Origin of the sequence: Streptomyces sp. NPDC101152, from assembly GCF_044768275.1 — a bacterium.
Lineage (GTDB): Bacteria > Actinomycetota > Actinomycetes > Streptomycetales > Streptomycetaceae > Streptomyces.
This window is the reverse complement of record NZ_JBIWPO010000007.1, coordinates 109267-164554: the sequence shown is the minus strand read 5'-3', so window position 1 is coordinate 164554 and position 55288 is coordinate 109267. Positions and strand designations below refer to the sequence as shown.

The following is a 55288-nucleotide window of genomic DNA, read 5'->3' as shown; positions in this document are numbered from 1 at the left end:
CCAGCTGCGAACCTGACGGTCGAGGGGGATGCCGCGGTGTTCCAGGGGATCGAAGCCCGTAAGGGGCCTCCCGGGGGTGAGTACCGTAACGGGTCGGCGCCGGTACCCCGCCCCCACTTTCTCACCACACCTGTGAAGCCGTGTGACGGCTTCCGGCCGGCACCTCGCTCACTCGGCGTTCTGTTGTGTCCAGGTCCAGGCGTACTGCAGCCAGTCCGACATGGTCACCGCGCCGAGGCCCGCGCAGACCAGGCGGGTGGCGCGGGGCACGGCGGTGTACGCGCAGACCAGGGCGCCGGCCGCCCAGACCGAGACACAGAACGGGCAGGACACCAGGTCGCCGACGGCCCGGCGCACGCCCTTGCCGCGCGGTGCGTCCATGACCTCCGCGGCCTCGCCGTCCCCCTGGCGTTCGGTGAACGGCGCCCGCACGAAGCTGGTGATCTTGTCGTTGGCCAGCAGCCTGGAGGTCTTGTAGGTGGCCGCTCCCAGCAGGGCGACGTCCCACGGGGGCACCTGCCGGGGCGGCCGTACGCCGCGTGCCCGGACGGCCGCGGTGAAGCCCGCGAGGCCTGTCACGAAGGTACCGGCGAGCACGGCGTATCCCGCGAGGGGAGTGTCGCCCTGGTCGTCGTAGCGTGCAGTGTCCGCAACTGTCATGGCACCCTCTCCGGCCTTTCCGACGGCCCGCACCGGGTTTCCCGATACGGCCGTCGGAATCGTCGGGGAGAGGGGTTCAGCCGATCTCGACGAGCAGGTCGCCGCCTTCCACCTGCTGGATCCGGTTGATCGCCAGCCGGTTCACGCGGCCCGCCTTGGTCGTGGTGATCGCGGCTTCCATCTTCATCGCCTCGATGGTGGCCACGGTCGCGCCGGCGTCCACCTCGTCGCCCTCCGTGACCGCGAGGGTGACCACGCCCGCGAAGGGCGCTGCGACATGGCCGGGATTGCCGCGGTCGGCCTTCTCGGTGGCCGGGATGTCGGAGGCGGCGGCCGTGTCGCGTACCTGGATCGGCCTCAGCTGCCCGTTCAGGGTGGACATCACCGTGCGCATACCCCGCTCGTCGGCCTCGCCGACCGCCTCCAGTTCGATCAGGAGGCGCACGCCGGGCTCCAGGTCGACGGCGTACTCCTTGCCCGGGCGCAATCCGTAGAAGAAGTCCTTGCTGTCGAGGACGCTGGTGTCGCCGTAGGCCGCGCGGTGCGCCTCGTACTCGCGGGTCGGGCCGGGGAACAGGAGGCGGTTGAGGGTCGCGCGCGGCTCCTTCGCCAGGCCCTCGCGGTCCTCCGGCGTCAACTGCTGCACGGGCTTGGCGGGGCCTCGGCCCTCGAGCGCCTTGCTGCGGAACGGCTCGGGCCAGCCGCCGGGCGGGGTGCCCAGCTCGCCGCGCAGGAAGCCGATGACCGAGTCGGGGATGTCGTAGCGGTTCGGGGCCGCCTCGAAGTCGGCCGGTGTCACCCCGGCGCCGACGAGGTGCAGGGCGAGGTCGCCGACGACCTTGGAGGACGGGGTGACCTTGACCAGCCGGCCGAGGATGCGGTCGGCGGCCGCGTACAGGTCCTCGATCTCCTCGAAGCGGTCACCGAGGCCGAGCGCGACGGCCTGGGTGCGCAGGTTGGAGAGCTGGCCGCCGGGGATCTCGTGGTGGTAGACCCGCCCGGTGGGCGAGGCGAGGCCCGCCTCGAAGGGGGCGTAGACCTTGCGGACGCTCTCCCAGTACGGCTCCAGGTCGCCGACCGCCTGGAGGTCGAGGCCGGTGGGCCGCTCGGAGTGGTCGGTGGCGGCGACGATCGCCGACAGCGACGGCTGGGAGGTCGTACCGGCCATGGAGGCGACCGCACCGTCCACGGCGTCCGCGCCCGCCTGGATCGCGGCGAGGTAGGTGCCTAGCTGGCCGCCCGCCGTGTCGTGGGTGTGCAGGTGCACCGGCAGGTCGAACTCGCGCCGCAGCGCCGAGACCAGCTTGGCGGCGGCCGGGGCGCGCAGCAGGCCGGCCATGTCCTTGACCGCCAGGACGTGGGCGCCGGCCTCGACGATCTGCTCGGCGAGGCGCAGGTAGTAGTCCAGCGTGTACAGGCGCTCGTTCGGGTCGGACAGGTCCGAGGTGTAGCAGAGGGCGACCTCGGCGATCGCGGTGCCGGTCTCGCGGACGGCGTCGATGGCGGGACGCATCTGGCCGACGTCGTTGAGGGCGTCGAAGATGCGGAAGATGTCGATGCCGGTGGCGGCGGCCTCGTGCACGAAGGCGTCGGTGACCTCCGTCGGGTACGGGGTGTAGCCGACGGTGTTGCGGCCGCGCAGCAGCATCTGCAGACAGATGTTGGGGACGGCCTCGCGCAGGGCGGCCAGCCGCTCCCAGGGGTCCTCGGCGAGGAAGCGCAGGGCGACGTCGTAGGTGGCGCCGCCCCAGCACTCAAGGGAGAGCAGTTCGGGCAGGGTGCGGGCGACGACGGGCGCGACGGCGAGCAGGTCCTTGGTGCGCACCCGGGTGGCGAGCAGCGACTGGTGGGCGTCGCGGAAGGTGGTGTCGGTGATGCCGATGGTCGGCGACTCGCGCAGTCGGCGGGCGAAGCCCTCGGGACCGAGCTCGACGAGCTTCTGGCGGGAGCCGGCGGGCGGCTCGCCGTCGGGCAGCGGGGGCAGCTTGGTGGTCGGCTCGATCAGGTCGGGGCGCTCGCCGTGCGGCTTGTTGACCGTGACGTCGGCGAGGTAGGTGAGCAGCTTGGTGCCCCGGTCGGCCGAGGAGCGGGCCGTCAGCAGATGCGGGCGCTCCTCGATGAACGAGGTCGTCACCCGTCCCGCCTGGAAGTCCGGGTCGTCCAACACCGCTTGCAGGAACGGGATGTTGGTGGCCACACCGCGGATGCGGAACTCGGCGACGGCCCGCCGGGCCCGCCCGATCGCGGCGTTGAAGTCCCGTCCCCGGCAGGTGAGTTTGACCAGCATGGAGTCGAAGTGCGCGCTGATCTCCGTACCGGCGTGGGTGGTTCCGCCGTCGAGCCGGATGCCGGAGCCGCCGGGCGAGCGGTAGGCGCTGATGCGGCCGGTGTCCGGGCGGAAGCCGTTGGCGGGGTCCTCGGTGGTGATACGGCACTGCAGGGCCGCGCCGTGCAGTTTCACCGTCTCCTGGGAGAGCCCGAGGTCGGCGAGGGTCTGGCCGGAGGCGATGCGCAGTTGGGCCTGGACCAGGTCGACGTCGGTGACCTCCTCGGTGACCGTGTGCTCGACCTGGATGCGCGGGTTCATCTCGATGAAGACGTGGTTGCCGTCCCGGTCGAGGAGGAATTCGACGGTGCCCGCGTTGCGGTAGCCGATCTCGCGGGCGAAGCGGACGGCGTCGGCGCAGATGCGGTCGCGCAGTTCCGGGGCGAGGTTGGGCGCGGGGGCCAGCTCGATGACCTTCTGGTGGCGGCGCTGGAGGGAGCAGTCGCGTTCGAAGAGGTGGATGACGTTGCCCTCGCCGTCGGCGAGGATCTGCACCTCGATGTGGCGGGGGTCGACGACGGCCTTCTCCAGGAAGACGGTCGGGTCACCGAAGGCCGAGGCCGCCTCGCGGGAGGCGGCCTCGATGGACTCGCGCAGCTGGGCCGGGCCCTCGACGCGCCGCATGCCGCGACCGCCGCCGCCGGCGACTGCCTTCACGAACACCGGGAAGCCGATCTCCTCGGCTGCGCGGACCAGTTCGTCGACGTCGTTGGAGGGCGCGGAGGAGCCGAGCACCGGTACGCCGGCGGCGCGGGCGGCGGCCACGGCGCGCGCCTTGTTGCCGGTCAGCTCCAGGGTCCGGGCGCTGGGCCCGACGAAGGTGATGCCCGCGTCCTCGCAGGCCTTGGCCAGCTCTGGGTTCTCCGACAGGAAGCCGTAGCCCGGGTAGACGGCGTCCGCGCCCGCCCTGCGGGCCGCGCGCACGATCTCCTCGACGGACAGGTACGCCCGCACCGGATGCCCCGGCTGGCCGATCTCGTACGCCTCGTCGGCTTTGAGCCGGTGCAGCGAGTTGCGGTCCTCGTGCGGGAAGACGGCGACCGTCCTCGCGCCCAGCTCATAGCCGGCGCGGAACGCCCTGATCGCGATCTCACCACGGTTGGCGACCAGCACCTTGCGGAACATCGCCGCTCCCTTCAGCCTGCCGATGACGTCCCCCATGGTGTCGGTGACATGCCTGTCTGGCCATGTGAGCCGGGCCACTCAAGGGGTGATTTTCGGGGGCGTTCTGTTGATCTCCACCTCGCACGGGCCACGGCACCGAAATCGGCCGGAACGCCGAGCCCCGGGGTGCATCGCCGTGCTACGACCGCAGGGGCCACGCCGGAGGCCTGGAAGAGGGCGTGCAACCCTCTCGCAACCTCGGGTGCGCTGTCCTGGCCCCATGGACGAGGAGACCCCGCGCGTCGAACTCACCCCCGCGGCCGCCGACCTGCTGCGCCGGCTGCGGGCCACGCACGGCCCGCTGATGTTCCACCAGTCCGGCGGCTGCTGCGACGGCAGCGCGCCCATGTGCTACCCCGACGGCGAGTTCCGCACCGGCGCCTCCGACGTGCTGCTGGCCGAGCTGCGGGTGGAGGGCGTGCCGGAGCCGGTGACCTTCTGGATGTCACGGAATCAGTACGCGGCCTGGAGCCACACCCGGCTGATCGTTGACGTCGTGGCGGGCCGGGGCAGCGGTTTCTCACTGGAGGCACCCGAGGGGGTGCGTTTTCTCACCCGTTCTCGTGTAGTCGACGCCTAGCCATCCCGCGCGCCGCCGTCTTCTGCTGCACTTCCCCCTGGTACCGGGACAGTTGACGAGACCTCAGGGAGAATGGTGACGCTACGTCAGAAGCGTTTCGCAGCAGGCAGATCCAGCAGAACCGTCCTCGCGTTCCTCACGGCCCTCAGTGCGTCGGCCGGTGCGGCCCTGGTGGGGGCGGCACCGGCCGACGGCGTACCCGCCGTCACCACGATCGCGCGGGGCGTCACCTACCGGCAGTTCGACATCCGGGGGACCAAGGGGCTCACTCACGCCCATCTGGTGACCGTCGACCTGCGCGACACGCACGTCCGGCTCGACCTGCTGTATCCGGGTGCGGTGGCCGCCCGGGCGGCCGTCTCCCGGCTGGCCGACGCGCAGGGTGCGGTCGCCGGAGTCAACGGCGACTTCTTCGACATCAGCGAGGCCCAGCACCCGGGCGTCGAGGCCACCGGCTCGACCGACGGACCGGCGATCGTGAGCGGCCACGTACTGAAGGCTGCGGTGCCGGACGGCCAGCGGTTCGGCCCGGCGCTGCCCCCGGGTACCGGCACCGAGGACGTGCTCGGTGTCGGCGCCGACCGCAGGGCGCGGCTGGACCGGCTGGCCCTGGCGGGCGCGGTGAGCACACCGGCGGGGCGCATGCCGCTCGACGGGCTCAACCAGTTCGCGCTCCCGGTGAACTCGGTCGGCGCGTTCACCGCGGACTGGGGCGGCGTCTCCCGGGTGCGCGCCACCTGCGGCACGGACACCGACCGGGCGGCCGCATGCAGCACGGACACCTATGAGGTGACGGTCCGGCACGACCGGGTGGTGTCGACGTCCGGTGTCCCGGGCGCGGGCACCATCGCCGCGGGCACCACGGTCCTCGTCGGCCGGGAGGCGGGCGCGGACCGGTTGCGGAGGCTCGTGAAGGGCGAGCGGGTGAAGGTGAGCCACCGCCTGGTCGCGGCGGCGTCCGGTACCCCGTACCGCTTCGCCCTGGGCGGCTACCCGGTGCTCAGGGGCGGACAGCCGCCGGCCGGGCTCGACGACACCGCGGCGGCCGTGCGGACGGCCGTCGGCATCGCGGACGGAGGGCGACGGGTGCTGCTGTTCGCGCTGGACGGCACGCCCCGGTACCGCAAGGGCCTGACGATCGCCGAAGTCGCCGCCGAGATGCGGGCGTTGGGCTCCGTGGACGCCTTCAGCCTGGACGGCGGCGGCTCGAGTACGCTGGTCGCCCGCGCACCGGGCGCGAGCGGCGTGAGCGTCCGCAACCACCCGTCCGGCGGCGCGGAGCGCCCGGTCCCCGACGGCATCGGGGTCTTCGTCAGGCCATGACCACCGGCGGCCTCACGGGCGCAGACCGCTGACGATGTCGGCGGTCGCCGTGAGGCCGCTGTGGATGGTGGGCGCCATGCTGGTGCCGGCCAGGAAGAAGCCGAGCAGCACGCAGACCAGGGCATGCGAGAACTTCAGTCCGCCGCTGCGCACGAAGATCGCCGCCAGGATCAGGAACAGCAGCACCCCAGAGATGGAAATCGCCATCGTCAACCTCCTCCGCCACGCCGCACGTGCGGTTCACGGCTTTCGGCCGCAAGTGTGACGTAGCGGAGGGTTCGTCCGGGCGGCTGACCTGTCCTCCGAACGTGTGGTTCTCAGACCGGCCGGTGACCGTCAGGGGGCCCGCAGGTCGACGAGGTCGGCCACGGCGTCGCGGTGGGCGCCCGCCGTGCCGTAGGCGATCGAGTCGGCCTTGGCCCGCTTCAGGTACAGGTGGACGGGGTGTTCCCAGGTCATGCCGATACCGGCGTGCAACTGCAGCGCCTCCTCGGCGGCGTGGACGGCGACGGGCACCGCGTAGGCCTGGGCGACGGCCACCGCGAGGTCGGCGTCCTCACCGGTCGCCAGCGCGTCGGCCGCGTTCCGGGCCGCGGCACGGAGGCCCGCGACCTCCAGCCACAGCTGCGCGAGCCGGTGCTTGAGCGCCTGGAAGCCGCCGACGGGCCGGTTGAACTGCTTGCGCTCCTTCAAGTAGCGCACGGTCTCGGTCAACGTCCATTCGGCGAGCCCGAGTTGCTCGGAGGCAAGGAGCCCGGCACCGGCCCGCAGCGCACGCCGTACGGCGGGTCCGGCCTCGCCCAGGTGCCGGCCCCGGGCGCCGTCGAGTGTGACGGTGGCCAGGGGCCTGGTGAGGTCGAGGGAGACCTGCGGGGTGACGGTCGCGTCGGAGGCCTCCACCGCGTACAGCTCGCCGTCCTCGGCCGGCACCAGCAGCACGTCCGCCACCGCGGCGTCCGCGATGCCGGTCAGCTCCCCGTGCAGGGTGCCGTTCTCCAGCCGTACGGCGGGGAACGCGGTGCCGGGGGCGCGGTGCAGCCCGACCGCGAGCACCCCGATGGCGCGCCCGCAGGCCAGCCGGCCGAGCAGTTCCTCGTCCCCGCACTCAAGGAGGGCCTCGGTGGCGACGACGGCGCTGGTGAGGTACGGCACGGGAGCGACCGCGCGGCCCAACTCCTCCAGGACCACGGCGACTTCGCGGTGGGTGGCGCCCTGCCCGCCCTGCGCCTCGGGCACCAGCAGACCGGCGAGCCCCATGCCGTCCGTGAGGGCCTTCCAGGCGGCGAGGTCGTGCGGGGCGTCGGACTCGCTGCGGGCGATGACGCCGGGCGCGTCGCAGTGGTCGGCGAGCAGGTCCCGTACCGCGGACCGCAGCGCCTCTTCCTCCTCCGAGTACAGCAGGTCGGGCTGTGCGCTCATCGGGACAGGTCCTTCCAGGCGACGTCCTTGTCGGTGCGCGGCTCGGCGGGGAGGCCCAGGACGCGCTCGGCGACGATGTTCAGCAGGACCTCGCTGGTCCCGCCCTCGATGCTGTTGCCCTTGGAGCGCAGGTAGCGGTAGCCGGCGTCGCGGCCGGTGAAGTCCACCAGCTCCGGGCGGCGCATGGTCCAGTCGTCGTACAACAGGCCTTCCTCACCGCGCAGTTCCACCTCCAGGCCACTGATCTCCTGATTGAGGCGGGCGAAGGCGAGCTTCATCCCGGCGCCCTCGGGCCCGGGCTGTCCCGCGACGAGCTGCTGGCGCAGGCGCTCGGCGGTCAGGCGGGAGACCTCGGACTCGACCCAGAGCTTCAGCAGCCGCTGGTGCAGGTCGTGGGTGCGCAGCTCGGGCCGCTCGCGCCAGGTCCTCGCGACCGGGCCGATCATGCCGCCCTCGCGGGGCAGCCGCATGCCGCCGATGGCGACGCGCTCGTTGTTCAGCGTGGTCTGCGCGACCCGCCAGCCGTCGCCGACCTCGCCGAGGCGGCGCGCGTCCGGGATGCGGACGTCGGTCAGGAAGACCTCGTTGAACTCGGCCTCGCCGGTGATCTGCCGCAGCGGGCGGACCTCGACGCCGGGGTCGGTCATGTCGCAGAGGAAGTACGTGATGCCCGCGTGCTTGGGCACGTCCGGGTCGGTACGGGCGATGAGGATGGCCCAGCGGGCGAGGTGGGCGCTGGAGGTCCACACCTTCTGCCCGTTGACGACCCAGCTGTCGCCCTCCCGCACGGCCCGGGTGCCGAGCGCGGCCAGGTCGGAGCCGGCACCCGGCTCACTGAACAGCTGGCACCAGATCTCCTCCCCCGTCCACAGGGGCCGCAGGTAGCGCCGCTTCTGCTCCTCGGTCCCGTACTTCAGGATGGTCGGCGCCGCCATGCCCAGCCCGATGCCGATACGCCGGGGATCGTTGTCGGGGGCCCCGGCCGCCTCCAACTCGGCGTCCACGACGGCCTGGAGGGACCGGGGCGCGCCCAGTCCGCCGAGGCCCTCGGGGTAGTGCACCCAGGCCAGCCCCGCGTCGAAGCGGGCCCGCAGAAAGTCGAGGCGGTCGGTGGTGGCCGGCGGGTGCGCGGCCAGCAACTCCCGGGTACGGCTGCGCAGTTCGGCTGCGTCGGTCATGCGGCGGCTCCCTTCCGCGCTGACGGGACGATGACGACCCGGCCGGTGGTCACGCCGTCGGCGACGCGCTGCACGGCGGCCGCGGCCTCGTCCAGCGGCACTCGCTCGCTGACCAGCGGCTTGATGGCTCCCCGGGCGGCGAGTTCGGTGAGCTGCTCGTGGCAGTGGGCGATCAGCTTCGGGTTCTTGGTGCCGTACAGGCCCCAGTGCAGACCGAGGATCGAGTAGTTCTTCACCAGCGCGTGGTTGAGCCCCGGCGCGGGGATGGTGCCGCTGGCGAAGCCCACGACGACGATCCGTCCCTCGAAGGCGACGACCTTGGTCGACTGCGTGTAGGCCTCACCGCCGACGGGGTCGTAGATCACGTCCGCGCCCCGGCCCCCGGTGGCCTCTTTCACCGCGCCGACGACGTCCTCGGCGCGCCGGTCGATGACGACGTCACAACCCAGCTCCCGGGCCACGACCGTCTTCTCGGCGCCGCCGACGACACCGATGACCCGCGCCCCGGCGGCCTTCCCCAACTGCACGGCCGCGCTGCCGACCCCTCCTGCGGCAGCGTGGACCAGCAGTGTCTCCCCGGCCTCCAGGTGGGCCCGGCGGTGCAGGCCGAACCAGCCGGTCTGGTAGCCGATGTGCAGCGCGGCGGCTTCGGCGTCGTCCAGCGAGTCCGGCGCGGGCAGCGTCGCCGCGGCGTCGGCGACCGCGTACTCGGCGAAGCCGCCGAACGGCAGCGCGGGGTTCGCGATCACGCGGCGCCCGTCCTCGGTCTCGCCGCAGATCTCCACGCCGGGCGTGAAGGGCAGCGGCGGACGGACCTGGTACTGGCCCCGGGCCATGAGCACGTCCGGGAAGTTGATGTTGGCGGCCCGCACCTTCAGCAGCACCTGGCCCTCGCCGGGCGTGGGCGGCGCCACCTCCGCGAGGCGCATCACCTCACTCGGCTCGCCGTTCTCGTGCACTTGCCATGCCTGCATGCGGTGCCTCCACGGGACTGCGTCGACTGCGTCGTCCGACCGGTCCCTCGCATACTAAGCGGTCGCTTGCCCACCTGGGAACCGCCCTGTGATGACCGTGCGCACGGCGCCAGTTCCTCACGACCGCTTGGGGCGGGCCCGCACATGCATGCGCTCGCCCTGCGGCCCGAACAGGCTCAGGCACTCCACCGGCCCGTCCCCCGTCGACCCGAACCAGTGCGGCACCCTCGTGTCGAACTCGGCCACCTCCCCCGGTCCGAGCACCAGGTCGTGCTCGCCCAGCACCAGACGCAGCTGCCCGGACAGCACGTACAGCCACTCGTAGCCCTCGTGCGTCCGCGGGTCCGGCTCGCGCCTCCCCGGCGCCGTGAGGATCTTGTACGCCTGGAGCCCGCCGGGCTGCCGGCTCAGCGGCCAGAACGTGTGCCCGGCCCGCTCCAGCGGCTTGGCCCGCACGCGCGGATCGCCGACCGGCGGGGCGCCGACCAGCTCGTCCAACGGCACCTGGTGCGCCCGCGCGATCGGCAGCAGCAACTCCAGGCTGGGCCTGCGCAGCCCGGACTCCAGCCGGGACAGCGTGCTCACCGAGATGCCGGTGGCCGCCGAGAGCGCGGCGAGCGTGGCGCCGCGCTCCTTTCGGATCCGCCGCAACCGGGGGCCGACCTCCGCCAGGACCTCGTCCGTGTCACCGCTCAGCGCGTCTTCCATGAGGTCATTGCAGTTTCGGCAAACAGGTTTGTCAATGCGGCAGTGCTCGAGCGATCGTCGGCCCAGGAGGTGGTCACCCATGACCGAGAAGTACGAAGTGATCGTCGTCGGCGGCGGTGCCGCGGGGCTCTCCGCGGCACTCGTCCTGGGCCGCGCCCGGCGCCGCACCCTGGTCGTCGACGCGGGCGAACCCCGCAACGCGCCCGCCGCCCACATGCAGGGTTACCTCACCCGCGACGGCATGCCGCCCGCCGAGTTCCTGGCGATCGGCCGCGAGGAGATCGCCCGGTACGGCGTCGAGCTGGTCCGCGACCGGGCGCTGGACGCAGCGCGGGGCGACGGTTTCGAGGTGACCCTGGCGAGCGGCCGTACCGTCTCCGCCCGGGCCCTCGTCGTCGCGACCGGACTCAAGGACGAACTGCCCGCCGTGCCCGGGGTCGCCGACCGCTTCGGGCGGGATGTGCTGCACTGCCCCTACTGTCACGGCTGGGAGGTTCGCGACCAGGCCTTCGGTGTGCTCGCCACGACGGCGATGAGCGCGCACCAGGCGCTGATGGTGTCCCAGTGGTCGAAGGACGTGACGTTTTTCCTGCACACGGTCGCCGAGGAGGAACTGTCGGACGACGATCTGCGCCGACTCGCCGCGGCCGGGGTCAAGGTCGTGCCCGGCGAGGTGGCCGGTCTGCTCGTCGAGGACGACCGGCTGACCGGGGTGCGGCTCTCGGACGGGACGGTCCGTGAACGCTCGGTCCTGTTCGTCGCGCCGCGTGCCGTCCCGCGCACCGAACTGCTGGAGCGGCTGGGCGCCGAGCTGGGCGAGACGCCCTTCGGCGCCTACCCCGTGATCGACGAGCGGGGCAAGACGAGCGTGCCGGGCCTGTGGGCGGCGGGGAACGTCTCCGGTTTCGCCGAGCAGGTGGTGAACGCGGCGAGCCGCGGCTACCGGGTGGGCGCGACCATCAACGGGGAACTGCTGATGGCGGACCTCGACGCGGCGCCCTGAAGCGTCGCGTCCCGCGGGGGCGCGACCAGCGGCGACGCAGCCGCTGCCGACATACGGTCCCGTCGTCCGGGTGTAACCCGGCGGAGCCCGTTGCACCATGGCAGCATGCTGCTTGCCCGGCTGGCCCATGTGTCCCAGGAGGTCGCCGCCACCTCCGCGCGGTCCCGGAAGATCGCTCTCCTCGCCGAACTGTTCCGGGACGCCGAGGCGGACGACGTACCTATCGTCATCCCGTATCTGGCGGGACGGCTGCCCCAGGGGCGGCTCGGCGTCGGCTGGAAGGTGCTCGGCCGCCCGGTCGCGCCCGCCGCCGACCCCACCCTCACCGTCCGCGAGGTCGACGCCCGCCTCACCGAGCTCGGCAAGGTCTCCGGCGCCGGCTCGCAGGCCGAACGGACGCGGCTGACCGGCGAGTTGATGGGTGCGGCCACCTCGGAGGAGCAGCGCTTCCTGTTCGGTCTGCTCACCGGTGAGGTGCGGCAGGGCGCCCTGGACGCCGTCGCCGTGGAGGGACTGGCGGAGGCGACCGGGGCGCCGCCGGCGGACGTGCGGCGGGCGGTGATGCTCGCGGGTTCGCTCCAGACGGTCGCCCGGACCCTGCTCTCGGACGGGCCGGCGGCCCTGGAGCAGTTCCGGCTCACCGTCGGCCGCCCGGTCCTGCCGATGCTGGCGCACACCGCCACCTCGGTGGCCGAGGCGGTCAGGAAGCTCGGTGCCTGCGCTGTGGAGGAGAAGCTGGACGGCATCCGCGTCCAGGTCCACCGCACCGGCGACAGCGTACGGATCTACACCCGCACCCTCGACGACATCACCGACCGCCTGCCCGAGGTGACCGGCGCCGCGCTGCGGCTGCGGGGACACCGTTTCGTGCTGGACGGCGAGGTCATCTCGTTCGACGCCGACGGGCGGCCCCGCTCCTTCCAGGAGACCGCCGGGCGCGTCGGCTCCCGCGTGGACGTGGCCACGGCCGCCAAGTCGGTCCCGGTCTCCCCCGTCTTCTTCGACGCCCTGTCCGTCGACGACCGCGACCTGCTCGACCTGCCCTTCGCCGAGCGGCACGCCGAGCTGGCCCGGCTGGTCCCCGAGCCGATGCGGGTGCGGCGCACGCTGGTGTCCGGGCCCGAGGAGGCGGGCGCGGGCGAGGACTTCCTCGCCGAGACCCTCAAGCGCGGCCACGAGGGCGTGGTCGTCAAGGCCCTCGACGCCCCCTACAGCGCGGGCCGGCGCGGCGCGTCCTGGCTGAAGGTCAAGCCCGTGCACACCCTGGACCTCGTCGTCCTCGCCGCCGAGTGGGGCCACGGCCGCCGCACCGGCAAGCTCTCCAACCTGCACCTGGGGGCCCGCACGGCGGACGGCTGCTTCGCCATGCTCGGCAAGACCTTCAAGGGCATGACCGACGCGATGCTCACCTGGCAGACCGAGCGGCTGCGGGAACTGGCCGTCAAGGAGAACGGGCATGTGGTGACCGTACGCCCCGAGCTCGTCGTCGAGATCGCCTACGACGGACTGCAGCGGTCCACCCGCTACCCGGCCGGCGTCACCCTGCGCTTCGCCCGCGTGGTCCGCTACCGCGAGGACAAGCGCCCCGAGGAGGCCGACACCATGGAGACGCTGCTCGCCGCCCACCCGGAGGTGCACCCGTGACGACGGGCAAGCACAGCGCGGGCCTGCTGTTGTACCGGCACACCGATCACGGCCTGGAGGTATTGCTGGGCCATATGGGCGGGCCCTTCTTCGCCAAGCGCGACGTCGGGGCGTGGAGCGTCCCCAAGGGCGAGTACGAGGCCGACGAGCCCGCCTGGGACGCGGCCCGCCGGGAGTTCCGCGAGGAACTGGGCCTGGAGCCGCCGGGCGGGGAGGGCGTACCGCTGGGCGAGGTACGCCAGTCGAACGGCAAGATCGTCACGGTGTGGGCGGTCGAGGCCGATCTCGACCCGGCGGCGATGAACCCCGGGACCTTCGTGATGGAGTGGCCGCCCAGGTCCGGACGGACCAAGGAGTTCCCGGAACTGGACCGTGCGCAGTGGCTCGGTCTCGACCGGGCCCGCGAGGTGATCGTCAAGGCGCAGTCCGCGTTTCTCGACCGGCTGGCGGAGCACTCGCCCTGAGGACGCACCCGCGTTGCGGCCGCCCGCACGGCGCGGGAAGGTCGTAACACAAGCCGCCCCAGGGAGGTCAGCCATGCCCATCGCGACGGTGAACCCGGCGAACGGCGAGACGCTCAAGACGTACGAGGCCATGGGCGAGGAGGAGATCGAGCGCCGGCTCCAGCTCGCGGAGGCGACGTTCCGCACGTACCGGACGACGACGTTCGCCGAGCGGGCCCGCCTCCTGAACCGGGCCGCCGAACTGCTCGACGGGATGCAGCAGGACGTCGGCCGGGTGATGACCACCGAGATGGGCAAGCCGATCAAGCAGGCCCGCGCCGAGGTCGCCAAGTGCGCGAAGGCGATGCGCTGGTACGCCGAGCACGCCGAGGAACTCCTGGCCGACGAGGAGCCCTCCGACGCCGACGTCAAGGACTCCGGGGCGTCACGCGCACGGGTGCGCTACCGGCCGCTCGGGCCCGTGCTCGCGGTGATGCCGTGGAACTTCCCCCTGTGGCAGGTGATCCGCTTCGCCGCGCCCGCGCTGATGGCGGGCAACGTGGGCCTGCTCAAGCACGCCTCGAACGTCCCGCAGACCGCGCTGTTCCTGGAGGACCTCTTCCACCAGGCCGGATACCCGGAGGGTTGCTTCCAGACCCTGCTCATCGGCTCCGCCGCGGTCGACGACATCCTGCGCGACGACCGCGTCAAGGCGGCGACGCTCACGGGCAGTGAACCCGCCGGGCGAGCGGTGGCCTCCTCGTCGGGGGAGATGATCAAGAAGACGGTGCTGGAGCTGGGCGGCAGCGACCCGTACATCGTGATGCCCTCGGCGGACATCGACCGGGCCGCGCAGGTCGCGGTGACCGCCCGGGTGCAGAACAACGGGCAGTCGTGCATCGCCGCCAAGCGGTTCATCGTGCACACGGACGTGTACGACCGGTTCGCCGAGCGGTTCGTCGAGGGCATGAAGGCGCTCAAGGTCGGCGACCCGATGCAGGAGGACACCGAGGTCGGGCCGCTGTCGAGCGAGCGGGGGCGGGACGATCTGGAGGAGCTGGTCGAGGACGCGAAGCACAGCGGGGCCGAGGTGCTGTGCGGCGGCCATCGGCTGCGCCGGCCGGAGCTGCCGGGGTGGTACTACCCGCCCACCGTGCTAGCCGGGATCACCCGCGAGATGCGGATCCACCGGGAGGAGGCCTTCGGGCCGGTCGCCACGCTCTACCGCGCCGCCGACCTGGACGAGGCCGTGCTGGTCGCCAACGACTCGCCGTTCGGCCTGAGTTCCAACGTGTGGACCCGGGACGAGGCGGAGGTCGACCGGTTCGTACGCGATCTGGAGGCCGGCGGGGTGTTCTTCAACGGCATGACCGCCTCCCATCCGGCGTTCCCGTTCGGCGGGGTCAAGCGGTCCGGGTACGGGCGTGAGCTGTCCGGGCACGGAATCCGCGAGTTCTGCAACATCACGACGGTTTGGCACGGAGCGTGACGCTTGCGCGGCTACCATCCCCGGTGTGAACCGCGAAGTGACTCTGCCTCTGATCGTCGACGACCGCGGGACCCTGCAGGTGGCCGCGGCCGACGTCAGCAAGTTGTTGCGGACCGTGGGCGGACGGTGGCTGCACCTTGTCGAGGCCGGGGAGGGCGGGCTCGACGAGGACACCGTGGCGGCTCTGACCATCGAGCTGGCCAAGCTCGCCGACCGCATCGACGTGGCGTGCATCGCGCACAGCAGCGGGGGTGCGCCGTGACCCGTCAGGCCACCCCGGGCAGCGTCGCCCAGAACATCGCCTCGTAGCTCTGGAGCAGGCGGCCGTCTCTGTGTGCCGCTTCGAAGTCGAAGAGCGCGCAGTCGTCGGACGCGAAGCCGTAGTGCGTGCGCAGCGACTGGGCGAAGATGCCGCAATAGCCGCCCCACGCCGAGAAGTTGGCGGTGATCGCCAGGACGACGTCCGTCGGTGAGGCGTTCAGGGCGAGCCAGGCGACATACGCTTGCGGGGCTGTGCCGACATGCGGCTCCGCCGCGCGGGCGCGACCAGCCACAATTCACCGCCAGTCGGCGACCCGCCGCACCCCCACGGCGCTACCGAATCGGCATCCCCGACAGCGTCCTCGCGATCACCAGCCGCTGGATCTCGCTCGTCCCCTCGAAGATCGTGTAGATCGCCGCATCCCGGTGCATCCGCTCCACCGGGTACTCCCGCGTGTAGCCGTTCCCGCCCAGGATCTGGATCGCCTGCGCCGTGACCTTCTTCGCCGTCTCACTGGCGAACAGCTTGGACATCGAGCCCTCGGCCGCCGTGAACTGCTTGCCGTTGATCGCCATCCAGGAGGCCCGCCAGACCAGCAGCCGGGCGGCGTCGACGGACGTGCGCATGTCGGCGAGCTGGAAGGCGACACCCTGGTTGTCGATGATCGGCCGCCCGAACTGCTCACGCGTCTTGGCGTAGTCGAGGGCGACCTCGTACGCGGCCCGGGCCGTCCCGACGGCCATCGCGCCGACCGCCGGCCGCGAGGCCTCGAAGGTGGCCATCGCCGCGTTCTTCACCCGCTCCGCGCCCTGCTTGGCCCGCTCGCGGGCCCGGGCGAGCCGCTCGTCGAGCTTCTCCTTGCCGCCGAGCAGGCAGGAACCCGGCACGCGGACGTTGTCGAGGACCACCTCGGCGGTGTGCGAGGCACGGATGCCGTGCTTCTTGAACTTCTGCCCCTGCGACAGCCCGGGCGTGCCCGGCGGGACGATGAAGGACGCGTGCCCCTTGGAGCCGAGGTCCGGGTCGACCACGGCCACCACGACGTGGACGTTGGCGATGCCGCCGTTGGTCGCCCAGGTCTTCGTGCCGTTGAGCACCCACTCGTCCTTGGCCTCGTCGTACACGGCCCGTGTGCGCATGGAGGCCACGTCAGAGCCGGCGTCGGGCTCGGAGGAGCAGAACGCGGCGACCTTGACGTCGTTGGCGTCGCCGTACATCTGCGGGATCCAGGTGCCGATCTGCTCCTCGGTTCCGTTGGCGAGGACTCCCACGGCGGCCAGACCTGTGCCTACGATCGACAGGGCGATGCCCGCGTCGCCCCAGAACAGCTCCTCCATGGCCATCGGGATGCCCAGGCCGGTGGGGTCGAAGTACTGCTGGGCATAGAAGTCGAGGGAGTAGATGCCGACCTTCGCGGCCTCCTGGATGACCGGCCAGGGAGTCTCCTCACGCTCGTCCCATTCGGCGGCAGCGGGCCGGATGACGTCGGCGGCGAAGCCGTGCAGCCAGTCCCTGACCTCCTTCTGTTCGTCGTTGAGCTCCATGGTGAACTCGGCCATGTCCCCTCCAGCGGCGGCGCACATATATGTTACTAGCGGTAACACCAGTCTGTTACCGACGGGTAGGAAAGTCAACTCCCGATGACGCCTCGGCTGCCAGTTCGAGGCCGAGGGCATGTTGAGTGTTAGTTTGCGCTGGCGTCACCGATCAAGCACGGGTGGGGAGAGCTCATGGACACCACACAGCGGACCGATCAGCAGCGGACCGCCGACCGCCGCCGACGCGAGCTGCTGGAGGCCGCGGACCGAGTGGTGCTGCGCGACGGCCCGCAGGCCTCGATGAACGCCATCGCGGCGGAGGCGGGCATCACGAAGCCGATTCTCTACCGGCACTTCGGTGACAAGGGCGGCCTGTACGCGGCGCTGGCCACGCGGCACACGGACGCGCTGCTCGCCTCGCTGCGGGCCGCGCTGGACGCGCCTGCGGAGAGGCGTGAGCGGGTCGAGGCCACCCTGGACACCTACCTCGCGGCGATCGAGGCGCGGCCCCAGGTGTACCGGTTCCTGATGCATCCCTCCGAGGGCGCCACGACGGCCGACCAGGGCTTCGACGTCGGCAAGCACTCCGCTCCCCTGCTGCGGCGGATGGGCGAGGAGTTGGCCCAGGTCATCGAGGAACGGCTGGACCTCGGCCCGGAGAGCCAGCAGCTGGCCCGGGTGTGGGGACACGGGATCGTCGGCATGATGCACGCGGCGGGCGACTGGTGGCTCGGCGAACGACCGTGCTCGCGGGCCGAGTTGGTGCGCTGCCTGGCCGACCTGCTGTGGGGTCGGCTCGCGGCGGCCGGGGACCGGGTGGGAGGCCCCGGGTTCTAGTGCCGCGACAGGCAACTAGCTCCGGCGGCTCCAGGGGGCCTTGGCGGCCTGGCGGAGGACTCTGCGTCTGCGCCATCCCGTGAGGCGGTCCACGTAGATGCGGCCTTCCAGGTGGTCCATCTCGTGCTGCAAACACCTCGCAAAGAAACCCGTGCCGTGGACGGTCACCGGCTCCCCGGTCACCGTCCGGCCCTCCACCACGGCGTGGTCGTGGCGTTCCGTGCCGGCCTCCAGGCCGGGCAGGGACAGGCAGCCCTCCGGGCCTCGCAGCACCACCCCGTCGGCCTCGACGAGCCGCGGGTTGACCACGTGGCCCACGTGCCGGACGTCCTCGTCATCGGGGCAGTCGTACACGAACACGCGCGAGGACTCACCCACCTGGTTGGCGGCCAGACCCACCCCGCGCGCCGCGTACATCGTCGCGAACAAGTCCTCCACGAGCGCCGCCAGTTCGGGGCCGAAGTCGGTGACCTCGGCGCACGGGGCGTGCAGGGCCGCCCCACCCAGCAGGGTGAGGGGGCGCACGCGCCCACGGGTGCCGGGAAGAGGGCCGTTTCGCATGGCGGCAAGGGTACGGCGGTTCGGGAGCGTGAACAGATCTCGATAGGCTGAGGTCCACACCACGTTGCCGTAAGACTCAGAGGCTTCAGGCGCGGCGCGTACGCAAGGAGGATCGAGAACTGATGGCAGGCAACTCGGACCCGCTCACGCCGCGGGCCAAGCTGGCCGTTACCGCGGGCAAGGCGGTCGCGGCGGCGTCACGCGCCGCGGGGCGCGGCAGCGGTTCGGTGATCGGCGGCCGGGTGGCGCTCAAGCTCGACCCGGACCTCCTCGCCCGGCTCGCCCAGAACCTGGACGTCGTCCTCGTGTCGGCGACCAATGGAAAAACGACCACGACCAGGCTCATCGCCGAGGCACTGGGGGCCGCGGGGCCCGTCGTCTCCAACGCGCTCGGCGCCAACATGCCCGCGGGCATCACCTCCGCGCTCGCCGGCGGCTCCGACGCGCGGTACGCCGTCATCGAGGTCGACGAGAAGTACCTCGCGGGTGTGGCGCGGGACACCGACCCCAAGTGCATCGCCCTGCTCAACCTCTCCCGTGACCAGCTCGACCGCGCCGCCGAGACCCGCATGCTGGCGGAGAACTGGCGCGAGGGGCTGGCGGGGTCGAAGGCCGTCGTCGTCGCCAACGCGGACGACCCGTTGGTCGTGTGGGCCGCCTCCTCCTCGCCCAACGTGATCTGGGTCGCCGCCGGGCAGATGTGGAAGGACGACGCCTGGTCCTGCCCGTCCTGCGGTGGTGTGATGCAGCGGCCCGGCGACGACTGGTTCTGCGGCGAGTGTGGTTTCCGGCGACCGACGCCCAGTTGGGCGCTGTCCGGCGACCATGTGCTCGACCCGCACGGCTCCGCCTGGCCGATCCACCTCCAGCTGCCCGGCCGCGCCAACAAGGCCAACGCCGCCTCGTCCGCCGCCGTCGCCGCCGTCTTCGGCGTGCCGCCGCAGGTCGCCCTGGAACGCATGTACCAGGTGCAGGCCGTCGCCGGCCGGTACGACGTGGTGCAGTTCCAGCAGCGCGACCTCAGGCTGCTGCTCGCGAAGAACCCGGCGGGCTGGCTCGAGACGTTCAGCCTGATCGATCCGCCGCCCACCCCGGTGATCCTCTCCGTGAACGCGCGCGGCGCCGACGGCACCGACACCTCCTGGCTGTGGGACGTCGACTACACCCGGCTGACCGGCCACCCGATCTGTGTGATCGGCGACCGCAAGCTGGACCTCGCGGTGCGCCTGGAGGTCGCCAACCAGCACTTCCAGGTCTGCGACGACCTCGACCAGGCGGTGCAGGCGAGCCCGCCGGGCCGGATCGAGGTCATCGCCAACTACACCGCCTTCCAGGACCTGCGCCGCCGCGTCGGCAACTGACACCTCAGGGGACTCTTGTGAGCGACAACCAGCTGCGGATCGTCTGGATCTACCCCGACCTGCTCAGCACGTACGGCGACCAGGGCAACGTCCTCGTCGTGGAGCGCCGGGCGCGGCAGCGGGGCCTCGACGTGGCCCGGCTCGACGTGCGCAGCGACCAGCCGATCCCGACCTCCGGGGACATCTACCTGATCGGCGGCGGCGAGGACCGTCCGCAGCGGCTCGCGGCGGAGCGGCTGCGCCGGGACGGAGGCCTGCACCGGGCCGTGGGGAACGGCGCGATCGTCTTCTCCGTGTGCGCCGGCTACCAGATCCTCGGCCACGAGTTCATCAACGACCTCGGCCAGCGCGAGCCCGGCCTGGGTCTTTTGGACGTGGTCTCGGTGCGGGGCGAGGGCGAGCGGTGCGTCGGTGACGTGCTCGCCGACATCGACCCGCGCCTGGGCCTGCCCCCGCTGACCGGCTTCGAGAACCACCAGGGCGTCACCCACCTCGGCCCGACGGCCCGCCCGCTGGCCAAGGTGCGCCTGGGCAACGGCAACGGGACGGGCGACGGTACGGAGGGCGCGTTCAACGACACCGTCTTCGGTACGTACATGCACGGGCCGGTGCTTGCCCGCAACCCGCTGATCGCCGACCTGCTGCTGAAGCTGGCGCTCGACGTCAACGCGCTGCCGCCGACCGACGACCGGTGGTACGAGGCCCTGCGCAACGAGCGCATCACCGCCGCGCAGCAGCCCGCCTGACACCGGGTGTCCACGTCCTGGTCACCAGCCCGTCTGACAGCGTCTCCGCACAGGTGAGCGGGGTCGTCCAGCAGGCGGACGCACGGTACGGTCCCGCCCCCTCCTGCCGCTAGGGTGGCGGGGTTCGTACCGGACGACGGGGTCCGGTCCCGGCCCACATCGAGAAGGTTCTTTCGGGCTATGCGCATTGGTGTCCTCACGTCCGGCGGCGACTGCCCCGGCCTGAACGCCGTCATCCGGTCCGTCGTGCACCGCGCCGTCGTCGACCACGGCGACGAGGTCATCGGCTTCCGGGACGGCTGGAAGGGCCTCCTGGAGTGCGACTACCTCAAGCTCGACCTCGACGCGGTGGGCGGCATCCTGGCCCGCGGCGGCACCATCCTCGGCTCCTCCCGGGTCCAGCCCTCGCACCTGCGGGACGGCGTGGAGCGGGCCCGCGGCCATGTAGAGGAACTCGGTCTCGACGCGATCATCCCGATCGGCGGCGAGGGCACGCTGAAGGCGGCCCGGCTGATGTACGACAGCGGGCTGCCGATCGTCGGGGTGCCCAAGACCATCGACAACGACATCGCCGTCACGGACGTCACCTTCGGCTTCGACACGGCCGTGGGCGTGGCGACCGAGGCGCTGGACCGGCTCAAGACCACCGCCGAGTCCCACCAGCGGGTGCTGGTCGTGGAGGTCATGGGCCGGCACACCGGCTGGATCGCGCTGCACTCGGGCATGGCGGCCGGCGCGCACGCCATCGTCGTCCCGGAGCGGCCCTTCGACATCGAGGAGCTGGCCGAGCGGGTCGGCGAGCGGTTCGCGGCGGGCAAGCGGTTCGCGATCGTGGTCGCGGCGGAGGGCGCCAAGCCGAAGGCCGGGACCATGGACTTCGACGAGGGCGGCAAGGACGTCTACGGCCACGAGCGGTTCGCCGGGATCGCCCGCCAGCTGTCGATCGAGCTGGAGGAGCGGCTGGGCAAGGAGGCGCGGCCGGTCATCCTGGGTCACGTCCAGCGGGGCGGAACGCCGACGGCGTACGACCGTGTGCTCGCCACCCGCTTCGGCTGGCACGCCGTGGAGGCGGTGCACCGCGGCGAGTTCGGCAAGATGACGGCGCTGCGCGGCACGGACATCGTGATGGTGCCGCTCGCGGAGGCGGTGGAGACCCTGAAGACCGTGCCCGCCGAGCGCTACGACGAGGCCGAGTGCGTCCTGTAGCCGACAACTGATCTCGTTCTGTCCCGAACACCAGCCCCCGGTCGCAGGCGCGGCCGGGGGCGGTTCTAGTCTGTGGGGGACACACGTGCACAACCCCCACGAATCAGGAGCCCGGCCGATGGACCACAGCGGGCACGGCATGACCATGGACCTGCCACCGTTCACGCTGGGACGGGGGCTGGAATGGTCGGCGGACCCGTTCTTCCTCGTCGCGTGCCTCGCGGGGCTGGCGCTGTACGGGTGGGGCGTGGTGCGCCTGCGACGGCGCGGGGACCGGTGGCCGGTGGGACGGACGATCTCGTACGTCATCGGTGTGCTGACCGTCGGGGTGGTGATGTGCACCCGGCTGAACGACTACGGCATGGTCATGTTCAGCGTGCACATGGTGCAGCACATGATCATCAGCATGCTGTCGCCGATCCTGATCCTGCTCGGCGCCCCGGTCACGCTCGCTCTGCGGGCACTGCCGACCGCAGGCCGGGGCCGCAAGGGTCCGCGCGAGGTGCTGCTGATGCTGCTGCACAGCCGGTACATGCGGATCATCACGCACCCGGCGTTCACCATCCCGCTGTTCATCGCGAGCCTCTACGGGCTGTACTTCACCCCGCTGTTCGACTTCCTGATGGGGTCGAAGACCGGGCACATCGTGATGATGGTGCACTTCCTGGCCGTGGGCGTCGTGTTCTTCTGGCCGATCATCGGCGTCGACCCCGGCCCGCAGCGGCCCGGCTATCTCATGCGCATGCTGGAACTGTTCGCGGGCATGCCGTTCCACGCCTTCTTCGGCATCGCGCTGATGATGGCGTCGACGCCGATGGTGACGACCTTCAGGAACCCGCCCGCCTCCCTCGGCATCGACGCGCTCTCCGACCAGACCGCGGCCGGCGGTATCGCCTGGGCGTTCAGCGAGGTGCCGTCGGTGCTGGTGCTGCTCGCCCTGCTGTTCCAGTGGTACAGCTCGGAACAGCGGCAGGCCAAGCGCAAGGACCGCGCCGCCGACCGTGACGGCGACAAGGAACTCGAGGCGTACAACGCCTATCTGGCCTCGTTGAACGCCCGCGGGCGGGCCTAGCGGGTGCCGCGGCAGGCAACGTTCGCCCGGTAAGGAGCGGCGTCCCGGGCGTCCTCTCGGCGTGCCGGACGGAATGCCCCGTTGACGGACCGGACGTACTTGGGGTTTCGGCCGGTGCGGCGAGAGGGCGTGCCGGGCGTCGCGACGGGGCGGACGTTGCCTGCCGCCGCACTAGCTGCCGCTGCGGGTGGCGACCATCCCCAGGGTGAGCAGTCCGAGCACGACCCAGCCGAACCACAGCCAGCCGTTGCTGCCGAGTGCCACCGTGTAGGCGGTCACCACGACGAGACCGCCGACCGTGAGCACCCCCATCGTCCTCGTGGAACCGTCCGTGGAACCGGGCATCGCGACTCCCTCCTCAGGATCCGTCCTCCTCCATGGTGCCCCCGTTCCGCCGCGGTCAACGGCCCGCCGGGTGGACGCCCGGCTGGTACTTCGGCAGCCGGGCGGTGACCTTCATGCCCGCGCCGACGGCGGTCTCGATGACGAGCCCGTAGTCGTCGCCGTAGACCTGGCGGAGCCGGTCGTCGACGTTGGACAGCCCGATGCCGCCCGAGGGGCTGACCTCGCCGGCCAGGATGCGGCGCAGCAGGACGGGGTCCATGCCGACGCCGTCGTCCTCGATGACGACGAGCGCCTCGGCGCCGGTGTCCTGGGCGGTGATGCTGATGTGGCACTTGCCCCCGGCCGTGGCGGCCCTGCCCTCCAGGCCGTGCTTGACGGCGTTCTCGACGAGGGGCTGCAGGCACAGGAACGGCAGGGTCACCGGCAGGACCTCCGGGGCGATCTGCAGGGTCACGGAGAGCCGGTCACCGAAGCGGGCCCGTACCAGTGCCAGGTAGTGGTCGATGGCGTGGAGTTCGTCGGCGAGGGTGGTGAAGTCGCCGTGCCTGCGGAACGAGTAGCGGGTGAAGTCGGCGAACTCGAGGAGGAGTTCGCGGGCGCGCTCCGGGTCGGTGCGCACGAACGAGGCGATCACCGCGAGCGAGTTGAAGATGAAGTGCGGGGAGATCTGGGCCCGCAGTGCCCTGATCTCGGCCTCGATGAGGCGGGTGCGGGACTGGTCCAGGTCCGCGAGCTCGAGTTGGACGCTCACCCAGCGGGCGACCTCGCCGGCCGCGCGGACCAGGACGGCGGACTCGCGCGGGGCGCAGGCGACGAGCGCGCCGTGCACCCGGTCGTCGACGGTGAAGGGCGCGACGACCGCCCACCGCACCGGGCAGTCGGGGGTCTCGCACCGGAGCCGGAAGGCCTCGCCGCGGCCGGTTTCCAGCGCGCCGGAGAGGCGTTCCATGATCTCGGTGCGGTGGTGGAAGCCGACGCCGTCCCAGACCAGGACCCGCTCGCGGTCGGTCAGGCAGAGCGCGTCGGTGCCGAGCAGGGTGCGCAGCCGACGGGCCGACTTGCGCGCCGTCTCCTCGGTCAGCCCGGCGCGCAGCGGGGGCGCGGCGAGGGAGGCGGTGTGCAGCGTCTGGAAGGTGGCGTGCTCGACCGGGGTGCCGAGATCGCCGCGACTGTCGGGGCGTGCCGTGTGCCGCCCGAGCCAGAACCCGGCGGCGAGCAGTGGGAGAACGGCCACACACAGGCCGGCCAGAAAGCCGGTCATACGGGCGCCTCCCCACGCAGGCCCTCATGGCCGCCTCCCAGGGACAGCCCCGTGACCGCCCGATCCGTCCGGCCGCTCACGCCTTCACCTCCGTCCGCAGTTCCTCCGGCAGGTGGAAGCGGGCCAGGATCGCCTCCGTTCCGGGCGGCACCCGTCCCGGGGTGGCCAGTGACACCAGCACCATGGTGAGGAACCCCAGCGGCACCGACCACAGCGCGGGCCACGCCAGCACGGCGTGCACCGGGCCGGTGCCCGGCACGTCGGCCATGGTCGCGGCCACCGCCGCGAACGCCGAACCGCCGCCGGTCAGCATGCCGGCGGCGGCGCCCGGCGGGGTCAGCCGCCGCCACCAGATGCCGAGGACCAGCAGCGGGCAGAACGAGGAGGCGGACACGGCGAAGGCCAGTCCCACCGCGTCGGCCACCGGCAGGCCGCCCACCAGGGCGCTCGCGGCGAGCGGTACGGCCATGGCGAGCACCGTGCCCAGCCGGAAGTGCCGTACGCCGCGCGAGGGGAGGACGTCCTGGGTGAGCACGCCCGCGACGGCCATGGTCAGTCCCGAGGCCGTCGACAGGAACGCGGCGAAGGCCCCGCCCGCCACCAGCGCGCCGAGCAGGTCGCCGCCGACGCCGCCGATCATGCGGTCGGGCAGCAGCAGCACCGTGGCGTCCGTGTCACCGGTGAGGGTGAGTTCGGGGGTGTAGATCCGGCCCAGGGCGCCGTACAGGGGCGGCAGCAGGTAGAACGCGCCGATCAGGCCGAGGACGGCCACCGTGGTGCGGCGCGCGGCGACGCCGTGCGGGCTGCTGTAGAAGCGGACGACGACGTGGGGCAGGCCCATGGTGCCGAGGAAGGTGGCGAGGATCAGTCCGTACGTCGCGTACAGCGGACGTTCCTGGCGGCCCGCGGCGAGCGAGGCGGACAGCCCGCCGTCGGCGGCGGGGTCGGCCTTCGGGACGGCGGTGCCCTTGGCGAAGGTCAGCCGGGTGCCCCGGGTGATGTGGTGGGTGCCGGCGGGCAGGCGCAGGCGCTGACCGGCGTGGATACGGCCGTCGACGGTGCCGGTCACGGTGACCGTCAGGGGGCGCTCGAGGGTCAGGTCGAGGCTGTCGCCGACGCGTACGACGCGCTGGTCGCGGAAGGTCGCGGGCTCCTCGAAGGCGTGGGTCGGGGACCCGTCGTGCTGCCAGGCGAGAGCCAGGAAGAGGGCGGGGACCAGCAGGGCGGTCAGCTTGAGCCAGTACTGGAAGGCCTGCACGAAGGTGATGCTGCGCATGCCGCCGGCGGCGACGGTGGCGACCACGACGACGGCGACGATCAGTCCGCCGAGCGAGTCCGGCGCCCCGGTGAGGACGGTCAACGTCAGTCCGGCTCCCTGGAGTTGGGGCAGCAGGTACAGCCAGCCCACGCCGACGACGAAGGCCCCGGCGAGCCGCCGTACGCCGTACGAGCCGAGCCGCGCCTCGGCGAAGTCGGGCAGCGTGTAGGCGCCGGAGCGGCGCAGCGGGGCGGCGACGAACAGGAGCAGGACGAGGTAGCCCGCGGTGTAGCCGACGGGGTACCAGAGCATGTCCGGGCCCTGGATCAGGACGAGCCCGGCGATGCCGAGGAAGGAGGCGGCGGAGAGGTACTCGCCGCTGATGGCGGCCGCGTTGAGGCGGGGACCGACGGTGCGGGAGGCGACGTAGAAGTCGGAGGTGGTGCGGGAGACGCGCAGCCCGAAGGCGCCGACCAGGACGGTCACCACGACGACGAGGGCGACCGCGGGGACGGTGTATCCGGAGTTCACGGGGTCAGCGGTCCTCGACCAGCCGCACGAAGTCCCGTTCGTTGCGTTCGGCGCGGCGGACGTACCAGAGGGCGAGCAGGACCAGCGGGGCGTACAGGCAGAACCCGAGGACGCCCCATTCGAGGCGGTGGGCGCCCGGCATCGCGTCGAACAGCAGCGGCAGCGGGCCGATCAGCAGGCCGAGCACCGCGAACACGGCGAGGCCGGCGCGCAGTTGGGTGCGCATGAGGGAGCGGACGTAGGTATGGCCGAGGGTGGTCTGCTCGTCGATCTCGGTGCGCGGGCGGTAGTGGCCAAAGGCGCGGCGGGTGCGGCGGGGCGGGCCGGTGACGACGACGCGCCGCTCGGCGGGGTCCTGGTGCGGCACGGCTCAGGGCCTCCTCATCAGCAGGTCCCGCAGCTCCCGCGCGTGCCGTCGGCTGACCTGCAGTTCCTCGCCGCCGACCAGGACGCTGACCGTGCCCGCGTCCAGGCGGAGTTCGCCGACGTGGCGCAGGGCGACCAGGTGGCGGCGGTGGATGCGGACGAAGCCGCGGGTGCGCCAGCGCTCCTCCAGCGTGGACAGCGGGATCCGGACGAGGTGGCTGCCCCGGTCGGTGTGCAGGCGGGCGTAGTCGCCCTGGGCCTCGACGTGGGTGATGTCGTCGACGGCCACGAAGCGGGTGACGCCGCCGAGTTCGACCGGGACGTGGTCGGGGTCGGGTTCGTGGACGCGGATGCGCGGGGTGTGCTCGGTGAGTTCGGCGGCCCGGCGGATCGCCTCGGCGAGGCGCTCCTTGCGGACGGGTTTGAGGACGTAGTCGACGGCCTTGAGGTCGAAGGCCTGCACGGCGAAGTCCTCGTGGGCGGTCACGAACACGACGTGCGGCGGCTTGGCGAACCCGGTGAGCAGCCGGGCGAGGTCCAGCCCGTCGAGGCCGGGCATCTGGATGTCGAGGAAGACGACGTCGATCGCCTCGGGCCCGCCCGGCCCGGACTCCAGGGCCCGGTTGATGCGGCGCAGCGCCTCGGTCGCGTCGCCCGCGCCCTCGGCACTGCCGATGCGGGGGTCCGCGTTCAGCAGGTACAGCAACTCCTCCAGCGAGGGGCGTTCGTCGTCGACGGCGAGGGCACGCAGCATGACCCCGGAGTGTAGGTGGAATCCGGACGCCTGGACATGTGCCGGGATGTGGACGTCGTCGCTGGATACAGTGCCGACATGAACAGCGGGCCGGCTCCCTTCGACGACACCGACCGGAAGATCGTCACGGCGCTGATGGCGAACGCCAGGACGTCCTTCGCCGAGATCGGCGCGGCGGTCGGGCTGTCGTCCACGGCGGTGAAGCGGCGGGTGGACCGGCTGCGCGACACGGGCGTGATCACCGGTTTCACGGCGACGGTCCGGCCGTCGGCGCTGGGCTGGCGCACGGAGGCGTACGTCGAGGTCTACTGCGAGGGCGCGGCCCCGCCCCGGCGGCTTGCGGAGGTGGTGCGCAACCATCCGGAGATCACCGCGGCGATGACGGTGACCGGCGGCGCGGACGCCCTGCTGCACGTGCGGGCCCGGGACGTGGACCACTTCGAGGAGGTGCTGGAACGCATCCGCACGGAGCCCTTCATCCGGAAGACGATCAGCGTGATGGTGCTGTCCCACCTCCTCCCGGAATCCCCCGAGGCGGGAGCCACCCAGCCCGCTCCCGAATAGACATCCGAGTGCGCAGCAAGACTGCGTGATACGGGTCGAAGACGCAGCATTCCTGCGCGGACACGCAATTCTCGTTGCTTGTCGCCCGTCTCGGTCAGTTCCTACCTTGGTGTCAACCCTCAGTCGACACCCCAGGAAGCGGAGGAACCCCTCTGTGTCCGACTCCCGTGTGCCGCGCCGGCGGCGCTTCCTCGTCTGCGAACCCAGACACTTCGCCGTGCAGTACGCGATCAACCCCTGGATGCAACCCGACGTGCGCGTCGACGTGGACCTGGCCCGGGAACAGTGGCAGACGCTGATCAGCGCCTACCGCGCCCACGGCCACACCGTCGACTCCGTGGAGCCGGCCCCCGGCCTGCCCGACATGGTCTTCGCCGCGAACTCGGCGGTCGTCGTCGACGGCCACGTCTTCGGCTCCCTGTTCCACGCGCCCCAGCGGCGCCCGGAGTCCACGCACTACGACGCCTGGTTCAAGGCGGCCGGCTTCGCCGTGCACCGCCCCGAGTCCGTCTGCGAGGGCGAGGGCGACCTGGTCTGGACGGGCCGGTACGTACTGGCCGGCACCGGCTTCCGTACGACCCGGGAGGCGCACCGGGAGGTGCAGGAGTTCTTCGGTCACCCGGTGATCAGCCTGACGCTGGTGGACCCGCGCTTCTACCACCTGGACACGGCGCTCTTCGTCCTCGACGACGACAACATCTCCTACTACCCGGAGGCGTTCTCGCCGGGCAGCCGTGAGGTGCTGGCGCGGCTGTACCCGGACGCCGTGCTCGCGACCCTCGACGACGCGCTGGCCTTCGGCCTCAACTCCGTCTCCGACGGCCGCCACGTCTTCATCGCACCCCAGGCGGAGTCCCTGGCCGCCTCCCTCGCCGACCGTGGCTTTGTCCCCGTGCCCGTCGACCTGTCCGAGTTCCGCAAGGCAGGCGGCGGCATCAAGTGCTGCACCCAGGAGATCCGTTCATGACCGCTCCCGTGACCACGCGTTCGTCCGCCGACCTGATCCGCGCCGAGGAACCGGTGCTGGCGCACAACTACCACCCGCTGCCCGTGGTCGTCGCCCGCGCCGAGGGCTGCTGGGTGGAGGACGTCGAGGGCCGCCGGTACCTGGACATGCTGGCGGGCTACTCGGCCCTCAACTTCGGTCACCGGCACCCGGCGTTGATCGAGGTGGCGCACCGCCAGCTGGACCGGCTGACCCTCACCTCCCGCGCGTTCCACCACGACAAGCTGGCGGAGTTCGCCGAGCGGCTGGCGGGGCTGACCGGCCTGGCCATGGTGCTGCCGATGAACACCGGCGCCGAGGCGGTCGAGTCCGGCATCAAGGTGGCCCGCAAGTGGGCCTACGAGGTCAAGGGCGTCCCCGCCGACCGGGCGACCATCGTGGTGGCGGCGGAGAACTTCCACGGCCGCACGACGACGATCGTCAGCTTCTCCACGGACGAGACGGCACGGGCGGGCTTCGGCCCGTTCACGCCGGGCTTCCGGATCGTGCCGTACAACGACCTGGCGGCGCTGGAGGCGGCCGTCGACGAGACGACGGCGGCCGTGCTCATCGAGCCCGTGCAGGGCGAGGCGGGCGTGATCATCCCGGACGACGGCTATCTGACCGGGGTGCGCGAGCTGACCCGGCGCCGGGGCTGCCTGTTCGTCGCGGACGAGATCCAGTCGGGCCTCGGGCGCACCGGCCGGACGCTCGCCGTGGACCACGAGTCGGTCGTCCCGGACGTGCTGCTGCTGGGCAAGGCGCTGGGCGGCGGGATCGTCCCGGTGTCGGCCGTGGTCGCCCGCCGTGACGTGCTGGCGGTGCTGCGGCCGGGTGAGCACGGCTCGACCTTCGGCGGCAACCCACTGGCCGCCGCGGTCGGGACGGCGGTGGTCGAGCTGCTGGAGACCGGCGAGTTCCAGCGCCGGGCGGCCGAGCTGGGCGTGGTGCTGCGGGGCGGGCTCACGGGCCTGGTCGGCAGGGGCGTCACCGGCTTCCGCGCCCGCGGCCTGTGGGCGGGCGTCGACATCGACCCGTCCATCGGCACCGGCCGGGAGATCGGCGAGCGCCTGATGCGGGAGGGCGTGCTGGTCAAGGACACCCACGGGTCCACGATCCGGCTGGCACCCCCGCTGACCATCACGGCGGAGGAGCTGACGGAGGCGCTCGGCGCCCTGGAGCGAGTCCTGGGTTCCTGACCCCGGTGGGGGTGGTTCGTCCCACCCCCACCGCTCGGCGTCCCGGGTGCCCGAAGGGTGAAGATGGGTCAAGAGGTGGTAGACCACTCTCAGCGACAGAGAGGTCGGCCGTGGGCACTCACGAGAAGCAGGACGCCGCCCTACAGCGGTTCGACGTGGCCGATGCCGCGCCCTTGCTGCTCGACGCCCGGGGCGTGGTGACCAGCTGGACCAGGGACGCCCAACGGCTGCTGGCGTACACGGCGGCCGAGGTGGTGGGCACCGGGGTGCGGGGTCTGCTGTCCGCCGAGGACGCCGCGCGGGTGCCGGAGCTGGCCGAGCGGTGCCGCAGGGACGGCGGCTGGGCCGGGCTGCTGACCGCCCGCGGCAAGGGCGGGCGGCCGGTGCGGGTCATGGTGCGGGTCACTCCGGCGGAGGAACCCGGCGGGGCGCCCCGCTGGCTCGTCCTGCTCTCCGACATGGCGGGCGCGCGCGGCTGGGACATGAGCCGCGCCGTGCTCGAGCAGATGGTCACCGGCTCCCCCGTCGGCATAGCGATCGTGGACGCGCACCTGCGGTGCGTGTGGTCGAATGCGGCCCTGGAGCAGTTCGGGGGTGGCTCGGCCCGGGAACGGCTGGGCCGACGGCTCGCGGAGATCCAGCCCGGTATCGACTCCGAGGGCATCGAGACGCAGATGCGGCGGGTCCTGGAGAGCGGTCGGCCGATCGTCGGGTACGAGCATGTGGGCCAGGTCCGTTCGGCGCCGCACCGGGAGACGGCGCACATGATGTCGTTCACCCGTCTCGAGGACGACCACGGCCATCCGATGGGCGTCTACTACACAGTCGTCGACATCAGCGACAAGCACCGCGCGCGGCAGCGGCTCGCCCTGCTCGACCGGGCCGGTGAGCACATCGGGCGCACCCTGGACATCGGACGGACCGCCCAGGAGCTGGCCGACGTGGCCGTGCCGGAGCTCGCCGACTTCGTCTGCGTGGATCTGCTGGAGTGGGTGCTGCGGGGCGCGGAGCGCGCGCCGGAACCGCTGGGCGGCGGGGAGCCGGTGCCGTTGCGCAGGGCCGGGCAGCAGTCGGTGAACCCGGGCGTCCCGGAGGCCGTCGTCGAGGTCGGGGAGGTCGCGACCTACCTCGCCGGTTCGCCGCCGATCCGCTCGCTGACCGCGGGCGACTCCTGGCGCGAGGAGCGGCTTGACCCGCTGGCCAAGAAGTGGGCCACGGACATACCGGGCGACCGGGCGGCGACCTTCCTGGAGCTGGGGCTGCACAGCGTGATGATCGTGCCGGTGCGGGCGCGGGGCGTCACCCTCGGGGTCACCAGCTTCTTCCGGAGGGGCCGGCAGGAGCCGTTCGACGAGGACGACCTGAGCCTGGCCGAGGACCTGGTGTCCCGGGCCGCCGTCTGCGTGGACAACGCCCGCCGTTACACCCGGGAGCGGGACGCGGCCCTGGTGCTGCAGCGCAGTCTGCTCCCGCGCAGGCTGCCCGAGCAGGACGCGGTGGAGGTGGCCGCCTGCTACCGCCCGGCAGACGAGCTGACCGGCCTGGGCGGCGACTGGTACGACCTGATCCCGCTGTCCGGCGCGCGGGTCGCCCTGGTCGTGGGCGAGGTGCCCGGTCACGGCATCGACGCGGCCGCGGCCATGGGACGGCTGCGGATGGCCGTACGGACCCTGGCGGCGCTGGATCTGCCGCCGGCGGAGGTGCTGGCGCATCTCGACGACCTGGTGGCGCGGACCGCGCGCGAGGAGGGCGTGCAGCCGGAGGCGACCGGTGGCCAGGCGGTGGGGTCCGGCTGCGTGTACGTCGTCTACGACCCCGTCGACGGGCAGTGCACCATGGCCGCCGCGGGCCATCCCGCGCCCGCCGTCGTCCTGCCCGACGGCAGCGTCAGCTTCGTCGACCTTCCACAGGGGGCACCGCTCGGCGCGGGCGGCCCGCCCTTCGAGGCCGTCGAGCTGGTCCTCGCCGCTGGCAGCGTCCTCGCCCTGCACACGGACGGACTGCTGGCCCGGGGGGACGAGCAGCGGGCCGCGGCCGCCGACCGCGAGCGACTGCGCCTTGCCCTGGAGCGGCGCGCCTCCTCGCTCGACCTGACGTGCCGGACCGTGGTCGACGCGCTGGTCCCCGCCCGGCCCGACGACGACGTGGCGCTGCTCATGGCGCACACCCGGCTCCTGGGCGACGACCAGGTCGCCGACTGGGACCTGCCCGCCGATCCGGCCGTGGTCGCCGACGCCCGCAAGGAGGCCGCCCGGCAGCTGACCGAGTGGGGCCTCGAGGAGCTGGCGTTCACCACGGAGCTGGTGGTGAGCGAGCTGGTCACCAACGCCATCCGGCACGCCGAGGGACCGATCCGGCTGCGCCTGATCAGGGAGCGCGCCCTGATCTGCGAGGTGTCCGACGGCGGCGCGACCGCCCCCCACCTGCGCCATCCGCGCACCACCGACGAGGGTGGCCGGGGGCTGCTGCTGGTCTCCCAGTTCACCCAGCGCTGGGGCACCCGTTTCATCCCCGAGGGGAAGGTCATCTGGGCGGAGCAGTCCCTGACCGGTCCGCCCGACTGACACACGGGAGGCACACATACCTCGCGTGAGGTAGGAAAATGGTGTGATCCCGGCTACGAGGCGGACGCCATGACGGACACGGAGATCGACTACGCGGCGGTGTTCCAGGCGCTGCCCGGCATGGTGGCCCTGCTGACGCCCGAGCTGGTGTTCGCGGACGTCAACGAGGAGTTCCTGCGCGGCGCCGGGCGCACGCGGGAGCAGATGGTCGGCCGTTATCTGTTCGACGTCTTCCCGGACAACCCGAACAACCCGTCCGCCTCCGGCATGCGCAACCTGGCGGCCTCCCTCCAGCGGGTGACGACGTCCGGCGAGCGCGACGCCATGGCGTTGCAGCGCTACGACGTCGAGAACCCTGAGCGGCCCGGGGAGTGGGAGGAGCGCTACTGGAGCCCGATCAACGCGCCGGTGCCCGGCCGGGACGGCAAGGTCGCCCTGATCGTGCACCGGGTGGAGGAGGTCACCGAGCTGATCAAGGCGCGTGGCGGCCCGACCGGCGGCCGGGCCCGCGTCCTGGAGGCCGAGCTGTACACCCGGGCCCGCGAGCTCCAGGAGCTCAACGAGCGGCTGCGGCAGGCGCACGCCCGTGAGCGCGAGGTGGCCCTGGCCCTGCAGGAGGCCATGCTGCCCGCCCGCCGACAGGTGGGCCACCACGACGCCGCCGTGCGCTACCGGCCCGCGGTCGGCGCGCTGAACGTGTGCGGGGACTGGTACGACCTCGTCGACCTGGTCGGCGGCAACCGCATCGCCGTGGCGGTGGGCGACGTGGTGGGGCACGGTCTGGAGGCCGCCGGGGTCATGGGCCAGTTGCGCAGCGCGCTGAGCGCCGCCTCGCGGGTCGCCGAGGGACCGGCCGAGGCGCTGAACGTGCTGGGCAGGTACGCGAACGTCGTCGACGGCGCCGAGTCCGCCACCGCGGTCACGACCTTCATCGACTACGACCACCACACGATCACCTACAGCAGCGCCGGTCATCTCCCGCCCTTGCTCGTCCACCCCGACGGCCGCGTGGAGTTCCTGGACCGGGCCACCGACCCACCGCTGGACGCCCGGCCCGACCCGTTCCCCAGGCCCCAGGCCAGCACGACCTACACCGAGGGCGCCACGCTCGTCCTCTACACCGACGGTCTGGTCGAACGCCGGCATGAGGACATCGACACCGGCCTGGGCCGCCTCGCAGACGCCCTCAGCCGTCACCGCCACCAGGACCCGCAGACCTTCGCGGACGCCGTCCTGCTGGAACTGCTGCCGCCGGGCGGCGCGACCGACGACACGGCACTCGTGATCGTGCGCCTGTGAGCGTCGACGGTGTCGCCATGTACACCCCCGGCCGGGTGGGCAGGGCGATGGTGGGACTACGCGGGGCTTCGTAGCGTCGTGGGCATGGCAGACAACGAGAACGTCAACTCCCCGAGCACGGACAGCGGTTCACTCTCTCGCCGACTCGCCCTGCGGGGGCTCGCGGCGGCGGCCGGAGGCGGTGCGCTCGCGACGGGGCTCGGGGCGGGCACCGCGCGGGCGACGGGCGGCGGCGGCAGGCCGGCGGTGCGGACGTACGTCCTGGTGCACGGCACGCACAGCGCTGGTGCCTTCTGGGGTGCGATCGGCAGGGAACTGGCGTTGCGCGGCCACCGGGTCGTCGCGGTGGACCAACCCCTGCACGGGACTGAGAAGTTCATCCCGAAGGCATACCAGACGCAGGACCTGCGGGCGCTCGCCACCGAGCCCTCACCGGTCGCCGCGCTCACCCTGGACGACTACGAACGGCGGGTGACCCGGGCGGTACGGCGGGCCGCGCTGCTCGGCGGTCCGGTGGTGCTGGTCGGGCACAGCATGGGCGGGGTCTCGGTCAGCCGCGTCGCCGACGCCGTGCCCGAACTCCTCGCGCACATCTGCTACATGGCCGCCTTCTGCCCGAGCCGCAGTATGCCGTCGCTGAGCGACTGCGCCTCCTCGCCGGAGGGACAGCAGGCCCTCACCCCTCTGCGACAGGTCGGCGATCCGGGGACGTTGGGCGTGCTGCGTCTCAACTGGCGTACCGGCGACCGCCGTGAGCTCGACCGCTTCAAGGAGATGATCTGCGCCAATTACTCGGACGCCGCGTTCCTGCGGGTGCTCGACGGCATGCAGACCGACGAGTCGATGGCGGCGTACGGGGACCGGGCGGTGGGGCGCGCGGGCACCTGGGGGCGGGTTCCCCGCAGCTACCTGCGCTTCGGCAAGGACCGGACCGTGGCGACGGCCCTGCAGGACCGTATGATCGCCGAAGCCGACGAGCTCACCCCGCACAACCGCTTCCGGGTGTACGACTTCCCCTCTTCCGGCCACCTCGGTCCGGAAGATCCCTCCCGGGTCACGGACCTGCTCCACGGCCTGCCCGTCCGGCGCCTCGCTCCTCTACACTGGCAGCCCCGCAACACGCCGGTTGACCTGCCAGAACACGGCGGCCGAGGCGATCCGCCGGAGTGAGGAGCGACCCCTTGTTCTACTACGTGCTCAAATACGTGTTGCTGGGACCTGTGCTGCGACTGGTCTTCCGGCCCCGCATAGAAGGCCTCGAACACGTTCCGGACTCCGGCCCGGCCATCGTGGCCGGCAACCACCTGTCCTTCTCGGACCACTTCCTGATGCCGGCCATCCTCAAGCGCCGCATCACCTTCCTGGCCAAGAAGGAGTACTTCACGGGGCCCGGCATCAAGGGCCGGCTCACCGCGGCCTTCTTCCGCAGCGCCGGGCAGATCCCGGTCGACCGCACCGGCAAGGAAGCGGGCCAGGCCGCCATCCGCGAGGGCCTCGGGGTCCTCAGGAGGAACGAGCTGCTCGGTATCTACCCCGAGGGCACCCGCTCGCACGACGGGCGCCTCTACAAGGGCAAGGTCGGCGTCGCGGTCATGGCCCTCAGGGCCCAGGTCCCGGTGATTCCCTGCGCGATGATCGGTACCTTCGAGGCGCAGCCGCCCGGCAAGGTCATCCCGAACCTCCACCCCGTCGTCATCCGCTTCGGCAAGCCCCTCGACTTCTCCCGCTACGCCGGCATGGAGAACGAGAAGGCGATCCTGCGGGCCATCACCGACGAGATCATGTACGCGATCCTGAAGCTGTCCGAGCAGGAGTACGTCGACGAGTACGCGGCGGTCGTCAAGGCGCAGCAGGCCGAGGCGGCCGGAGCCGTGGACAAGGAGCGCCGCTTCCCGCGCATGCCGCTGGGATGACGCGGGACGAACGCGAGCAAGGGGCGGCCGGAGTGTTCCGGCCGCCCCTCACTTCGTGCACCTGCCGGTTACGGCTTGGGCGTGGCGTGCGGGGTGCAGGTCACGTCCGCGGCGTCCAGCTTGCCGCTCAGGAGGTAGTCGTCCACCTTCTGGTTGATGCACGGGTTGACCAGGCCGGTCACGCCGTGCGAGCCCGCGTCCTTCTCGGTGATCAGGCGGGAGCCCCGGAAGCGGTGGTGCAGTTCGACGGCGCCCTCGTACGGGGTGGCGGCGTCCCTCGTGGACTGCACGATCAGCACCTGCGGCAGGCCCTTGTGGGTCCTGACGTCCACCGGGGTCCGCTGCTTGACCGGCCAGGTGGCGCACGGCAGGTTCATCCACGCGTTGGCCCAGGTCATGAACGGGTAGTTCTTGTTGAGCTCGGTGTTGTCCTTGTCCCACTTCTTCCAGCTGGTGGGCCACTTGGCGTCGGTGCACTCGACGGCCGTGTAGACGGCGTTGAGGTTCTCCGAGGCGATGTTGCCCGCGGTGTTGGACAGGTCGGGTCCGGCCGCGTCGACGAGCGCCTTGGTGTCGCCGGCGAAGTACTTGCTGAACACCGTCGCGACCGGCACCCACGAGGAGTCGTAGTACGGGGCGCTCTGGAAGAAGGAGATCAGCTCGGCCGGGCCGACGACCCCGCCGATGGGGCTCTTCTTGGCGGTGGCGCGCAGCTGCACCCACTTGGCCTGGACGGCGGCGCGGGTGGTGCCGAGGTGGAAGGCGGCGTCGTTGGCGGCGACCCAGTCCTCCCAGTCCTTCCAGCGGCCCTCGAAGGCGACGTCCTGGTCCAGGTTGGCCTGGTACCAGATCTTCTCCCGGGAGGGGTCGACCACACTGTCCACGATCATGCGGCGGAGGTGGCCGGGGAACATCGTGCCGTAGACGGCGCCGATGTAGGTGCCGTAGGAGACGCCCAGGTAGTTGAGCTTCTTCTCGCCGAGCGCGGCACGGATGACGTCCAGGTCGCGCACGGTGTTCGGCGTGGTCATCTGCGACAGCATCGCCTTGCCGTTGCGCTCGGCGCAGCCCTCGGCGTACTCGCGGGCCAGCTTGCGCTGGGCGAGCTTGTCGGCCTCGCTGTCCGGCACCGGGTCGGCCTTGGGCGCCTTGACGAACTCCTGCGGGTCCTCGCAGGAGATGGCCGCGGAGTGGCCGACGCCGCGCGGGTCGAAGCCCACGAAGTCGTACGCCTTGGCCACGTTGGCCCACACCGGGTTCTTGTTGGTGACGCGGGTCGGGAAGCGCAGTCCGGAGCCACCGGGGCCGCCCGGGTTGTAGACGAGCGCGCCCTGACGGTCCGCCTTCGTCCCGGTGTTGCCGATCCGGTCCACGGCGAGCTTGATCTGCTTGCCGTACGGCTTGGCGTAGTCCACCGGCACGCTGACCCAGCCGCACTGGATGGGCTTGACGAAGCCCCAGCCGGCGGGGCAGTCCTGCCAGTTGATTCCGGCCTTCGCGGCCCGCGCCGCGGCGATCGCGGCTCCCTTGGCCTCGGGGTCCTGGCCGTGCCGGTCGCTCGCGCTGGCGGTTGGCGCCACGACCGCGCCCGCTATGAGCGCCGCCGTGACGAGCACTCCGGCCGAACTGAGCACCGTCGTCCGCCTGTTCGGTCTGATTTCCCTCAAAGCGAGGTCCTCCCCCTACGTCTATTCGATTGACAGAGGGATCCTCCCGGCTGTGAGCTGCCTGAGAACAGGGGGCGTTGACCTTCTTTACCATTCCGATAACCGGGACACCGTGTCCCGCTCAGCGGATACTCAGCCCAGCGCGGCCAGTGCCTCGTCCAGGACCCGCCGCAGCCGCAGCGCGTCCGTGGCCACGGCACTCACCAGCACGGCGGGCCCGGCCAGCGGCATCAGCACGGCACTCTCCCCCAGCACCCGGCCCGTTACCGGCTCCGCCCCGAACTCCGGCCGTACGACGACCAGTTGCCCCACCGCACGATGCCCGCCCAGCACGGCGGGCCCGTCCCAGCCGCCCGGCGCTCCGGGCCCGCAGACAAGCTCCTGATCGAGCACCACCCGCCCCCCGACCCGCACCGACAGCCGGCTGCTCAACCGTCCGGGTCGCTCCCCGAACCGCCCGAGGACCTGCTCCTCCCGCAACACAAGCCGACCGCCGCCCCCCACATCAACCCGCGTGGCGACCCGCAGATCACTCCCGCCGGCACAGATCAACTGCTCGGGCAACCACTCCAGTTCACCACCGTCTGCGACCTTGAGCCGCACGTCGTAACACGCCTCGCCCTTCGCCTGCCCCGGCAGGGCGATGGTGGCGGCGGCCGACCCGACCCGCAGCCGCGCGCCCTCCTCGACGTCCGCCTCCACTGTGAAGTGATCTCCCCCGAGCGGCCCGCTCATCGCCCCGACGAGCATGACCCGGGCCTCGCCGCCGCTGCCCCGGGTCCGCCGCAGCGCCAGCGGCCCCTCCCCCTCCAGCACCGGCAACGACGTAACGCCCCGGCCGTCGGCGCGCGCCGCGATCCGCGCGGTGGCCCGCACCCCGCTCACGATCACGCCGACCACGCGGCAAGCTGCCCCCGCACCCAGGCGGCGACGTCCGCGACGCCCGCCTCACTCCGCAACGACTGGAACACCACGGGCAGTTCGGCCCGCTGCGCCTTGGCGTCGGCGGCCATCCGCTCCAGATCGGACCCGACGTACGGGGCGAGATCGGTCTTGTTGACGACGAGCAGATCAGCGGTGGTGACACCCGGCCCGCCCTTGCGCGGAATGTCATCCCCACCCGCCACGTCGATCACGAAGATCTGCGCGTCCACGAGGCCCTTGGAGAAGGTCGCGGTGAGATTGTCCCCACCGGACTCGACGAGGATGAGTTCCAGCGGGCCGACCTCGTCCTCCAGATCCTCGACCGCTTCGAGGTTGGCGGAGATGTCGTCCCGGATGGCGGTGTGCGGACAGGCCCCCGTCTCCACGGCGGCGATCCGCTCGGGTGGCAGCACGGCCTCCCGCAGCAGGAACTCGGCGTCCTCACGCGTGTAGATGTCATTGGTGACCACGGCAAGGGAGTACTCGTCCCGCAGCACCCGGCACAGAGCGGCCACGGTAGCAGTCTTCCCCGACCCGACGGGCCCCCCGAGCCCGATCCGCAGAGCCCGCCGCACCCCATCGGGCCGGTGAGCGTCGGCACTGACCGCGGAGGAAGCGTCGTGGGAGTGATCGAGATGCATGAAACGGCTCCTTGATTGCGAATTTCAGCCCGCCGGCAAATCCGGTCCGCCCCGCAAAATCAGCCGGTCCGGCACATCCAGCCCGTCTGGGGTCCCCCCTCTGGGGGAGTTTGAGGACGAGGCCCGAAGGGCCGATCGGGGTCCGGGGCAGAGCCCCGGGTCCAGGGGGCAGGCCCGCGGGCGGGGTCGAAGGGGCGGCAGCCCCGGGTGACGGGACGGGTAGGGGCGGCGGGGGCGAAGAAGACCTACGAGGCGAACAACCGCACACCCCACCCTCCATGCACCTCCCCCCCGATCTCGAGCAGCGGCGCCGACGCGGCCGGCAACACATCCACCCCACCCTCGACAACCCCCCGCGCCGCCTCCACCGCCCGCCCGACCACCACATCGAGCTCGGGCGCCACCCGCCCCAACACCCCCGCGGCATCGAACGGATCAAGACTCAGCAACCGCACCGTGGCACTGGCCGCCCCACTCACACTCTCGTACGCCGCACAGTAGGCCGCATCGACGGCCTCCAACCCGGCCGCCCGAGCGGCGAGCCCCAGCACCACCGGCTGATGCGCCCCCTTCGGAAACCGCCGTGCCACGGCATCGAGTTCGTCCGACGGCCACGTGGCCCGCGCGGCCCGCATCAACTGCCGCCCCAGTTTCCGCGCGGCCACCCGCAACGCCGGCGACGGCGTCCGCGCGTCCGCGGCCGCGTCCAGCTCCCCCGGCTCCACGCCGAGTACGGCGGCAGCGGCCACCGACGCGGCGACCAGCCCCGCCGTGTGCAGTCGCCCCCGGCAGAACTCCTCCAGGCTCGCGGCGCCCGTGATCCGCCCCGCCTTCACGGCCGCCTCGGCCCCGCCGGAGTGCGCGTGCCCTCCGGCGGGGAACCGCCCGTCGGCCAGGACAAGAAGTGCAGCCCTCGACATCACGACACCATCAGAAGAGGAAGTACCGCTGGGCCATGGGCAGTTCGGTGGCAGGAGTCGCCTCGACGAGCTCTCCGTCGATGTGCACGGCGAAGCTGTCGGGATCGACGCGCACCCGCGGCCGCGCGTCGTTCTCACGCATGTCCGCCTTGGTCACCCCCCGCGTCGACTCGATGGCGACGAACCGCTTGCCCAGCTGCAACCGCTCCGGCAACCCGTCCTCGATGGCCAACGGGGCGACGAAGTTGAAGGAGTTGGCGGCGGGCGCCCGCCCGATCGCGCCGTACATCGGCCGGGGCAGGATCGGCTGGGGCGTCGGGATGGAGGCGTTGGCGTCGCCCATCTGCGCGTAGGCGATCTGCCCGCCCTTGACGACGAGATGAGGCTTGACGCCGAAGAAGGCGGGCTCCCACAGCACCAGGTCGGCGAGCTTCCCGCTCTCCACGGAGCCGATCTCCCGGGCCAGTCCCTGGGCGAGTGCGGGATTGATCGTGTACTTGGCGACATAGCGCCGTACCCGGTGGTTGTCCGCCCGCCCGTCGCCGGGCAGCGCGCCCCGGCGCCGCTTCATCACGTGCGCCGTCTGCCAGGTGCGCAGGACGACCTCGCCCACCCGGCCCATGGCCTGGGAGTCGGAGGAGATGATCGAGATGGCGCCCAGGTCGTGCAGGATGTCCTCGGCGCCGATGGTCGAGGGCCGGATGCGGGACTCGGCGAAGGCCAGGTCCTCCGGCACCGCCGGGTTGAGGTGGTGGCAGACCATCAGCATGTCGAGGTGTTCCTCGGCGGTGTTGACGGTGTAGGGCCGGGTCGGGTTGGTCGAGCTCGGCAGCACGTGCGGCTCGGAGACGACGGTCATGATGTCCGGCGCATGCCCGCCGCCGGCGCCCTCGGTGTGGTACGCGTGGATACCGCGACCGTTGATCGCGGCGAGGGTGTCGCCGACGAACCCGGCCTCGTTGAGCGTGTCCGTGTGGATGGCGACCTGGATGCCGGTCCGGTCCGCCACGGTCAGCGAGGCCTCGATGACGGCCGGGGTCGAACCCCAGTCCTCGTGCAGCTTCAGGCCCAGCGCGCCGCCCCGGATCTGCGACAGCATCGCCTCGTGCGAGACGGTGTTGCCCTTGCCCAGGAAGCCGATGTTGAGCGGGTACTGCTCCATCGCCTCCAGCATCCGCGCGAGATGCCAGGGCCCCGGGGTGACGGTCGTCGCCTTCGAGCCCTCGGCCGGACCGGTGCCGCCGCCGACCAGGGTCGTGATGCCGGCGGAGAGCGCCTCGTCGGCGATCTGCGGGCAGATGAAGTGGACGTGCGCGTCGACCGCGCCCGCCGTCAGGATCCGCCCGTTGCCGGCGATGACCTCGGTCTCCGGGCCGATCACCAGGTCGGGGTGGACCCCGTCCATGGTGTCGGGGTTGCCGGCCTTGCCGATCCCGGTGATCCGGCCGTCGCGGATGCCGACGTCGGCCTTGACGATCCCCCAGTGGTCGACGATCACCGCACCCGTGATGACCGTGTCCGGCGTTCCCTCCGCGCGGGTGGCACGCGACTGGCCCATGGACTCCCGGATGACCTTGCCGCCGCCGAACACGGCCTCCTCACCGGCGAGCCCGGGTCCGCCGGAGCGGTCCTCCTCGACCTCGATGATCAGGTCGGTGTCGGCGAGCCGGATGCGGTCGCCGGTGGTCGGGCCGAACAGGTCGGCGTACGCGGCGCGCGAGATCTCAGGCATCGAGGGCACCTCCGGTCTGGCCGCGCAGGCCCGGCACCACACGGGCGCCGCTGATCGGGACGAGTTCGACGTCGACGGGGATGCCCGGTTCGAAGCGTACGGCCGTACCGGCGGCGATGTTGAGCCGCTTGCCGTGCGCGGCGGCGCGGTCGAAGTCCAGGCCGGGATTGGCCTCGGCGAAGTGGTAGTGGGAGCCGACCTGGACGGGCCGGTCGGCGGCGTTGAGGACGGTCAGCCGGGTGACCTCGCGGCCCTCGTTGTAGACGATCGGGTCCTCGGCGAAGAGGATCTCTCCGGGAATCACGGCGCTCTCCCGTCAGACGATCGGGTCGTGGACGGTGACGAGCTTGGTGCCGTCCGGGAAGGTCGCCTCGACCTGGACGTCGTGGATCATCTCGGGGATGCCCTCCATGACGTCGTCCCTGGTCAGGAGCTTGCGTCCGGAGGCCATGAGCTCGGCGACACTGCGGCCGTCACGCGCGCCCTCGAGGATGTGCGACGTGATGAGCGCGACCGCCTCGGGGTGGTTGAGCTTCAGCCCGCGGGCCCGGCGCTTCTCGGCGACGTCGGCCGCCACGTGGATGAGCAGCCTCTCTTGCTCGTGCGGGGTCAGTTGCACGTCCCACCTCACAGTCCTCGCTCCGGGCCCGTGCGGGATCCGGTTGCCGCAGCCACGGGGCAAAGTCCCTGGTGGCGTGGACCCGCAGGCTAGTTGGGCCGCGTTTCGAACAAGTTAACCGATCCGTGATCCAAGCACGCGCCGAAACCGGCGGCCGTGGCTCCCGCCGGGTACCGGCACAGAGCCACAGCGCGGACGCAGGGCGGTCTGTCCGACGGGCAGCCGTCGATGGCGCTCAGCCCCCGCCAGGGCACGCGCGGCCGGCGGCCGGGCCGTCGCGCAGGCCCCGGCGCCTCTCAGGACGGATTCGGCCCCCGGTGTTCCGCCGCGATGCCGAACCGCCGGTGCTCGCGGGGAGCGGAGGCGACCTCGCGCACGGCGCTGACGGCGCTGATCACCTGCTCCTCGGCCGGCTGGTCGAGCGCGTCGAGTCGCTCCAGGTCGGCGGCGGAGACGAGGGCGACGAGGGGCTTGCCGTGCCGCGTCACGACGACCCGCTCACCGCCGTACACCACCCGGTTGATCAGGTCGGCGAGCTCAGCCCTGGCTTGCGTCACCGGAATCTCGTAGGCCATGCCCCTAGCTTACGGGTCGTCCGTGACGTCCATCAGTTCCAGGGAGAGCAGGAAAAGGCCAGGTCAGAGGCTTCGTGACCGTCGTCTCACACAAGGTCTGTGAGATATGCGTGAGACGACGGCAACCGTCGATGGCCTACTCCCCCGACGCCCCGTACTGCCAGCTGCTGCCGGTGCCGCGGTACTCCGACACCGGGATCGGCTCGACACCCTCCCGCATCCGCAAGCGATACAGCAGCCCGTGGAGATGGTCGACTTCGTGGGCGACGAGCCGGGCCATGCCCCGCTCGAAGATGGTGATGCGCTGCTGGCCGTCAACGTCGGTGTGCTCGACGCTGATGGCGAGCGGGCGCGGCACCATGCCGCGGACGTCGAAAAAGCTGAGGCAGCCCTCGTACTGCTCGTCGGTGTCGCTGGACTCCTCGACGATCCGCGGGTTGAAGAGGGTCACCATCTCGCCGTCGGGCGAGCGGACGATGGCCGCGGCCCGGTCGATGCCGATCTGCGGCGCCGCCATCCCCATGCCCTTGCCGAACACGTGGACGCTTGAGGCCCGCTCGCACGCGGAGACCAGCTCGGCGACGACCCGGCGGGCATCCTCGGCCTCATCGGGCAGCGTGAACGGGCGGGCCCTCTTCAGCAGGATCGGGTCGCCCTCTTGGACGACGCCGACGGCGCGCATCCTCTCGCTGGCGGTCACGGCGGTCTCCATCGGCTGCGGGGTCTCCTCGCGGTCTGGGCGTGCACGGAACTTCCATTCGAGCCGGTAGTGGGCGTGCAGGGGTGGATCTTCGGTTGACCACGCAAAGACGCTGCGTCCGTCCTCCTGCGTCTGACGTATGGCGGTTCGGAACGGCAGCGCTACGGCGGTCAGGGTGGTCTCGGTTCCCCACACCTGGGGTTCGAGGTCGGCGGGGAAGTCGAGGCGCACGGACAGCCGGTGGGTGGGCAGGCGTACTGCCCGTTGAAACCAGGGCCCCACTCCTCATCGCTGACCGTGTAGCTGCACTGCAGCCAGGCGGACTCGTCGGACAGGTCCAGGCCGATCAAGCGGTCGTACGCCTGCAGCGCGAGAGCATGTACAGCTTCGGAAATCCCTTGCTCAGCCCACTCCTTGACGCGTCGGCGGATGGTGCGATCGGAGCAACCGGGGGTGGAGATGCGCTCGTAGCCCGAGCCGTGGACCAGCGCGAGTACCACATGCTCGAATACCGTCCGATCGGGGATCCTGCGGCGATAGCAGCCGAGTGGGCGGCTCGCGGCGAACTCCGTACGGACGGGCAGCAGAGCGGCGAATTGGTCCCAGAGGGGTTCGATCAGGCACGACGGCAGCGCGGGCACGGCTGTCCTTCGGGGTCACAGAACGTAGAGAGACTCCATGATCACGTAGGGCCGTGCCCGTTGCTGCCCGACCCGAACTGCTACTCAAGGCCACCTCCACACGTGGCGGCTGAACCGACGTCATCACCCACGCGATCGACAGGACGGCTTTCTCGCGTGGCACGCTTCCACCCGGCACGGCGGCTCCACACCCTGCCGAACCCCGGCTGACCAGCAATCGGCGTGCCCTACTCGGCCACCTACGTGTTCCACGCGCCGACCAGCTGACCGGACGCCGCAGGACAAGTGCGAAGACCAGGCGCCGCCCCGTCCAGTTACCCTGGGGCGGCTCCTCCTGACGCACCGGTGCAGCAAAAGGTGTTGGACGGAGTGTCATGGACTTGGCCCTGCCCCGTAATCGGTGGTTGCGCTCCGCGGTGACCAGGAAGTCCGCTCGTACGGCATCCTGCGCCGCTCCGGATACCGCTTCACGCAGGAGGCGTCCTCGACTCCGAGCCGCCCGGCCAAGTACTCCACGACCTCCCACGGCACCGTGCGCGGGTCCTCACCCAGGAACCGGCGATGTAGCGAACCCTGCAGACCTGCTCAGCTTCGTGGCAGAGCTGCTGGGGCGCCGCCGCCCAGCCTCCACGGAGCCCCTTCCGTGCAGCAAAGGAGTCGCTGGACCCCGCTGCTCCCGGCCTCCAGCGGCGGTCCACCCCGGTTCCAGGACCGGCGGTGAGAGTGGGCGACGTACTCCCAGTCACGTCAGTCGACCGGCCGGAGGCGACAGTGAGCGGCATGCCAGTGGACGCGGCGCGCTTCCGCGAGGTGTTCGGATCCTTCCCGACCGCCATCGCGGTGGTCACGGCGACGGCCGAGGACGGACGTCCCCGTGGGTTCACCTGCAACGCGGTCTCCGCCGTGTCCATCGAGCCGCCGCTGCTCCTCATCTGCGTGGACAAGCGCTCGCAGACGCTGAGCGCGCTCCGCGCCTCACGGTCGTTCGTGGTGAACGTGCTCGCCGAGGGCGGGCAGGACGCCGCACGGGTCTTCGCGGGCCGCTCGGACGACAAGTTCGCGGACGTACGGTGGGTACCGTCGGATGTCAGCGACGGCGCCCCCGTACTACTGGACCTCACCCTCGCGTACGCCGAGTGCGTGGTCGTGCGGGCCGTCGAGGCGGGCGACCACTGGATCTTCATAGGCCGTGTGGACGGCGCCGAGTCCTTCCCCCGTTCTCCCGTCCTGTACCACCAGGGGGCCTTCTCGGTCTGGGAGACTCAGGCGCGACAGGCTGGCAGCCGACCGTGAAACTCGACCATCTCCTGGAACAGCGCGCCGATGTCGAGCGGTTCGCCCGGCGCCACGCCACGCTCTTCCGCGTAGGCCCGGTGCAGATTGGGCACCAGGCGCTCGGAGTCGAGTAGTCCGGCGTACACGCCGAGATCGGTCTGCCGCGCGACATCGAGCGGCGTCAGGCCCGCGGCGAGCCCTTCCCGCGCCAGGTCCTGGATCCACCGCAGGTAGCTTTCCGTGGTGTCGAACACCTCGGGACCGGCGACCGGACCGTGTCCGGTGACCACCGTGCGGGCGCCGAGGGCACGCAGTGTCCCCAGCGCGTCGAGGGTCCCGCTGACCGATCCCATCGGGCAGAAGGGCGTGACTCCCGCCATCACCAGATCACCGGTGACGAGTACCCGCTGCCCGGGCAGCCAGACGACGGTGTCGTTGGTGGTGTGTGCGGGCCCGAGGTGGATCAATTCGGCCAGGATGTCGCCGACGTGGAGGGTGAGCCGGTCCCGGTAGGTGACCTGCGGGAGGGTCAGTTCGAGGTCGCCCCAGTCGACGTCGGGCCACAGCCCAGTCAAGTGCAGTCCGGCTTCCGCCATTTCGGTACGAGACCGCTCATGGCCGACGACCACGGCCTCGGGGAAGACGAAGTTCCCGAACGTGTGATCCCCGTGGAAGTGTGTGTTGACCAGCAGCTGCGGCGGGGTGGGGGAGACATCGAGCAGGGCGGTACGCAGGGCGCGGGCCCGCGCCTCGGTCGCCGCCGTGTCCACGAGCAGCGCCCGGTGCCCGCCGTCGGCCGCGGACCGGTTTCCTTCCCGACCCGTGACGAGCACCGCGTTGTTGAGGCACCAGCCTCCGTCGGGCTGCGCATGGGCGAAGACGCCATCGGCGACCTCGGTGATCGTGGCTGCGGACACCATGCCTCCCGGGGGGTGCGAGGAGCGGACACGAAGCGGTGTCCGATCCTCGTCCGCCCTGGTCGAGCACCGCTCGAAGCACTGCTCCCGGCCCCGGTTCCGTCCGGTTCGGTACGTTCGCTCCAGGTGGTTCGTGAGCGGTGACGTAGATTTCTGTGATGTACGCCATTTCCCTGTGCCGACGACTGAACGACAGCAACGGGAGGAGAACCGGTGATCCGGATCTTGCTGGCCGAGGACATGCACATGGTACGAGGCGCATTGGTGGCACTGCTGGAGCTCGAACCGGACTTCTCTGTCGTCGCGGAGATCGAGGACGGGCGAGGCGTCCTGTCGACCGCCCGGGAGTTACGGCCCGACATAGCCCTGCTCGACATCGGCCTGCCCGGCATCAGCGGGCTGGACGCGGCCCGCGCCCTGCACGAGGAGGTTCCCAACTGCCGGGTGGTCGTCCTCACCGCGCTGGACGCACCGGGCACCGTGCACCGTGCCATCGACGCGCACGTCTGGGGGTTCCTGCCGAAGAACGCGCCACCGGCCGATCTCGCCTCCGCCATCCGGCAGGTGGCCTCCGGCCGGCGGATCATAGACTCCCGGATCCCGGCCACCGCCTGGGAGCCCGAACCGGGCCGGGCACTCCCCCTGCGGAACGGCACTCCGCTCACGCGCCGGGAGACCGATGTCCTGCAGCTCGCCTCGGAAGGCAACAAGGTGTCGGAAATAGCGGGGACCTTGCATCTCTCCCTGGGAACCGTGCGCAACTATCTGACGGCCGTCGTCACCAAGCTCCAGGCGCGCAATCGGCTGGACGCCGTGCGGATCGCCAAGGAAGAGGGCTGGATACGCTGAACGGACGAGCCGTCTCCTAGGGACAGGAGGCGGTGAGCCGGAACCATCCGTCGCCCATGGCGCCGGCCTCGAAGGTGCCGCCGACGGCATCGAGACGGGCCCCGAGATTGTCGAGTCCGGCGCCCGTCGGCTGCATGCCGTGGAACGGGGATTGTGTACGCACTCCGTCGTTGGAGAGCGTGAGAATCATATTTCGGCGCGTACGGGCGACACTTATGCGGCAGTTCTCGCTGTCACTGTGCCGTAATATATTGTTCACGCCCTCACGAAGAACCGTGGCGAGAACGGTCGCCTGATCCTCGCTCAGCGGCTCCCGGTCGATTTCCGAGAGGTCAGCCTGCACCTGCACGGCGATCCCCGCGGCATCGAGCACCCGGCAGGCCGCGGACAACTCGGCTGCCAGGGAAAGGCGACGATATCCGTGGCTGACGCAGCGCAGATCCGACAGGGCCCGACGGGAGATTTCCAGGACCTCGCGCAGCTCCGAACGCGCCTCCTTTTTCCGGTCGTCCAGCAGCCGGTCCACCAACGCACCCTTGAGCGCGATGGCCGAGAGACTGAACCCGAGCAGGTCGTGCAGATCGCGGGCAACCCGCATCCGCTCCTTCTCGACCGCCAGGCGGGCCACCTCGTCGCGCGCCTGCCGCATCTGCGCGTTCGCGGCGGAGACGCGGGTCAGGCCGTACACCATCAGGCCGTTGACGATGCAGGACAGGACACCGATCGCGATCCCCAGCAGGCCCTGGCCCGCCGCCCCCATGAAGCCCCCGGTCACAACGACCGAGGCCAGGAACGCCAGTACGGACCACGGAGGGCGCAGCAGCAGCAGCGCCGATCCGGCCAGGAAACCCGACATACCGCTCCAGGGTAGTCCCAGAACGAACAGCGGACCGTAGGTCAGCAGCGCCTGGAGGCCCAGCGTCAGCCTCCCGTACCTGTTCCGGAACAGCCCGGCCCCCGGCGCACAGTGGACGCCCTGGATCAGCAGTACGGCGGTGAAACTGACCCCGAGCACGGCGACGTCGATCCGCTTCGGGTGACCGGCCAGCAGATTGAGGAATCCAAGTACTGCAATTGAAAGTTGAACAACAAGGACGATGCACACCGGCAGCCAGGCCAGCGGTTCCCGGTTCCGTGCGTCCTCCATACCCCTGCCCTCCCCCGTGAATGTGGTCATGTCCACCATTCCTTACAGGGTGCGGCCTGTCCAAGGGGCGAGGGCGTGACACACCACATTCATATAATGAACGTCACATCCACACAAGTTGGTTGACAGGTTGGGTCAGATCAAGCCGAACATGTCGTCGGCCGGCGCACACAAACGGAGACATGAATTCCTCACGGTGCGGTGTCCGATTCAGACCGTCACTGATGACGGCGTAACTGGGCTGCGCTCACCGCCGGATGCGAGGCTCGGGAAACCGATTGAATCCACAGACCTCCGAAGGACAATTTATGGACATCGAGGTATTGGGACAATTCGCGGTATCCGAGAACGGGCAGTCCATCGTGCCCACGGCGGGAAAGCCCCGTCAGATCCTGGCGCTGCTGGCCCTGCGGGCCGGTCGTGTCGTACCCGTCGCGACCCTGATGGAGGAGCTGTGGGGCGATGACATCCCACGCAGCGCCGCCACGACCCTCCAGACGTACATCCTCCAGTTGCGCAAGCACATGGCCCGGGCTCAGGCGCCGCACTCCGGCCGGTCCCCCAAGGACCTGCTGGCGACCACCCTGGGCGGCTACCGCATCACCGCCCGGCCGGAGTACTGCGACTGGACGGAGTTCCAGAGCCTGGCGGCCCGTGGCAGCACCGCCCTGGCGGCCGGCGACGTGCGCCCCGCATCCGTGTACCTCACCCGCGCCCTGGCGCTGTGGCGAGGTCCCGCGCTGGTCGACGTACCGGTTGGGCGGGTACTTGGCGTGGACGTCATCGGGATGGAGGAGACCCGGATGCAGGTGCAGGAGGACCGTATGGAGGTGGAACTGCGGCTCGGCAGACACTCAGCGCTGTTGGGTGAGCTGCGCACGCTCGTCGCCCAGCACCCGCTGAACGAGAATCTCTGCGCCCAGCTGATGACCGCTCTGTGCCGCTCGGGCAGCCCATGGCGGGCACTCCAGGAGTTCCGGCGGTTGCGCGAACGGCTCCACCGGGAACTGGGCGTGGAACCCTCGCCCCGGCTCCAGCGGCTGCACCAGGCGGTTCTCAGCGGAGCCCCTGAACTCGACGGCGGGGAGCCGTTCGTACCGCTGGTGCCGGGGCCCAGCCATTGAGCCGGCCGTCCCGGGCCGCGGGTTCAGAACATCTGGTCGTGGGTGATCCGCCGGGAGCGGGTGAGGATGCCCTCCTCGGTGCATTCGAGGATGTCGTGCACCACGCAGCTGGGCGCGATCTCCGGCTTGCTGCCGGGGCGGACCGTGACCACCAGGGCGTACACGGTGGAGAGCACGATGCCGTCGGGCTGCGGGGTCAGCGCGATGTGGTTGAACCAGTGCCGCCGCTGCACCGGGTCGTTCTCGAACCGCCGCTGGAAGGCGATGAGTTCGGCGACGATGCCGGGCCGGGTGACGGCCGGCTCGACGCCCGGGGAGTGCTGGAAGACGCCGTCCTCGGTGAACGTGCGGGCGTAGTCCTCGAACCGGCCCGCGTCGAGGGCCTGCATTTGGTGGGCGTAGAAGTGCTGGACCTGTGCGTAGAGGTCGGTGCGGACAAGGGCCTCGGTCATCGGCTCTCCTCAGGAACGGCGCGGACGGGACGCAACGCACGGGCAGCCTGGCCGCCCCGCCTCGAAGCGGGCTCGAGGACCGACCGGGCCTGCCCTGCTCCATCCGTCTTCCACCTGTGCTCGAGCGAGCCGCCGCAGGCTCGCTGCCCCGGAAGACCGGCACAACGACGAAAGCGACGGGAGACCGCATGAGCGGGACAGTCAGGCCCCTGGCCCTCGTGACCGGCGCCACCAGCGGGATCGGAAGGGAGGTGGCGCAGCGGCTGGCCGCCCGGGGCGCCCGGGTCCATGTCTCGGCCCGTGGCGAAGAGGCGCTCACCTCGACCGTCAAGGAACTGCGGGACAAGGGGTACGAGGCGGACGGGGCGGTGTGCGACGTCTCGGACGCCGCGCAGATCAAGGAGTACGTAAGGAACACGGCCGAGCGCTTCGGCCCGGTATCCGTGCTGGTCAACAACGCCGGCCGCAGCGGCGGCGGGGCGACCGCCGAGATCCCGGACGAGTTGTGGCTCGACGTCATCAACACCAACCTCACCAGCGTGTTCCTGATGACCAAGGAGGTGCTCACCACCGGGGGGATGCTCGCGGCCGGCAGCGGCCGGATCGTCAACATCGCCTCGACGGGCGGCAAACAGGGCGTGGTGCACGCATCACCGTACTCGGCGTCCAAGCACGGCGTGGTGGGGTTCACCAAGGCGCTGGGTCTGGAACTGGCCAGGACCGGCATCACGGTCAACGCGGTGTGCCCCGGCTTCGTCGAGACGCCCATGGCCGAGCGGGTCAGGGAACACTACGCGGGCATCTGGGGGGTGAGCGAGCAGGAGGCGCACGACCGGATCACCACGCGCGTGCCGCTCGGGCGTTATGTTGAGACCCGCGAAGTTGCCGCGATGGTCGAGTATCTGGTCGGCGACGACGCCGCTGCGGTGACCGCACAGGCGCTCAACGTCTGTGGCGGGCTGGGGAATTACTGATGGCGGCGGGGGAACGCACCGCGCCGGTCGCCCTGGTGACCGGGTCCTCGTCCGGGATCGGAGCGGCCGTCGCCCGGCGGCTGGCCGAGGCACGGTTCCGGATCGTGGTCAACTCCGTGCGGTCGGTGGAGGACGGCGAGAAGCTCGCCGCGTCACTGCCCGACGCCGTGTACCTGCGGGCCGATGTCTCGGTGGAGGCGGAGGCCGGGCAGCTGGTGGCCGACGCAGTGGAGCATTTCGGGCGACTCGACCTGCTGGTCAACAGCGCCGGGCGGACCCGGACGATCCCGCACACCGATCTGGCGGCGGCGACTCCCGAGGTCTGGCGGGAGATCCTCGCGCTGAACGTGATCGGCACCTGGCAGACCACGGTGGCCGCGATGCCGCACCTGATGGCGTCGGGTAGCGGCGCGGTGGTGAACATCTCGTCCATCGCCGGCAGCCGGCCGGCCGGCAGTTCCGTTCCGTACGCCGTGAGCAAGGCGGCGATCGAGCACATGACCAGGCTGCTGGCCGCCGCGGTGGGCCCGCGCGTCCGGGTCAACGCGGTGGCCCCCGGGCTCGTCGAGACCCCGTGGATCCGGGACAGCCCGTTCTTCGCTCCGATCGCGCAGAAGGTCCGCGAGAGCACGCCGCTGCGCCGTGTAGGGCTGCCCGAGGACGTCGCGGAGGCCGTGCTCGGCTTGGCCGGCGCGGCCTATACGACCGGCCAGGTGCTGTTGGTGGACGGCGGCGCCCACCTCATCTGACATGCCGTACGAGCGGCGGTCCGGCCGCCGAGTTGGGGAGACGACGTGCGACTTGCGGCGAATCTGGTGTACCAGGGTGCGGCCGAACTAGCCCGTACCGCCGAAGAGTTGGGCTACGACGTGGTGCTCGCGCCCGAGGGCTACCTCTCGGACGCGGTCAGCGTGCTGGGTCTTGCGGCCGGGGCGACCGAACGCATCGGTCTCGCCTCGGGGGTGATGCAGATCCCGGCCCGCGCCCCGGGGATGGCGGCGCTCACCGCCGCCACGCTGGACGCGCTGAGCGGCGGCCGGTTCCGGCTGGGGCTCGGGGTGTCCAATCCGGACGTGTCGCAGGGCTGGTACGGGGTGCCCTTCGACCGGCCGCTGGCCAGGACCAGGGAGTACGTGGACATCGTCCGCCAGGCGCTGACCGGCCGGCCGGTCACGTACGCGGGCGAGCACTTCCGGCTGCCCGCCGCGGGGGCCGACCGGGACGCCGCCCCGCTGCTGCTGGTCACCGAGCGGGTACGGGAGGGGATTCCGGTCTATCTGGCGGCAGTGGGGCCCCGTGCCCTGCGGCTGGCCGGCGAGATCGCGGACGGCTGGATCGGGGTCTTCACCTCGCCCGAGGCCGTCGGCGACGCGGTGGCGGAGATCCGCAAGGGACGTAGCGCGGCCGGGCTCGGCATGGCCGGATTCGATGTGCTGCCGAGCCTGCCGACGTCGGTCGCCGACGACGTGGAGTCGGCTGTCGACGCCCTGCGCGGCAAGTACGTGGATCTGCTCGGCATCGGCGACGCGGAGCACAACGTCTACTGTGCGATGGCCCGGCGGATGGGATACGGGCGCGAGGCCGCCAACTTGCGGGAACGGCTGGCCGCCGGTGACCGGGCGGGCGCGGGAGCCGCGTTGCCCGTCGGCTTCATCGACCGTACGGCCCTGGTGGGGCCGGTTCCCCGGCTCGCCGACCGGATGGCCGAGTACGCCGAGGCCGGTGTTACCACGCTGGGGGTGATGGTCTCGGCGGCGGCCACCACTCTGGAGGGCCGGGTAGGAATCCTCCGGGCGGCGGCCGACGCGCTCGAACTCGCGGGTGTGGCGGACGCGGAGGCCCACCTGCTGCGGCAGTGACCGCCCCGGGCACGCGTGGGCCCGGAGCGGCCGGTCAGGTCGCGGGAAGGGTCCGGGACAGCGCCCGATGCGGGTGCACGTGGCCGACCACGGTGCCTTCCCTGGCGTCCCGCTCCCGCGACCACCGGTAACTCCACGCCGGGTCGCTGAAGTCCCCGCCGGCGAGGCCGCTTTCGACCGGCCCGGTACCGTCGGCGCACAGGGTCCAGCGGAGCGTGGGCAACGTGAACGGCGTGCCGGGTACGAGCGGCCCCGGCACGCGCAGCACGAGCCGGCTCCCGCCGCGCGGCTCGGTGTACGCGGCCTCGCCGCCCGCCAGGGTGTGGGAGACGTCCCGGGCGTGCCCCGGCACCCGGAAGGACAGGGCGATGTCGTGGACGGCGCTGCTGATCCTCGGGTTGAAAGTGAGGGGGTCGGGGGCGAGGACGATTTCGAACTCCTCGCCGACCGCGACCGTGCCGGGCGCGGTGACCGTGAACCCCAGGGTGTACGGGATGGTGTGGTCGTCGCCGTCGGGTTCGGTGTGCACCCGGCAGACGAGAGCGAGTGGACAGCGGGTGGTGCCCACCGCTCAGTCCTCCCGTACGGCGCTGGCGAGACCGCTCGGCTTGGCGCCCGTCTCGGCGGCCAGCGCGGCACCGCGCCCGTACCGTGCGGCCAGCGCGCCCACGGTGGGGGCGTCGCCGATCCGCCAGCCGTGACCGCGCAGCCAGCCCGCCGGGTCGTCGAGCGTGGACCTCCAGGTCGCGCCGATGCCGTCGAGGGTGTCCGACATCGCGGCCAGCCGTTTCCGCTTGGTCGACGAGTCGATGTGGTCCATGGCGAGTTCGCTGCCGGGCGCCGACAACCTCCCCACGGTGTCGAGAAGTTCGTCGTTCTCGGTCTCTTCCAGGTAGGGGAGCAGTCCTTCGACCAGCCAGGCGGTCGGCTGCCCCGCCTCGAAGCCGGCCTCGGCCAGCGCACCCGGCCAGTCCTCCCGCAGGTCGACGGGGACCACGGTCCGCCGGCAGGCGGGCCGCGCCCGGCGCCCGGACAGCACCTGCTCCTTGAACGCGAGCAGTTCCGGCAGGTCCGCCTCGAACAGGCGCGTCCCGTCGGGCCAGTTCAGCCGGAATGCCCGGGTGTCCAGGCCGGCCGCGAGGATCACCACCTGCCGGCAGCCCCGACGGGCCGCGGTGTCCAGGTAGTCGTCGAAGAACCGGGTGCGGACCGCGACGTACCCGGAGAAGTCCTTCATGCCGTCGACGGCACTGCCGCCCACGGCGTCCACGAACGCCTGTGCGTAGGGATCCCGGAAGAGCGGCTCTTCCCGGTCGCTCTCCGCGGCCCGCCCTGCGGCGATGCCGACCGCCGTGAGACTGACCCCGGTGGGCAGTCGGGTCGCCGTGCCGAACTCACCGTGCTGATTCATCCCCTGCTCCCTCCGTAGCGGCGCTCAGGATCACCGGAGCCGCTGGAGCAGGGCTCGCGAGGCACTGGAATCCGGTCCAGCGCCGGAAATCCGGCCAAGTGCGGGAAATCTAGTCGCCCTCCAGGGAGAGCTGAGAGTATCGATCGGGCCATGTGAAGACGTCCGTCACCAGCGGCGTCCGACATCAGCACGGAGGATTCTCGCGTGACCATCCCTGAGCACACTCCCGACCGCCGGTTACGGATCGGGGGCGACCTTCCGTACTTCGCCACCCACACCGAACTGCGCGACTACGTCCAGGCATTCGAGGAGATGGGCTACGACCATCTCGGCTTCGGCGAGCATGTCCTGCCGGCCCGTGCGCCGAACTGGCCGTCGAGCATCTCCCCGTGCGAGCCGTGGCACGAGGCGTTCACCCGGGCCGCGTTCGTGGCCGCCCTCACCTCCCGGGTCGAGATCGCCGCGTCGGTACTGTTGCCGCTGCGCTCCGCAGGGCTCGCGGCCAAGCAGGCGGCGGAGATCGACCTGTTCTCGGAGGGTCGGCTGCGGCTGTCCGTGAGCGTGGGCTGGAACCGCGAGGAGGTCGCCGCGTTCGGCGTCGACCCAGCGACCCGTGGCCGGCTCATCGAGGAGCAGGTAGAGGTGATGCGGCTGCTGTGGACCGAGCCGTTCGTCAACTACCGCGGCAAGCTGATACAGCTGGAGGAGGTGGCCGTCAATCCGCGTCCGGTGCGGCCGGTGCCCGTGTGGATGGGCGGCGGTGACTTCGAGGGCGGCGGGGTGCCGCGACCGGTGGTGCTGGACCGGATGGCGCGGATCGCCGACGGCTACAAGATGTTCGGCCCGCTGATGCGCAACGTCGACGCCGGTCTCGATGTGGTCCGCCGGCTGCGCGCCTTGGTGGCGAAGCACGGCCGGAACGTGGACGACTTCGGCATCGAGGCCCGCATTCCGCTCCAGTTGGTGCCGGAGGAGGAGTGGGTCCCCAGGCTGGAGACCTGGCGGCGGGCGGGAGCGTCGCACATCACCCTGTCGAACCGCCGGGGAGCCGGTGGCGCGGACGCCGAGATCGCCCGCCTGGCCCGCTTCCGCGAACTGACCGACGGGCTGTACTGACCTCTCCGCGGGACAGCGGGAAGCACGCCGAGCGACCCACGGCCGTGCACACGCGGACCGCCGGCATGATGGCCGCGAAGCGGCCGGACGAGTCAGCGCGTCCCGGTGGTCACGGGCACGGCGGTCGCGAGATGCGCCGACGGTCGGCAATGGCTTGCTGCGGCCCGTGAGTTGTTCGCCCGCCCGAGCCGCACACGACGAGTCCCCGCACC

Annotated in this window: 55 protein-coding genes and 2 pseudogenes (1 of these 57 cut by a window edge); 26 read left to right on the top strand and 31 right to left on the bottom strand. The window is 71.5% G+C overall.

The genetic code is table 11. The features are described from left to right. From ACIRVK_RS12240 to ACIRVK_RS12230, 3 genes and pseudogenes are all read right to left on the bottom strand, one after another. Positions 1-45, bottom strand: a pseudogene (locus ACIRVK_RS12240) (hypothetical protein); it reaches 1142 nt to the left of the window's first position. A gap of 123 nt (positions 46-168) precedes the next feature. Further along, positions 169-660, bottom strand: coding sequence for a DUF1360 domain-containing protein (locus ACIRVK_RS12235; protein WP_404245898.1), 492 nt, complete (start codon positions 658-660; stop codon positions 169-171). Between the two features lie 76 nt (positions 661-736). Then, a complete protein-coding gene (locus ACIRVK_RS12230; RefSeq protein ID WP_404246142.1) occupies positions 737-4111 on the bottom strand; it encodes a pyruvate carboxylase in 3375 nt (1124 codons plus the stop codon). Between the two features lie 259 nt (positions 4112-4370). On the opposite strand from ACIRVK_RS12230, the gene ACIRVK_RS12225 reads away from it, so the two are divergent. Beyond that, complete coding sequence (locus ACIRVK_RS12225) at positions 4371-4730, top strand: DUF779 domain-containing protein (protein ID WP_404245896.1); 360 nt, start codon at positions 4371-4373, stop codon at positions 4728-4730. 75 nt (positions 4731-4805) lie between these two features. Beyond that, positions 4806-6053, top strand: a complete 1248-nt coding sequence (locus tag ACIRVK_RS12220) for a phosphodiester glycosidase family protein (protein ID WP_404246140.1) — start codon at positions 4806-4808, stop codon at positions 6051-6053. Between the two features lie 12 nt (positions 6054-6065). Here the strand turns inward: ACIRVK_RS12220 and ACIRVK_RS12215 are convergent, their stop codons facing one another. From ACIRVK_RS12215 to ACIRVK_RS12195, 5 genes are all read right to left on the bottom strand, one after another. Beyond that, positions 6066-6260, bottom strand: coding sequence for a hypothetical protein (locus ACIRVK_RS12215; protein ID WP_404245894.1), 195 nt, complete (start codon positions 6258-6260; stop codon positions 6066-6068). Positions 6261-6389: 129 nt separating this feature from the next. Then, the gene (locus ACIRVK_RS12210; RefSeq protein WP_404245892.1) at positions 6390-7472 is read right to left on the bottom strand and encodes an acyl-CoA dehydrogenase family protein; all 1083 of its coding nucleotides are present in this window, start codon (positions 7470-7472) and stop codon (positions 6390-6392) included. After that, positions 7469-8650, bottom strand: a complete 1182-nt coding sequence (locus ACIRVK_RS12205; RefSeq protein ID WP_404245890.1) for an acyl-CoA dehydrogenase family protein — start codon at positions 8648-8650, stop codon at positions 7469-7471. Before ACIRVK_RS12205 ends, ACIRVK_RS12210 begins: the two co-directional genes overlap by 4 nt. Continuing rightward, positions 8647-9624 (bottom strand): NADPH:quinone oxidoreductase family protein, encoded by a 978-nt coding sequence (locus ACIRVK_RS12200; protein WP_404245888.1) that lies wholly within the window; start codon positions 9622-9624, stop codon positions 8647-8649. Before ACIRVK_RS12200 ends, ACIRVK_RS12205 begins: the two co-directional genes overlap by 4 nt. A 117-nt stretch (positions 9625-9741) precedes the next feature. Further along, the gene (locus ACIRVK_RS12195) at positions 9742-10332 is read right to left on the bottom strand and encodes a helix-turn-helix domain-containing protein (RefSeq protein WP_404245886.1); all 591 of its coding nucleotides are present in this window, start codon (positions 10330-10332) and stop codon (positions 9742-9744) included. A 79-nt stretch (positions 10333-10411) separates the two neighbouring features. On the opposite strand from ACIRVK_RS12195, the gene ACIRVK_RS12190 reads away from it, so the two are divergent. The 5 genes from ACIRVK_RS12190 to ACIRVK_RS12170 all read left to right on the top strand — a co-directional run bounded on the left by ACIRVK_RS12190 (position 10412) and on the right by ACIRVK_RS12170 (position 15173). After that, a complete protein-coding gene (locus ACIRVK_RS12190) occupies positions 10412-11335 on the top strand; it encodes an NAD(P)/FAD-dependent oxidoreductase (RefSeq protein ID WP_404245884.1) in 924 nt (307 codons plus the stop codon). A 105-nt stretch (positions 11336-11440) separates the two neighbouring features. After that, the gene (locus ACIRVK_RS12185) at positions 11441-12979 is read left to right on the top strand and encodes an ATP-dependent DNA ligase (protein WP_404245882.1); all 1539 of its coding nucleotides are present in this window, start codon (positions 11441-11443) and stop codon (positions 12977-12979) included. Then, complete coding sequence (locus tag ACIRVK_RS12180) at positions 12976-13443, top strand: NUDIX domain-containing protein (protein ID WP_404245880.1); 468 nt, start codon at positions 12976-12978, stop codon at positions 13441-13443. Before ACIRVK_RS12185 ends, ACIRVK_RS12180 begins: the two co-directional genes overlap by 4 nt. Before the next feature lie 73 nt (positions 13444-13516). Next, positions 13517-14911, top strand: a complete 1395-nt coding sequence (locus tag ACIRVK_RS12175) for an NADP-dependent succinic semialdehyde dehydrogenase (RefSeq protein WP_404245878.1) — start codon at positions 13517-13519, stop codon at positions 14909-14911. A gap of 25 nt (positions 14912-14936) precedes the next feature. Further along, positions 14937-15173 carry a DUF6213 family protein gene (locus tag ACIRVK_RS12170; RefSeq protein WP_133047630.1) on the top strand — a complete coding sequence of 79 codons (237 nt, stop codon included), beginning with the start codon at positions 14937-14939 and terminating at the stop codon, positions 15171-15173. A 4-nt stretch (positions 15174-15177) separates the two neighbouring features. Here the strand turns inward: ACIRVK_RS12170 and ACIRVK_RS12165 are convergent, their stop codons facing one another. Further along, positions 15178-15465: a hypothetical protein gene (locus ACIRVK_RS12165; protein ID WP_404245876.1), complete on the bottom strand. Its 288-nt coding sequence runs from the start codon at positions 15463-15465 to the stop codon at positions 15178-15180. A gap of 40 nt (positions 15466-15505) precedes the next feature. Beyond that, positions 15506-16732 (bottom strand): acyl-CoA dehydrogenase family protein, encoded by a 1227-nt coding sequence (locus ACIRVK_RS12160; protein ID WP_404245874.1) that lies wholly within the window; start codon positions 16730-16732, stop codon positions 15506-15508. Positions 16733-16903: 171 nt separating this feature from the next. Here ACIRVK_RS12160 and ACIRVK_RS12155 point away from each other — a divergent pair, with 171 nt between their 5' ends. After that, positions 16904-17548 carry a TetR family transcriptional regulator gene (locus ACIRVK_RS12155; protein WP_404245872.1) on the top strand — a complete coding sequence of 215 codons (645 nt, stop codon included), beginning with the start codon at positions 16904-16906 and terminating at the stop codon, positions 17546-17548. Between the two features lie 15 nt (positions 17549-17563). Here the strand turns inward: ACIRVK_RS12155 and def are convergent, their stop codons facing one another. Then, positions 17564-18109, bottom strand: coding sequence for a peptide deformylase (gene def / locus ACIRVK_RS12150; protein WP_404245870.1), 546 nt, complete (start codon positions 18107-18109; stop codon positions 17564-17566). A 122-nt stretch (positions 18110-18231) separates the two neighbouring features. Here def and ACIRVK_RS12145 point away from each other — a divergent pair, with 122 nt between their 5' ends. The 4 genes from ACIRVK_RS12145 to ACIRVK_RS12130 all read left to right on the top strand — a co-directional run bounded on the left by ACIRVK_RS12145 (position 18232) and on the right by ACIRVK_RS12130 (position 22494). Continuing rightward, positions 18232-19470, top strand: coding sequence for a MurT ligase domain-containing protein (locus ACIRVK_RS12145; protein WP_404245869.1), 1239 nt, complete (start codon positions 18232-18234; stop codon positions 19468-19470). Between the two features lie 17 nt (positions 19471-19487). Continuing rightward, entirely contained in the window at positions 19488-20216 is a 729-nt protein-coding gene (locus tag ACIRVK_RS12140) for a type 1 glutamine amidotransferase (protein ID WP_404245867.1), read from the top strand. Between the two features lie 180 nt (positions 20217-20396). Then, positions 20397-21422, top strand: a complete 1026-nt coding sequence (locus ACIRVK_RS12135) for a 6-phosphofructokinase (protein ID WP_404245865.1) — start codon at positions 20397-20399, stop codon at positions 21420-21422. Between the two features lie 118 nt (positions 21423-21540). Next, complete coding sequence (locus ACIRVK_RS12130; protein ID WP_404245863.1) at positions 21541-22494, top strand: cytochrome c oxidase assembly protein; 954 nt, start codon at positions 21541-21543, stop codon at positions 22492-22494. Positions 22495-22665: 171 nt separating this feature from the next. Here ACIRVK_RS12130 and ACIRVK_RS12125 read toward each other — a convergent pair whose 3' ends face one another. The 5 genes from ACIRVK_RS12125 to ACIRVK_RS12105 all read right to left on the bottom strand — a co-directional run bounded on the left by ACIRVK_RS12125 (position 22666) and on the right by ACIRVK_RS12105 (position 27009). Further along, the gene (locus ACIRVK_RS12125) at positions 22666-22839 is read right to left on the bottom strand and encodes a hypothetical protein (protein WP_404245861.1); all 174 of its coding nucleotides are present in this window, start codon (positions 22837-22839) and stop codon (positions 22666-22668) included. Between the two features lie 55 nt (positions 22840-22894). Further along, a complete protein-coding gene (locus ACIRVK_RS12120; RefSeq protein ID WP_404245859.1) occupies positions 22895-24100 on the bottom strand; it encodes a sensor histidine kinase in 1206 nt (401 codons plus the stop codon). A gap of 76 nt (positions 24101-24176) precedes the next feature. Continuing rightward, positions 24177-25889, bottom strand: a complete 1713-nt coding sequence (locus ACIRVK_RS12115) for a cation acetate symporter (protein WP_404245857.1) — start codon at positions 25887-25889, stop codon at positions 24177-24179. A gap of 4 nt (positions 25890-25893) precedes the next feature. Beyond that, positions 25894-26256 carry a hypothetical protein gene (locus ACIRVK_RS12110; RefSeq protein ID WP_404245855.1) on the bottom strand — a complete coding sequence of 121 codons (363 nt, stop codon included), beginning with the start codon at positions 26254-26256 and terminating at the stop codon, positions 25894-25896. A 3-nt stretch (positions 26257-26259) separates the two neighbouring features. Then, positions 26260-27009, bottom strand: coding sequence for a LytR/AlgR family response regulator transcription factor (locus ACIRVK_RS12105; protein WP_404245853.1), 750 nt, complete (start codon positions 27007-27009; stop codon positions 26260-26262). Between the two features lie 78 nt (positions 27010-27087). On the opposite strand from ACIRVK_RS12105, the gene ACIRVK_RS12100 reads away from it, so the two are divergent. From ACIRVK_RS12100 to ACIRVK_RS12070, 7 genes are all read left to right on the top strand, one after another. After that, on the top strand, positions 27088-27573 hold the full coding sequence (locus tag ACIRVK_RS12100; RefSeq protein WP_404245851.1) for an Lrp/AsnC family transcriptional regulator: 486 nt from the start codon (positions 27088-27090) through the stop codon (positions 27571-27573). A gap of 154 nt (positions 27574-27727) precedes the next feature. Beyond that, entirely contained in the window at positions 27728-28540 is an 813-nt protein-coding gene (gene ddaH / locus ACIRVK_RS12095) for a dimethylargininase (protein WP_404245850.1), read from the top strand. After that, positions 28537-29757 carry an ornithine--oxo-acid transaminase gene (gene rocD / locus ACIRVK_RS12090; RefSeq protein WP_404245848.1) on the top strand — a complete coding sequence of 407 codons (1221 nt, stop codon included), beginning with the start codon at positions 28537-28539 and terminating at the stop codon, positions 29755-29757. The genes ddaH and rocD overlap by 4 nt, the downstream gene beginning before the upstream one ends. A 110-nt stretch (positions 29758-29867) precedes the next feature. Beyond that, positions 29868-32321 carry a SpoIIE family protein phosphatase gene (locus ACIRVK_RS12085; RefSeq protein ID WP_404245846.1) on the top strand — a complete coding sequence of 818 codons (2454 nt, stop codon included), beginning with the start codon at positions 29868-29870 and terminating at the stop codon, positions 32319-32321. Between the two features lie 69 nt (positions 32322-32390). Continuing rightward, positions 32391-33620 carry a PP2C family protein-serine/threonine phosphatase gene (locus ACIRVK_RS12080; RefSeq protein ID WP_404245844.1) on the top strand — a complete coding sequence of 410 codons (1230 nt, stop codon included), beginning with the start codon at positions 32391-32393 and terminating at the stop codon, positions 33618-33620. An 84-nt stretch (positions 33621-33704) separates the two neighbouring features. Further along, a complete protein-coding gene (locus ACIRVK_RS12075; protein ID WP_404245842.1) occupies positions 33705-34790 on the top strand; it encodes an alpha/beta hydrolase in 1086 nt (361 codons plus the stop codon). An 11-nt stretch (positions 34791-34801) separates the two neighbouring features. Further along, positions 34802-35533 carry a lysophospholipid acyltransferase family protein gene (locus ACIRVK_RS12070; RefSeq protein WP_404245840.1) on the top strand — a complete coding sequence of 244 codons (732 nt, stop codon included), beginning with the start codon at positions 34802-34804 and terminating at the stop codon, positions 35531-35533. Between the two features lie 68 nt (positions 35534-35601). Here the strand turns inward: ACIRVK_RS12070 and ACIRVK_RS12065 are convergent, their stop codons facing one another. The 10 genes and pseudogenes from ACIRVK_RS12065 to ACIRVK_RS12020 form a co-directional block, all read right to left on the bottom strand. Then, positions 35602-37200, bottom strand: coding sequence for an alpha/beta hydrolase (locus ACIRVK_RS12065; RefSeq protein WP_404245838.1), 1599 nt, complete (start codon positions 37198-37200; stop codon positions 35602-35604). A 132-nt stretch (positions 37201-37332) separates the two neighbouring features. Continuing rightward, positions 37333-38091, bottom strand: coding sequence for an urease accessory protein UreD (locus ACIRVK_RS12060; RefSeq protein WP_404246138.1), 759 nt, complete (start codon positions 38089-38091; stop codon positions 37333-37335). Beyond that, entirely contained in the window at positions 38088-38765 is a 678-nt protein-coding gene (gene ureG, locus ACIRVK_RS12055) for an urease accessory protein UreG (RefSeq protein ID WP_404245836.1), read from the bottom strand. Before ureG ends, ACIRVK_RS12060 begins: the two co-directional genes overlap by 4 nt. A gap of 245 nt (positions 38766-39010) precedes the next feature. Further along, positions 39011-39685 carry an urease accessory protein UreF gene (locus tag ACIRVK_RS12050; RefSeq protein ID WP_404245834.1) on the bottom strand — a complete coding sequence of 225 codons (675 nt, stop codon included), beginning with the start codon at positions 39683-39685 and terminating at the stop codon, positions 39011-39013. Positions 39686-39695: 10 nt separating this feature from the next. Next, positions 39696-41417, bottom strand: a complete 1722-nt coding sequence (locus ACIRVK_RS12045; RefSeq protein WP_404245832.1) for an urease subunit alpha — start codon at positions 41415-41417, stop codon at positions 39696-39698. Beyond that, positions 41410-41721 (bottom strand): urease subunit beta, encoded by a 312-nt coding sequence (locus ACIRVK_RS12040; RefSeq protein ID WP_404245830.1) that lies wholly within the window; start codon positions 41719-41721, stop codon positions 41410-41412. The genes ACIRVK_RS12045 and ACIRVK_RS12040 overlap by 8 nt, the downstream gene beginning before the upstream one ends. Before the next feature lie 12 nt (positions 41722-41733). After that, the gene (locus ACIRVK_RS12035) at positions 41734-42036 is read right to left on the bottom strand and encodes an urease subunit gamma (RefSeq protein WP_141310265.1); all 303 of its coding nucleotides are present in this window, start codon (positions 42034-42036) and stop codon (positions 41734-41736) included. A gap of 296 nt (positions 42037-42332) precedes the next feature. Beyond that, positions 42333-42611 carry a type II toxin-antitoxin system Phd/YefM family antitoxin gene (locus tag ACIRVK_RS12030; RefSeq protein ID WP_404245828.1) on the bottom strand — a complete coding sequence of 93 codons (279 nt, stop codon included), beginning with the start codon at positions 42609-42611 and terminating at the stop codon, positions 42333-42335. A gap of 136 nt (positions 42612-42747) precedes the next feature. Continuing rightward, on the bottom strand, positions 42748-43311 hold the full coding sequence (locus ACIRVK_RS12025; protein ID WP_404245826.1) for a peptide deformylase: 564 nt from the start codon (positions 43309-43311) through the stop codon (positions 42748-42750). Positions 43312-43631: 320 nt separating this feature from the next. After that, positions 43632-43952 (bottom strand): annotated as a pseudogene (locus ACIRVK_RS12020) (transposase); the annotation flags it as partial. Positions 43953-44732: 780 nt separating this feature from the next. Here ACIRVK_RS12020 and ACIRVK_RS12015 point away from each other — a divergent pair. Beyond that, positions 44733-45245 carry a flavin reductase family protein gene (locus ACIRVK_RS12015; protein WP_404245824.1) on the top strand — a complete coding sequence of 171 codons (513 nt, stop codon included), beginning with the start codon at positions 44733-44735 and terminating at the stop codon, positions 45243-45245. Here the strand turns inward: ACIRVK_RS12015 and ACIRVK_RS12010 are convergent. After that, entirely contained in the window at positions 45215-46147 is a 933-nt protein-coding gene (locus ACIRVK_RS12010) for an MBL fold metallo-hydrolase (RefSeq protein WP_404245822.1), read from the bottom strand. The two genes, ACIRVK_RS12015 and ACIRVK_RS12010, sit on opposite strands and share 31 nt — an antisense overlap. Positions 46148-46357: 210 nt before the next feature. Between ACIRVK_RS12010 and ACIRVK_RS12005 the strand changes: the two genes are divergently transcribed. Then, a complete protein-coding gene (locus tag ACIRVK_RS12005) occupies positions 46358-46993 on the top strand; it encodes a DNA-binding response regulator (protein ID WP_404245820.1) in 636 nt (211 codons plus the stop codon). A gap of 16 nt (positions 46994-47009) precedes the next feature. Here ACIRVK_RS12005 and ACIRVK_RS12000 read toward each other — a convergent pair whose 3' ends face one another. Beyond that, positions 47010-48170 (bottom strand): sensor histidine kinase, encoded by a 1161-nt coding sequence (locus ACIRVK_RS12000; RefSeq protein ID WP_404245819.1) that lies wholly within the window; start codon positions 48168-48170, stop codon positions 47010-47012. Positions 48171-48448: 278 nt separating this feature from the next. Between ACIRVK_RS12000 and ACIRVK_RS11995 the strand changes: the two genes are divergently transcribed. After that, entirely contained in the window at positions 48449-49264 is an 816-nt protein-coding gene (locus ACIRVK_RS11995; RefSeq protein ID WP_404245817.1) for a BTAD domain-containing putative transcriptional regulator, read from the top strand. Between the two features lie 23 nt (positions 49265-49287). Here the strand turns inward: ACIRVK_RS11995 and ACIRVK_RS11990 are convergent, their stop codons facing one another. Further along, a complete protein-coding gene (locus ACIRVK_RS11990) occupies positions 49288-49716 on the bottom strand; it encodes a nuclear transport factor 2 family protein (RefSeq protein WP_404245815.1) in 429 nt (142 codons plus the stop codon). 188 nt (positions 49717-49904) lie between these two features. Here ACIRVK_RS11990 and ACIRVK_RS11985 point away from each other — a divergent pair, with 188 nt between their 5' ends. Genes ACIRVK_RS11985 through ACIRVK_RS11975 form a run of 3 tightly spaced genes read left to right on the top strand, consistent with a single transcriptional unit; the run spans position 49905 to position 52549 of the window. Further along, a complete protein-coding gene (locus ACIRVK_RS11985) occupies positions 49905-50690 on the top strand; it encodes an SDR family NAD(P)-dependent oxidoreductase (RefSeq protein ID WP_404245813.1) in 786 nt (261 codons plus the stop codon). Continuing rightward, positions 50690-51439 (top strand): SDR family NAD(P)-dependent oxidoreductase, encoded by a 750-nt coding sequence (locus ACIRVK_RS11980; protein ID WP_404245811.1) that lies wholly within the window; start codon positions 50690-50692, stop codon positions 51437-51439. The genes ACIRVK_RS11985 and ACIRVK_RS11980 overlap by 1 nt, the downstream gene beginning before the upstream one ends. Positions 51440-51484: 45 nt before the next feature. Continuing rightward, on the top strand, positions 51485-52549 hold the full coding sequence (locus ACIRVK_RS11975) for an LLM class flavin-dependent oxidoreductase (RefSeq protein WP_404245809.1): 1065 nt from the start codon (positions 51485-51487) through the stop codon (positions 52547-52549). A gap of 34 nt (positions 52550-52583) precedes the next feature. Here the strand turns inward: ACIRVK_RS11975 and ACIRVK_RS11970 are convergent, their stop codons facing one another. Further along, positions 52584-53117, bottom strand: coding sequence for a hypothetical protein (locus ACIRVK_RS11970; protein WP_404245807.1), 534 nt, complete (start codon positions 53115-53117; stop codon positions 52584-52586). Between the two features lie 3 nt (positions 53118-53120). Further along, positions 53121-53960 carry a class I SAM-dependent methyltransferase gene (locus ACIRVK_RS11965; RefSeq protein WP_404245805.1) on the bottom strand — a complete coding sequence of 280 codons (840 nt, stop codon included), beginning with the start codon at positions 53958-53960 and terminating at the stop codon, positions 53121-53123. Positions 53961-54164: 204 nt separating this feature from the next. Between ACIRVK_RS11965 and ACIRVK_RS11960 the strand changes: the two genes are divergently transcribed. Continuing rightward, positions 54165-55076 (top strand): TIGR03619 family F420-dependent LLM class oxidoreductase, encoded by a 912-nt coding sequence (locus tag ACIRVK_RS11960; protein WP_404245803.1) that lies wholly within the window; start codon positions 54165-54167, stop codon positions 55074-55076. Positions 55077-55288 lie beyond the last annotated feature (212 nt).

What these genes read in the sequence shown, in the direction of transcription:
- ACIRVK_RS12010 (WP_404245822.1), bottom strand. Translation starts at nt 46,147, where the DNA reads ATGGTGTCCGCAGCCACGATCACCGAGGTCGCCGATGGCGTCTTCGCC.
- ACIRVK_RS12080 (WP_404245844.1), top strand. Translation starts at nt 32,391, where the DNA reads ATGACGGACACGGAGATCGACTACGCGGCGGTGTTCCAGGCGCTGCCC.
- ACIRVK_RS12195 (WP_404245886.1), bottom strand. Translation starts at nt 10,332, where the DNA reads ATGGAAGACGCGCTGAGCGGTGACACGGACGAGGTCCTGGCGGAGGTC.
- ureG (WP_404245836.1), bottom strand. Translation starts at nt 38,765, where the DNA reads ATGCATCTCGATCACTCCCACGACGCTTCCTCCGCGGTCAGTGCCGAC.
- ACIRVK_RS12190 (WP_404245884.1), top strand. Translation starts at nt 10,412, where the DNA reads ATGACCGAGAAGTACGAAGTGATCGTCGTCGGCGGCGGTGCCGCGGGG.
- ACIRVK_RS11985 (WP_404245813.1), top strand. Translation starts at nt 49,905, where the DNA reads ATGAGCGGGACAGTCAGGCCCCTGGCCCTCGTGACCGGCGCCACCAGC.
- ACIRVK_RS12130 (WP_404245863.1), top strand. Translation starts at nt 21,541, where the DNA reads ATGGACCACAGCGGGCACGGCATGACCATGGACCTGCCACCGTTCACG.
- ACIRVK_RS12125 (WP_404245861.1), bottom strand. Translation starts at nt 22,839, where the DNA reads ATGCCCGGTTCCACGGACGGTTCCACGAGGACGATGGGGGTGCTCACG.
- ACIRVK_RS12230 (WP_404246142.1), bottom strand. Translation starts at nt 4,111, where the DNA reads ATGTTCCGCAAGGTGCTGGTCGCCAACCGTGGTGAGATCGCGATCAGG.
- ACIRVK_RS12185 (WP_404245882.1), top strand. Translation starts at nt 11,441, where the DNA reads ATGCTGCTTGCCCGGCTGGCCCATGTGTCCCAGGAGGTCGCCGCCACC.
- ACIRVK_RS12200 (WP_404245888.1), bottom strand. Translation starts at nt 9,624, where the DNA reads ATGCAGGCATGGCAAGTGCACGAGAACGGCGAGCCGAGTGAGGTGATG.
- ACIRVK_RS12175 (WP_404245878.1), top strand. Translation starts at nt 13,517, where the DNA reads ATGCCCATCGCGACGGTGAACCCGGCGAACGGCGAGACGCTCAAGACG.
- ACIRVK_RS12235 (WP_404245898.1), bottom strand. Translation starts at nt 660, where the DNA reads ATGACAGTTGCGGACACTGCACGCTACGACGACCAGGGCGACACTCCC.
- ACIRVK_RS11990 (WP_404245815.1), bottom strand. Translation starts at nt 49,716, where the DNA reads ATGACCGAGGCCCTTGTCCGCACCGACCTCTACGCACAGGTCCAGCAC.
- ACIRVK_RS12015 (WP_404245824.1), top strand. Translation starts at nt 44,733, where the DNA reads ATGCCAGTGGACGCGGCGCGCTTCCGCGAGGTGTTCGGATCCTTCCCG.
- ACIRVK_RS11995 (WP_404245817.1), top strand. Translation starts at nt 48,449, where the DNA reads ATGGACATCGAGGTATTGGGACAATTCGCGGTATCCGAGAACGGGCAG.
- ACIRVK_RS12045 (WP_404245832.1), bottom strand. Translation starts at nt 41,417, where the DNA reads ATGCCTGAGATCTCGCGCGCCGCGTACGCCGACCTGTTCGGCCCGACC.
- ACIRVK_RS12160 (WP_404245874.1), bottom strand. Translation starts at nt 16,732, where the DNA reads ATGGCCGAGTTCACCATGGAGCTCAACGACGAACAGAAGGAGGTCAGG.
- ACIRVK_RS12105 (WP_404245853.1), bottom strand. Translation starts at nt 27,009, where the DNA reads ATGCTGCGTGCCCTCGCCGTCGACGACGAACGCCCCTCGCTGGAGGAG.
- ACIRVK_RS12225 (WP_404245896.1), top strand. Translation starts at nt 4,371, where the DNA reads ATGGACGAGGAGACCCCGCGCGTCGAACTCACCCCCGCGGCCGCCGAC.
- ACIRVK_RS12210 (WP_404245892.1), bottom strand. Translation starts at nt 7,472, where the DNA reads ATGAGCGCACAGCCCGACCTGCTGTACTCGGAGGAGGAAGAGGCGCTG.
- ACIRVK_RS12145 (WP_404245869.1), top strand. Translation starts at nt 18,232, where the DNA reads ATGGCAGGCAACTCGGACCCGCTCACGCCGCGGGCCAAGCTGGCCGTT.
- ACIRVK_RS12100 (WP_404245851.1), top strand. Translation starts at nt 27,088, where the DNA reads ATGAACAGCGGGCCGGCTCCCTTCGACGACACCGACCGGAAGATCGTC.
- ACIRVK_RS12075 (WP_404245842.1), top strand. Translation starts at nt 33,705, where the DNA reads ATGGCAGACAACGAGAACGTCAACTCCCCGAGCACGGACAGCGGTTCA.
- ACIRVK_RS12120 (WP_404245859.1), bottom strand. Translation starts at nt 24,100, where the DNA reads ATGACCGGCTTTCTGGCCGGCCTGTGTGTGGCCGTTCTCCCACTGCTC.
- ACIRVK_RS12135 (WP_404245865.1), top strand. Translation starts at nt 20,397, where the DNA reads ATGCGCATTGGTGTCCTCACGTCCGGCGGCGACTGCCCCGGCCTGAAC.
- ACIRVK_RS12205 (WP_404245890.1), bottom strand. Translation starts at nt 8,650, where the DNA reads ATGACCGACGCAGCCGAACTGCGCAGCCGTACCCGGGAGTTGCTGGCC.
- ACIRVK_RS11980 (WP_404245811.1), top strand. Translation starts at nt 50,690, where the DNA reads ATGGCGGCGGGGGAACGCACCGCGCCGGTCGCCCTGGTGACCGGGTCC.
- def (WP_404245870.1), bottom strand. Translation starts at nt 18,109, where the DNA reads ATGCGAAACGGCCCTCTTCCCGGCACCCGTGGGCGCGTGCGCCCCCTC.
- ACIRVK_RS12000 (WP_404245819.1), bottom strand. Translation starts at nt 48,170, where the DNA reads ATGACCACATTCACGGGGGAGGGCAGGGGTATGGAGGACGCACGGAAC.
- ACIRVK_RS11965 (WP_404245805.1), bottom strand. Translation starts at nt 53,960, where the DNA reads ATGAATCAGCACGGTGAGTTCGGCACGGCGACCCGACTGCCCACCGGG.
- ACIRVK_RS12155 (WP_404245872.1), top strand. Translation starts at nt 16,904, where the DNA reads ATGGACACCACACAGCGGACCGATCAGCAGCGGACCGCCGACCGCCGC.
- ACIRVK_RS12030 (WP_404245828.1), bottom strand. Translation starts at nt 42,611, where the DNA reads ATGGCCTACGAGATTCCGGTGACGCAAGCCAGGGCTGAGCTCGCCGAC.
- rocD (WP_404245848.1), top strand. Translation starts at nt 28,537, where the DNA reads ATGACCGCTCCCGTGACCACGCGTTCGTCCGCCGACCTGATCCGCGCC.
- ACIRVK_RS12050 (WP_404245834.1), bottom strand. Translation starts at nt 39,685, where the DNA reads ATGTCGAGGGCTGCACTTCTTGTCCTGGCCGACGGGCGGTTCCCCGCC.
- ACIRVK_RS12215 (WP_404245894.1), bottom strand. Translation starts at nt 6,260, where the DNA reads ATGGCGATTTCCATCTCTGGGGTGCTGCTGTTCCTGATCCTGGCGGCG.